The organism is Nonomuraea sp. PA05, assembly GCF_008086045.1.
GTDB classification, from domain to species: domain Bacteria; phylum Actinomycetota; class Actinomycetes; order Streptosporangiales; family Streptosporangiaceae; genus Nonomuraea; species Nonomuraea monospora.
Genome location: NZ_VSEY01000068.1, coordinates 1 through 50781, shown reverse-complemented (window position 1 = coordinate 50781; position 50781 = coordinate 1). Strand labels below are relative to the sequence as shown.

The window sequence follows — 50781 nt, the reverse complement described above, 5'->3', positions numbered from 1 at the left end:
TAGAGGAGACGCCGCAAGGTCATCGACTGGAACCGGCCGTCCCCGTCCCCCACAGCGTGAAAGTTCACGATGTCGAAACACTCGCGCGCGAACTCCTGAAGCCGGTCGTCGTCGCGGAAGGAGAAGAACCGGGGCGGCTGATGATTGTCGCCCTCGAACAGGCCCTCCCCCACGATGCTGCCTCCGCCGTACACACCGACGAAGAACAGACCGCCGGGCCGCACCACCGCCCGGATCGCCGCCAGCACCGCGGGAAGGTCGCCATCAGGTACGTGCAGGAGGCAATTGAACGCGTACACCGCGTCGAAAGAACCGGGCTCGAAATCAAGGCTGAGAAAGTCCATGACATGGGCTTCGAGGCCCTTGTCCCGGCAACGGTCCACCATGGCAGGCGACAGATCGACGGCCACGACGTTCAGGCCGTTCTCCTGGAAGTAGACGCTGTCCTGGCCGGTGCCGGCGCCGACCTCCAGCAACCGCTCGCACCCGTGCTCCCGTAGCTTGCCCAGGAACGCCTCCCGCTCCGCCAGCTTCCACGGAGCCTTGCCGTGGCTGTCGCGCAACTCCGCACCGTCGTCGTACGCCGCTCTGAGCGGACCGATCACATCGTCGTAGCGCAGGTTCATCGCGCCATGATGCCCCATCCCGATCGCACATCGGCGATGCTGTGACCCGTGCAGTACGTGTCCAGAGCGCCGCGACCACCCCTGGCCGCGTTGATCGACGACCTCTGCTACCTGGCGGGCACCCCCCGTACCCCCGCCTGACGTTGCCGCCCATGCCCTCGGCCCTGCTCGTCCTCAACCTCGGGCCCCTATTCCGCATCCGCCCCGGACCCGACCGCCTTACCCCGACGGCTGCGTGATCACCACCCCCACCCGCGTCATCGAATTCGACTCTCCCCTGGCAACCCGCTCGATGGGCGTCCACTTCAAGCCGTGGGACCGGGCACCGTTCCTACAGATGCCGAACTACGCGACCACCCAGCGACGGTGGAGCAGCTCAGAGACACGCCACCCGATGCCCGAGGGCTGGAACCGCGACGCACCCTTCCACTTCGCTGACAACATCGAGGCCGCCATGTCCCGGGCACGGGAGCTCGCGGGCAACCGCACGGTCGAGGTCGCCAGAGGCGACGTCAGGTGCTGACCGGTGGAGCTTGTAAACGGGGTGGCCATGGATGTGGTGCCTAGCGCTACTTCGGGGCCGTCGACGCGCAGCCCCTGCCGGAGGACGCGGACGTTGTGATCCGAGGTGATCGGGTGCTTGCTCTGCGCCATCGGGTGCGCCGCTGCCCTCTCCTGTTTGATCATTCGGGGATATCTTCTTCACAATGAGTGTCCAGTACCCATGGTCTGAACGTTTCCCCGCTAGGACAGATCACCGTGCGGTCAGTCCCCTTGGCGATCTGCATCCCCCGGCCACCGAAGCACAGGTCCGCGAGCTTGAAATACGGCTCAGCATCGAGCTGCCACTGAGTTACCGGCAGTTTCTCCTGTCCGCCGACGGATGGGGCAATGACGATGACTGCCGCCTGCTGCGGATCGAAGAAGTCGGCTTGTTCCGTGATGTCGATCCCTCGTTCGCCGAGAGCTGGTCCGACCCCAAGCCGGAAAACTCGTGGAGCGTGCCCGACGAGCTCTACTTCGTCTACGGACCGGAACAGGACTCCATCCATTACAGAGGGGAATATGTGCCCCGACACCCTTCTCATCGGATGCTGGGATGACGGAGTGGCTCTCCTGAATCCCCACATCAGGACCGCTGGAGGTGAGTGGGAGGCTTGGTATCTCGCGCCATGGCTGCCCGGCGCCAAGCGTTACAGGTCCTTCTGGGACCTTGCGATGAACGAGCTGCGCCTGCGATACGCGGGTTGACGTTTCCCCTGCTGGTCATGCACTGCCGCCGTACGCTGACGCGAAAGGCCCTCCCGGACGAACCTGGAGGGCCTTTGAACTGGGAGCCGCCTTGGGGATTCGAACCCCAGACCCCTTCATTACGAGGCAACGGGAACCTGCCTGGTACTACGGGCAAGGCCGCCGATGACCTGCATCAGAACTCCATCAACGTACGTGTGCATCCGTGATCGTCCACGACGATTGTCACTCAGACTGTCACTCGTCCCAACGACGCGACGGCTCGTGAGAGCGCCGATGCTCGCACTTGACGCTAGGCCAAGGCTGTTACGTCATGCCTGTATGGAGTTCGAATACGCTCATGCCTACGTCGGTACCGATCGCGATAAAGGCACCACTCGAGAACCACTCTAGAAGCCGAGGAGAACCCGCGATCCTCGCACTGCTCCGAGTCGATGATCGAATAATGTCCCAGACACCGATGACGCCATCCAGATCGATCACTGCAAGCTTCGTACCGTCAGGCGATGCCGCTACTGCGCGTACTTCCGTGGGCAATGCAAAGCGAGGACTACCGTCCGAGTTCCACACCTTTACCTTGGAAGCACTCATCCCGCGACGCGTCTTCGTGGACTGGGTAGCAAGCCAGGAACCGTCAAAGGCCAAGATCAAAGAATCTGACGCACCTGTTGATTCATGAACAATCCCTAGGAGATCCCCAGTAGGGCTATAAAGCTCCACCGTATCCTTTCGCGTAATGATCGCGATAAGGCTTCCATTGCCCGATACGTGCACAGACTCAGGCGGGCCGGAAGTCGGGGATATCGTCACTTTATGCTCGCTATCGGAGCTGTACAGTTCTACCGCTCCTCCTCTAGTGACTGCAAACCAGCGACCGTCGGGCGCGATACATACAGGATTCACCCCCACAGACCGAAGAGGAGCGCCACGCACCTTTCCCTGAGCGTCATACAGTTGGACGATACCATTCGAGAACGTCGTCGCAAACCAGGTGCTACAGGGCGACACCACCAGGCTATGAGGCTTCCCTATATCCACCTTGAAAGTCGCCCGTTGCGTACCGTCGGGATTCCACACGTAAATGGCGCTATCTTTTGCGTCGGAACCGCCCTTGGCCGCTTGTTCACGGCTGCCATAAGTCTCGGCAGCCACGGCAGCGGCCACCCATGTACTATCGGGCGCGATACCTACGATAGCTGACGTTACATCTGGAGTCACGAGCAACGATTTCGGGGAGCCGTCAGTGTTCCAGACAGCGATTTTAACTTTTGGACTGACTGCTAATCTACGGCCACTGGGCGTCGCCTTTTGTAGGGCATCTTTGGAGACAGTAACAAACCAAGCACTGCTTGAAGCTGGCATGACATGTTCAGCCCTCTCTGGCAACGTTGCTCGCTCATTACCTCCGGCATCCCAAAGGCGTACAGTGCCATCATCAGAGACACCTGCAATCCAAGTCCCGTCAGGAGCAATGGCGGCGCTCTCGACGCCGGTAAGTCGCATCTCCTCATCGTTTGGCTCCGAGCTCCATAGACGCACCGTACTGTCCTTTGAGCCACTGGCGAGCCACGCATCGTCATGAGACACAGCAACGGCAGTGACCCTGTCAACATGGCCACGCAAGACGGCACGGCGATCGCCGTTCATATCCCAGGTACGGACTAGATTGTCGCCGGAAAGCGTAACTAGAAGACTACCGCCCGGAGACACTACTAACGTGTCCACCTTATTGGTGCGAAGCATCTGCCGCATGGTTCCGTCGCTATTCCAGAGCACTACCGAATGATCTTCACTGGAGAGTGCAGCCAACCATGTTCCATCCGGCGCCACTACCGTTGACTTAATTCTCCGGCCTCGAATCGGCGAGCCATCTCTTTCGGCCCCATCGCGTGTCCATATCCGAATCGTGCCATCGTACGATGTACTTACCATGGAAGAACTGTCAGCAGTGATGGAAATCGCCTTTACTCCATCGGCGTGACCTTGAATGAGATGCAACAGCCTTCCACGCGGCTCCCAGCACCGAACTGTTCCATCGTACGAGGCAGTGGCGATCCATGCACCGTCCGGCGCAATGGCCACATGTTTGATGCCGCCGGTATGTCCTATGAGACTACTTATAGGGTTGCCGCTTAGATCCCATAACCGGACGATGTCGTCCTCAGGTGTACTTGTGGCAAACCAGGTACCGTCAGGAGCGATGGCAACTGCTTTTACTCCTGTAGAGCTGTCGACACGCGAGAGCAGAGTTCCATCGGCATTCCAAACCCAAACAGTTCCATCAGATAGTGACGCGGCCAACCACGTGCCACGCGGAGCAAGAGCGATGGACTCGGCTGCGTCATGCTGCACAGTGATTGTGGCCTGCTGGGAGCCGTCCCTACCCCACACTCGGATCGTTCCATCTCTTGATGACGACGCCAGCCACTCACCATCCACAGAGATTGCGACGGAACTTATGGCTTTTGTATGCCCATGCAGTGTGCGAAGCAGTTCGACCGAACTATCTTCCAACATTGGCCACATCGGCTGCATAAAGGAAATTTCCATCGCCTTGCAGGCAATGGCCGGCGGGGGGCTCATGCCGGGTACCGCGTATAAGTGTGTGAGAAGATGAGATTTTGTGTCACTCTCTACACCCATTGCGTGCAGGAGATGCGCATTTCTTGCCATGTAACGGCCGATTCGGCGGGACAGTGGAGATATCGATACATTTAAATCCGCTTCAGCCGCTACAAGACCATAGCGACATACACGCTCGATGAGCCACCGGGCATCTCCCACCAACGCGTCGGTTTCAGCCTCCATATTCGCGGCATGCATATGGAAGACAAGGTGATTCCATAGATAGCCTGCATCACTAGGAAGTTGCCACCATGCTTGGCTATTTTCATCGCCACCTAAGAGCTTTCGTGCGCCTTCCACCAACGCCCGGTGAGCGGCTGCCGCATTGTCGACACCGAGGCCATTGCCGGAAAGAGTGTAGGCCCGAATAACGTCATGTAGGACGACTGCTGGCGTGGAAGCCTCCAGCCAATGCTTGCTGACGAGAGAAAGCCCTTCAAGTTCGTCACATAGTGCCAGCGTTTGCTCGGCTGACAGCTCTCCAGTGATCTGCCATAGGACTTCGATAACTGATACCGGAATCTCAATGTCTTCCGGAAAAATGCCTAGCTCCAAGAACCGGCTCCGCTCGCCGGATCCAAGAGCGCTTAGACTGTACTCTACGGTAGCGGCCACCGCCGTTTCGCGTTGCTCCGTCTCTGTAACGTCTAACGCAGCGGGCCCTGCAACGAGTAATCGTTTTGACGCATAGGCACCGGCTGCGCTCAGGTCCGCGCCCTGTTTAACGTCACTTACCAAGCGTGCGTTGACCAACGACAGAAGTAGAGGCCATCGCCCCGTCAATCGAAGGAGCGTTCCCGCGAGCTCCTCATCCATGTCCTCCAGGTTTCTGGTAAGGAGTTGTACGGCCGCCTCGTGAGTCATTTCATCGACAAGTACGTTTGCGCTCCCCTCCGGAAGAGTCCTGGGTCTACGAGTTGTCACCAGGAGACGCGACTGCTCGGTGACTGGCAGGAAAGGGCGTAGTTGCCGAGTTGACCAGACATCATCTACGACTAGTAGAACTCGGCCTCGCTCGGCAAGACTTGTGGCTAGCTTCCGCCCAGCCACCTCAGCGTCCACGGTGTCTGGTCGTGAGCCGTCAAGCTCGCCTACGAGATCGTTTATAAGTGCCGTCAGATCGCCCCCAGATCTCTCCTGTCCAATTGTCACCCATACGATGCCGCCTTTGAAATGTCGCCGCACTCGATCATCGCGACAACCCGCGATCGCGAGTGACGTTTTGCCGAATCCCCCCGCGCCCACCAAGGCGGTCGTGACCCCTACGGCCCCGGTGTCGCGTCCAAGCAGCGTATTTATGAGCTGCTCGTGTTCAGCACGATTAACCCATCCCTCCTCAAGCGGCGGGACGTGGAACAGTCGCGCACGGCCACGACGCTTCTCGATGATCGACGTGAGTCCCGTTAACGTGATCATCAGGCACCCAGTACCGATGAGGCCACTCACCCACCACTCACGCTGCTCAGTTACAACCGGTGGGAAGTATGCGCTAACGACGTTCGTGGCCAGACCGCAGATGATTCCCAGCAGGACGAGCAGCGACGCGGTCACGTGCGTTAGAAGGGTTCCTTTGCGAGCCATCGACACCTCGATCGTTGCTCCGCCTGCCGTCATCCAGGAGCAAGGAGTCAATAGTAAGGCCATTTGCGAAGGTTGTTCGACATATCCGGAGTCGACCCAACTTGGCCTCCTCCCTCCATCAGCAAGGGCGGCTAGCGTAATTAGTGACAAACGGTCCATACGGGCGAATATGGAACATAATGACGCCACCTATATGCAGACCGCCCCGGGAGTCCCGGGTGCAGCTGCGTCCCTAGAGAGGTTGGCTCGTGTGCAGCATCCCTTAGCGCCATCCGGACCGTTTAGGGCGATGCAGGGCTGCTGAAACACCCGGGGGCACGTGATCAGTGTTTCAGCAGTACGCAGGGACAGCACGGTCGTTGCTGTCTGGAGCCTGTCCCAGCTGGTTTTCGTGAATATCCGCACTTCGAGAGGGGACGAGGGACGACTGGGACAGCAGGGACATTGACTACGGCCTCGAACCTACCAGGGACTCTTTGATTACCTCAGAGCCGGGAGCGCCGACGGAGGCTAGATCGTGGGCGGTGCGTTGGAGTTCAGTCACGGCGTAGGCGTTGAGCGCTGTAGCGTCCGGGGCGACGTCCAGTGCTGTGGCGACTGCGGCTTCGGCGTCGCCTTTGATGGCTTGGGCGCGGGCGAGGCAAGCGCCGTACCAGGCTCTGTCGCGGCGATAGTGCTCGGGCAGGGTGGAAAGGCCGCGTTCGAGGTAGTCGGTGGCCCGGCGTCCGTCGCCGAGTTGAAGCTCGGCCATGCCGCGTTGCATGAGGAACCAGCCTTCGTCGTAGAAGTACATCCAGGGTGGCTCGTCCTCGGGACGCTGGGCGGCGGTTCGGATGAGGTCTTCGGCTTCGGCGAGGCAGGTGCGGGCGGCGTTGGCTTCGCCGAGTTGGGCGTGCCCTCGGCCGGCCATTTGGGCGGCCATGCCTTGGACACCGTAAGTGGTGCGGCCGTCGTGCCAGCGGGAGGCTTCGGCCAGGCGGACGCAGCGGGGCGCGTCGCCGAGACTCCAGGCTTGGTGGGCACGCATGTTAAGGGTGGTGGAGGCGAGACATGCGTCGCCGGCTTCGAGGGCCCAGGCGTGGGAGCGGTCGTACCAGGCCAGGGCGGCGGCGTGCTGGTGGGAGTCCTGGCACATCCAGGCGATGAACTGAGCGTACTGGGCCAGCACGGCAACGGCCCGGTCGGCGAGCGGGCCTCGGGCGCCTCGGGCGAGGTCGGCCACGGTGGACAGCTGGGCGTGGATCAGCGGGAGAAGCGGACGGCTGCCGATGGTGTCCTCGACGCGGCGGTGTTCGGCCAGGCAGTGTTCCAGCCATTGCACGGTCGCCAGATCGACGCGGGACGGGTGCTCAATGGCGCGGGTGATGCGCTCGTACAGGTCGGCGTCGGGGGCCAAGGCAGGGAGTGCGAGGGTGGGGACCGGCTTGGTGACGGTGCCGAACAGCTGGTCTTCGGTCAGGCCGAACGCCTTGCAGTAGAGCCGGGTGTAGAAGGCGTCCGGGTGGTGCTCGCCGGTCTCGTGGCCTCGGATGCGGCGGATGAGGTTCGGCACCTCGGTCAGCGGCTCGTCCGAGACTCTGATCAGTTCGCGGGCCAGATCGCGCTGGGACCAGTCGCGGGCGGTGCGCGCGGCGAGCAGGCGGGTGGCCCAGACGGGAACCTCTGGGATGTCGGTCATCCTGTGCACCTCCGGGGACGGGCGGACACGGGGGCGGACATCAGGGGTCGCCTCTCAGTGTCCTCTACAGGCGTGGTACCGCACATGTCTCTGATGTAGTCGTGCACTTCGACACCGAGGGTTTCTACTCGTGGACGGCTTCTGACGACGACGGCCGGGGCTCGTGCGGCATCACCGGCGAGCTGGAGCGGGCCTCTGCGCGCCTGCGGCAGGCGCTGGAGTCGTTAGCGCCCGGCGCCTCGGGCGCGGTGCAGTTCGTGCGTCTGGACCGCTACGCATCGGACCCCTCCTACATCTACGGCGTGACCCTGCTGAGCCTGCGCAAGGAGAAGACCACCGCCGCCGCCGAGTGAGGCCGGCGGATTCGTATGTCAGATCAGTCATCGGTTGCGCGGCGCTCGCATGCGCCGCCCCTGTTGTGTGGACCGGAAGCCAGTCGCCATGTACGTATGGGAACCGCACGTCCCAACCAGCGCCCGTCGCGTTCGCGTGATGGAGACCTCGTGCTGTGGTGAGTACGAATGGTGCTGCGAGGCCGGGAAGTTCTTCGTCCTGCGCCACATCGAGGGCGTCGGCTACGAGGAGACCGCCCGAGGCCGCTACCCCCACGCTCGCCAGGTATGGATCGCCCTGGTGACTGCTCACCACCACTAGAAACGAGCGTCATGAAGTCGGTCCCTTCACCTCACAGGGCATCGCGAACGCCCTCGTCCACGATGTGCGGCACGGAGACGGGCGTGGCTCGCCGTTGGAAGCAGGCTCCCGAGTCGCGCCCGTCCACCACGACCGTGCGCACGTGCTCGAACCCGTGCTCCAGGTAGTAGCGCTGAAGCCCCTGATTGGTGCGCCACACATCCAGACGTAGCCACGGGAACCCCTGCCGGGCCGCCTGATCCACTGACCAGTCCACGATGTCACCGCCCAACCCCCGGCCCGCCCGGTCCCGCGCGACCAGCAGCTTGTACAGGTACAGAGCAGGCCCGTCAGTGTCCGGGTCCCAGAAGTCCAGATCCGGCCGGGTGTTGAGCGTCACTGTGGCGACCACCTCGCCGCCGACCTCGAACACCCACGTCTCGCGGTTGGCGATGTTGCGGCGGATCTTCTCCCGGCCGATCTCGTCCCACTTCGCCGTCCACTGCTGGATGCCACGCTCGGCCAACCAGCGTTCGGACTCGGCACGCAGCTCAACGACGCGCTCGGTATCGCTCTCGACGGCGAGACGGGCCGCCAGGACGGGACGGTCAGTCATCTCTGCACTCCACCTGGTAGATGTACTTCGACCCGTTGCCCGGCCTGATCTGGTGAAGCACCAGCACGGGCTTGCCTGAGGTGGTCAGCGTCGTACGGACAACTTCGAGCACCGCCATGACACCCGCCAGTTGCAGCCGGTCCGTCTCCTGGCGGGAGGCGATCCGCGGGGTCAGCTCGTCGATGTGGTCGCGCATCGGACACCCGAGTTCGGCCAGGACCTGAGCCGTGTTGACGCTGTCCGGCTCCATGATCCCGGTGTCCTTGACGAGGTTGTACGCGTAGTAGGAGTCCGCCAGCGACTCCGGCTCGTTGGCCGGCTGATCCGGCCCCGGCCCGATGTAGCGGACGCGGCTACGCACCACGACACGCTCGTTCTCCGGGATGCCCAGCCGCTCCGCGATCGGTGTTCCAGCCACCAGGTGGCTGCCGGGCAGGATGCTGACGCTGATGGTCTGCCTGTGGGAGAAGCCAGCCGCCTCGACATCCGCCGTCCAGCCGTCGGTCTTGACGTTCTCCAGGCGCTTCGGGTCCTGCCATTTCGTCATGTGCCAGGTCATACGCAGCGACTCGCGGACGTAGAAGCCCTTCTTCGGCACGGCCACGACCAGGCCCTCACCGATCAGCGCCTGGTAGGCGTGTCGCACGCTCAGCGACGACACCTGCTCCTGCTCCATGAGTTCCGACGTGCTGGGAAGCCGGTCCCCCTCGGCGTACTCGCCGCTCAGGATGGCCTGTCGTAGGTCCTCGGCGATCCGTGCCGACACGTCCCCGCGGAGCGTGTCCCGCCGCCTCTGGCTGGGCATGTTGAGCCCCTCTCATTCGCCTTGTTCAAACAAGTATGCCAGCAGTCGTTGACGGCGCTTGTTCGCCTTGTTTAAATAAGACACACCAGGGCATGATCAGCCCAGCTGACCAGGCCAAACAACGAAGAAGCCGGGATGCGGTCCCTAGTCGCCAAACCAGTCCCGCACCCCGGCGCCCCTTCAAGAGAGGTGTACTCATCATGACCTACGGGTCCAAGACCATGCGGATCGTCCCTGACGATCTCGCCGAGCCCGTCCAGTGGTTCTGTCTCATGTGCGACGGCGTGGAGGAGTCCGCGCCGGACGTGGAGCCGCCGTCGCCGCCGATCTGCCCCACCTGCATCCGCCTCGCTCTCGTCCAGGCCCTCCGCGCGCTGGGGGTGGACCTGTGAACAACGAGTACGAGAACGACGAGGTCTCCGATCTCCTGGACGACCTCATCAACGCCGAACCGGCATGCGACTCCACCATGGCCGTCCTCTTCACCGGCCCCGACATCGAGACCGACGAAGAGCGCTGGGCGCGGGAGGCGACGGCCAAGGCCATCTGCCAGACGCGCTGCACGGCCCGTGCCGCCTGCCTGTCCTACGCCATGGCGCTCGACCCGGAAGAGGGCGTCTGGGCGGGCTACACCGCAGAAGAACTGCGAGACGTACGCCCGCTCCTCACCTTCCTTCCCGACCGCCGCGCGAACGAGGTGGCGTAGATGGCCGCCCGCTTCCAGTGCTGCGAGTGCGGCAAGCGGACCCGCAGCCCGTTCGGCTGCCGCTGCGGCGGTGGCCGTCCGGCCCAGCGCTGCGTCATCCACGGCGCTCGCTGCCAGCCCGGCTGCCGCGTCTGCCGCATGCTCGTCCGCTCCGGCCACTGAACGGAGATCAGCACATGTCTCACGACCAGCCTCCGCACACCATCACCGACCAGCAGTGGGCGCGGCTCCAGGAGAACGCCCGCAAGGCCATCCCGCACTTCGACCGCTTCCGCGACCCGGAGGCGATCAAGCGTCGCAAGCAGTCCGCCCAGCAGTTCAAGAACCGCAAGTGGAGCTAGTCATGATCACAGTCCTCTCCTACATCCTCGCTTTCCTCGTCGGCGGCCTCTGCATCGAGCTGGTGCGCATGGGCCAGGAGCGTTACCGGCTCTGGCAGGTTTCCCGCGCCACCGTCCGCCAGGGCGGCTCTCTCGAAGTCGTCGCCCGAGGATGGGCCGCCTCTCCTCGGAACTGGTGCAGCAAGCCCGGCTGCCCGCGGTGCTGGGGACGGCGGTGGGGCCGATGAACAGTCCCGCCACTTCACCGAACGGAGCCAGCACCATGAACGACCAGTCCGGCCCGCGCCCGCTGTCGGAAGGAGAGCAGACCCTGATCTCGGTCACCGCCGCCGCTGTCGGCGTGCTGGGGCTGATCGGGTTCGTCATCTCCTTCGCCACCGTCATGGACGCGGCCAAGCCCACCTTCGGACCGCTCGCCTTCCTGCTGCCTCTCGGGGTGGACCTCGGCATCGGCGTGTTCTCCGCGCTGGACATCGTCCTGGCCCGGCTGGACATGCGGGTGCGCTGGCTGCGGTTCATCCCGTGGACGCTCACGGCCGTCACGGTCTACCTGAACGTCGCCGCCTACGCCACCGGGCCTGGCGGGCCGAACTGGTTCGCCGTCGTCGCCCACGCGATCCTGCCCGGCCTGTGGGTGGTGGCCGTCGAGATCGGCACGCACGCGGTCCGCAAGCGCGCCAACCTGGCCAACCCGTCCCACCGCCTGGACAGCATCCGCGTCTCGCGCTGGCTGCTGTCTCCGGTGCCGACGTTCGCCCTGTGGCGGCGGATGGTGCTCTGGGAGGTGCGCTCGTACCCCGAGGCCCTGAACCGCGAGCGTGAGCGGATCCTGGCCAAGACCGACCTTCAGGACCGGTACGGCCGCCTGTGGCAGTTCAAGGCCAGCCGACGCGAGCGCGCCCTGTACAAGCTCGGCGAACTCGCCCCGGCCGGCGCGCCGGTCCAGGCCGAAGCGGTACGGCTCACGCCGCCCGTCCCGCCCTCGACGCCCAAGCGTCCGGCACTGACCGCCGCGCCCGCCCGCAAGTCGTCATCCCGTAAGCCGCGCAAGACCACCCGTCCGGCCATCGCCCCCTCCGAGGTGGACGACCTCATGCCGCTGGGCTGGCAGGTCGCCGCCGACCACGACGCCCGAGGCGTCACGCTGACGCGGGACCGGCTCCGCGACGCCGTCCGCCAGACCGGCCGGTCCATCTCCACCGACCGCGCGGGTGCGCTGCTCGCCCGCCTGCGGACCGAGGCCGGTCCGGCCGCCGAGAACGCGGAGCAGGAGGCGGCTTGATGGCTCTCACCTTCGCCCGCCCTTCGACCGGCGATCCACCACCGGTCGGACCGCAAGGACCGACCGCCGACATCACCACAACCGCCCGTACGGACGAGACGCGGTCCGACCGCACACCGTCCCTGAACAAGCCAGTACGGGACGCGGCCTCATCCGCCAAGACTCCGGCCGCGCCCCGCAACCCCGCTCGCAGTTACGCACACGAGGTGCACACATCATGACGCATCACCCGCACGACCACGAAGACCACTCCGACGAGGACGGTCCGACCGCACCCGAGACCGGTGGCGAGGTAGTCCCGCTGGACGCGGCCCGCCGCCGTGCCCGCCGCGCGGACGACCGCGACGAGGACGAGTTCTTCGACCGCGAGACCATCGCGATCGAGGGCACGGTCCTCGGGCCGCCGGTCGACCCACCGGACGACGACGTGCCCTACCGCTCCAGCATTGACCGGCGCCGCGCTCCGATCGTCCCCGCGACCTTGAAGTCTTGGAACGCTACACGCTCCATGCTGATCTGGGCCGCCAAGGACGCCGGGTATGTCGTCGGCTACCACGCGGTCCGCTCGCCCAAGTACGCCGCCAAGGCCACCCTCTACGCCCCGGTCGGGTTCTTCCGCGCCACGGCCAAGCTCCTGCACTGGGCGACGGCGGAGGAGGGCAACTGGGCACTGCGCCAGTACGCCGCCGACCGCAACGACCCGGAGACCTGGCTCAAGCTGGACAAGCAGCGCCAGCGCCAGTCCCGCTGGCGCTGGTCGGTCCTGGCCGCCCTCGCGGTGACGGCCCTGATCGCCGTGCTGGTCTTCCTGCTCGCCGACATCCCGACGTGGGGCCGCCTGCTGGCCATCGCCGTGGTGGTGCCGCTGCTGGCCCGCGCCGGTAGGCCCACGGACAAGCCCATCACCGACCGCGTCTCGGAAGGACCGCGCTACCGCAAGCTCACCGCCGAGCTGGTCCGTCGCGCGCTGCTGTCCTGCGGCATCTCCGGCATCAACCAGGCCGTCAGTAAGGACCAGCACGCCATCAGCTTCCCTCAGGACATCCACCGCGACGGCCCCGGCCACCTGGCCATCATCGACCTGCCCTTCGGCGTGGAGGCCGCCGACGTGGTCGCCCGCCGTGGCCGGCTGGCCTCCGGCATGCGCCTGCCGCTCGACCAGGTATGGCCGGAGCCTGGTGACGGCCACCCGGGACGGCTCGCCCTGTGGGTCGGCTACGAGCCTGCCTCCCAGATGAAGCAACCGGCCTGGCCCCTGCTCAAGGACGGCAAGGTGGACGTCTTCAAGCCCTTCCCGTTCGCCACCACCCCGCGCATGGACACCGTCAACGCCGCCCTGATGTTCCGCAACTGGCTGGTCGGTGGCCAGCCCGGCTCCGGCAAGACCTTCGCTCTACGCCTGACCGTCCTCGCCGCGAGCCTGGACCCGCGCGCCGAACTGCGCATCTACGAACTCAAGGGCGTCGGGGACTTCAAGGTCCTGGAGCCGGTCTGCACCGAGTACGGCAACGGCTTCGACGACGAGACCATCGCCCGCTGCGCCGGGATGATCCGCTGGCTGTACAAGGAGTGCGAGCGCCGCTCCAAGCGCATCGCCCACTTCGCCCAGCTCGGCAAGGCCCCGGAGAACAAGGTCACCCCGGAACTCGCCTCGCTCAAGGACTCCGGCCTGCATCCGCTGATCGTCGCCATCGACGAGATCCAGGAGCTGTTCCTGCACGGCAAGTTCGGCAAGGAAGCCGGAGAGATCCTGGAGAAGGTCATCAAGCTGGGCCGCGCCCTGGGCGTGATCCTGCTGATCGGCACCCAGATCCCCGACAAGGACAGCCTGCCGACCGGCATCACCCGCAACGTCAACACCCGCTACTGCATGAGCGTCGCCGACCAGGTCGCCAACGACATGATCCTCGGCACCTCGATGTACAAGAACGGCTACCGCGCCACCATCTTCGAGCCGGTCAAGGAGGCCGGTTGGGGCATCCTGTCCGGCCTCGGCAAGCCCGCCGCCCGCCGCTCCTTCATGGTGGACACCGACGCCGCCAAGCACGTGGTGGCCCGCGCCATGCAGCTACGCGGCCTGGCCGGCACCCTGCCCGAGGAAGGCACCCAGACCCGCACCGACGCGCCCACCTTCGACCTGCTCACCGACCTCGCCCAGATCTGGCCCGCAGGCGAGACAGCCGCCTGGAACGAAACCCTGTGCACCCGCCTGGCCGAACTCCGCCCCGACTTCTACACCGGCTGGGCCTCTGAACAGCTCACCACCGCACTCAAGCCGCACGCCGTACCCGTCCAGAGCATCGGCCGCCGCATCGACGGCAAGGCCGTGACCAGGCGCGGCATCCGCCTGGACGACCTCACCGACGCCATAGCGGACCGTAACCGCCGAACCGGCACCGAGTGACCCCGCCGGAGGGTGCTAGCGCTAGCGGCTGACCCTGCTATCGCTAGCACCCCCGCTAGCACCAGAAATAAGCCCTGGCCAGGGCGTTAGCACGCTAGCGCCCTCCCTTGACGACACCCAAAAACGGCCCAGGAGGCCACCCATGGACCCTGCCCTGTTCATCGCTAGCGCAGTGATCGTCACCGCCTTGTTCATCACCGTCCGTTACGCCGCCGAGTGCTACATCCGGCCCTTCCGCCGCTGCCGCTCCTGCCACGGCAAGGGCCGCAAGCCCAACCGGATCGGACGCGGCACCCACGACTGCCGCCGCTGCCGCGCCACCGGCCTCCGCCTGCGGATCGGCCGCCACATCTGGAACCACTTCCGCGCCCTGCACCGCGACGCCACCCGCTGACTGGAGCACCCATGCCGATCACGAACCTGACCCGCTACGCCCTCGCAGCCGCCGCCCGAGGCTGGCACGTCTTCCCACTCGCCCCGAACGGCAAGACCCCGCCCCGCGGCTTCACCAACTGGCAACACCGCACCACCACCGACCCGGCCACCATCCGCCGCATCTGGCAGCGCCCGTACAACCTCGGCATCGCCACCGGCCCGTCCAACCTCGTCGTCATCGACCTCGACCAGCCCAAGCCCGACGAGCAACCACCACCGCACTGGAACCGCCCCGGCATCCGAGACGGCGCAGACGTCCTCGCCGCCCTCTGTGACCAGGCCGGACAACTACTCCCGCTGGAGACCTTCCAGGTCCGCACCCGACGCGGCGGCCTGCACCTGTACTTCACCGCACCCAATGGAGTCACCCTGACGAACACCCAAGGCGGCAACGGCGGCCTCGGCTGGCTGATCGACACCCGCGCCCACGGCGGCTACGTCGTCGGTCCCGGCAGCCACGTCACCGACGAGCACGGCAGCGGCACCTACGAGGTCCTTCACCCGATCCCACCGGCACCGCTCCCGGCCTGGCTAGTGGAGCGACTACGCCCGGCCCCACTGCCACCACAGAAGCCCATCACCGTGCCCCTCGCATCCGACCGCCACGGCGCGTACATCCGCGCTGCTGTCCTCGGTGAGCTGCAACGGGTGGCCAGCTCACCACCCCACGGCCACAACAACGCGCTCTACCTCGCGTCCGTCGCGCTCGGCCAGCTCGTCGCCGGAGGCGAGCTGCACGCCGCCGCCGTCACTACGTGGCTCACGGAGGCAGCCATGCAGATCGGCCAGCCTTACCGCGAGGCGCAGCGCACCATCGCCTCCGGCCTGCGCGCCGGAGCCCGCCGGCCCCGAACGGTGGCCGCATGACCAACGACCGCAGCACCCACCTTCGCCTGGTCAACGGTGATGCCGTCCAAGCACCAGGCCAGCCCGTGCCGTTCCGCACCTCCTGGACCGCCGACGAACTGATGGCCATGACCTTCCCGGAGCCCCGCTGGGCCGTCCCCGGCATCATCGCCGAAGGACTCAGCCTCCTGGCAGGCCCACCCAAGGTCGGCAAGTCCTGGCTCAGCCTCGGCCTCGGCATCGCTGTGGCCAGCGGCGCCAAGGCCCTGGAAGCCATCGAACTGGAGCCCGGTCCCGTCCTCTACCTCGCCCTGGAAGACACCGCCCGCCGCCTGCAGAACCGCATGGGCAAGATCCTCGGCGGCCAGCCCGCGCCCAAGGACCTGACCCTGGCCACCACCTGCCCGACCCTGCCCGCAGGCGGTGAAGAGGCCATCGCCCGCTGGCTCGACCGCAACACCAACGCCCGCCTCGTCGTCATCGACGTCTTCGCCAAGATCCGAGGCACCACACCACCCGGCCTGTCCGCCTACGACGCCGACTACGCCGCCATGAGCCGCGCCAAGCGCCTGGCCGACACCTACGGCGTCGCCGTCGTCCTGATCCACCACGTACGCAAGATGGCCTCAGAAGATTTCCTCAGCGAAGTCTCCGGCACCAACGGCCTGGCCGGAGCCGCAGACGCCACCCTCGTCCTCAAACGCGCCAGAGGCACCGCTGACGGCGTCCTGCACGTCACCGGCCGCGACGTCGAAGAGGCCGAGTACGCCATGGCCTTCCAACCCGCCGCCGGCCTCTGGCACCTCCTGGACGGCCCACCCGAAGACCACGCCCTCTCCGACACCCGTGCCGCCATCGCCCGCCACGTCCGCGCCAACCCGAACAGCACACCCAAGGCCATCGCCGACGCCACCGGCCTGTCCCACGAGAACGTCCGCAAGACCTGCCAGCGCATGAACGCCGACGGCCAGCTCTGCGTCAACGCCACCGGCCACTACCGCCTCCCCGGGACAGAGTCCCCAGGAGCAGTCCCCGGCGTCCCTACTGTCCCTGACCACGCCACGAGCAGCACCAACGCCCACCACCACGAGGGACAACCGGCCCTGCTGCCTGTCCCCGCTGTCCCCGCCGATGAGGAGACCCACCAGTGACCACCTCAGCGCCGGACAGCGTCCGGCTCGCCGACACCCAGCTCTACCGCGTCACCGACGCCATGCGCCTGCTGCGCATGAGCCGCACTGTCATCTACGACCAGATCCGCACCGGCCGACTGCGCTCCGTCAAGCAAGGCCGCGCCCGCCTCATCACCCCAAGCGCCATCCGCGCCTACATCGCCCTCCTGGAGAAGGAAGCAGAGGAAGCAGCCTGATGACCAAGCGACGCAGCCGAGGAGACGGCGGCCTCCACTGGGACGACAAACGCCAACGCTGGATCGCCACTGCCAGCCTCGGCTTCGACCCCAGCGGCAAGCGCATCGTGAAACGGGGCAGCGGCAAGACCAAGACCGAAGCCAAGAACAAGCTCAAGGAAGTCCTACGCGACTACGAAGATGGCCTAACCATCGCGAAAGGAGACGCCACGGTCGAGCAGGCGGTTAATGATTGGCTCACGTACGAGCTGAGCCGTCGGGACAAGGCCACCTTTGAGGCCGGACAGATCCTATGCCGTATCCACGTCATCCCGGCCCTGGGCAAGCGGAAGCTTCGGGACCTCAGTGCACAGGATGTGGACAAGTGGCTGGCCAAGAAGGCCGAGACGCTCAGCACGAGCACCCTCCGGTTGATCAGGTCGTATCTGAACCGATCGATCAAGCGTGCAATGGCCCGTGACCTCGTCAAACGCAACGTGGTGGATCTGTGCGCCGTCCCACGCGGCAAGACTGGCCGCCCCTCCAAGGCCCTCACACTGCTACAGGCCGAAGCCGTGCTGAAAGCTGCCGAGGGCTCTCGGGTGCACGGCTATATCGTGCTCGCTCTGCTGACTGGAGCACGCACGGAAGAACTCAGGGCACTGACCTGGGACCACGTAGATCTGGAGGGGCAGCCGGATGCCAGCCCTCCTGTGCCTCCGCACATGGCGGTCTGGCGCTCGGTGCGTGCGGGAGGAGATACCAAGACCAGGAAGTCTCGCCGTACACTCGCGCTTCCTCAACGCTGTGTGGAAGCGCTCCGTGCGCAAAAGGCACAGCAAGAGGATGACAGGAACATCGCGGGAGAGCGTTGGAAGGAGCACGGCCTCGTGTTCGCTTCAACCGTGGGCACTCCACTCGACGCCCACAACGTCCGTCGCGCCTTCCGCAGTGCGATCGCTAGGACTGACCTCGACCCAAGCAAGTGGACACCCCGTGAACTCCGCCACAGCTTCGTGTCTCTGCTGTCCGACCAAGGCATCCCGCTCGAAGAGATCTCACGCTTGGTCGGCCACAGGAGCACAGCAGTGACCGAGCTGGTCTATCGCAAGCAAATCCGTCCTGTACTACAAAAGGGTGCCGTAGCAATGGACCGCATCTTCAATTCCTGACGCCGGGCATACGACAGCCGCCGCTGAGACATAGTCGTAGATCTCAGCGGCGGCTTTCACGGGAAGTTGTCAAGAACTGCGGATGGCATGGCGATGTTCGGGTCCTCCTGGCGTAGTGAGGGATGAGTCGCCCGCGCCGGGCCAAGCTGGACAGGTCCAGGTACGCCCGTCCCATTCGACGAGGAAGGGATGTGCATGTGGCAGCGGTGTCCCCCAGACTTGGTTGCCGAGGGTACACAGCTGCCCAAGGGTGACGGTGAGGCTGGCGACGTGGCCGACGACCGCGACGCTCTCACCTGAATGAGTCATGGCAATCTGCCGGAGGGCCGCCGTCATACGGGCGACAACCTGGTGGCCTGACTCGCCGTCTGCGACCCGTCGTTCCAGGTTCTGATCGATGATCCAGGATCGGAGCACCTCGGCGGTGTGTGCGCGGATCGACGGGTCGCTTGTCCCCTCGTGCTGGCCGATGCCCACTTCGACCAGCTCCGACATCCTTGCGACATCGACGGTCAGTGCAGAAGCAAGAATGTCGGCGGTTTGGCGTGCCCGGAGCGCCGTACTGGCGTAGACCCTGGTGAGGGGTTCACCGGCGAGTTTTTGGGCGGCGGACATGGCCTGCTGGCGGCCGTTAGTCGTCAGCGGTGCCGTCGGAACGGCTCCCGCGATTCCGGCAGTGACGTTCGTCGACTCGCCGTGGCGCAAGCACCACAGGCGCATCCGGCCGCTCATCTGGCCTGGTCTTTGTGCTCAACCAGATGGCTACGTTCAGAACGTACTCCGCCGAGGATGAGCGCGACCAGGTACGGCGCGTTCACCGCCCACCAGCGGGATTTAGCAGATCCGATCAACTTGTACCGCCTTCCAGCCGACGTTGACGCGTCGGCCTATCTCGAACCATCCAGCGATGATCCGGAAAGTACACCACCATCCGATGATCGACAGGTTTCGATCATTCCTTCCGTAGACATTTGTTGGCCATGTAAATCTTCTATCCGTCAGTAGATCGCTCCATGCTGGCGTATTTCCGCTGCGCGGCTTGTGCACTGACTCCCAATGCTTCACCGATCTCCTTCCAGGTATGCGGACGGCTAGGAAGCTGCCCGTTGATGGCTTCATGCAGGAGAATCTCAACTCGACGTGCATTGCCATGGAGTATCAAGAGTCGAAGCTGCTCCTCGAGTTGACGAATCAGAACCTTGGTCATCCTGATCTGCTCTAGGACATCAGCTTCGCTCCCCTCGATGGCTAAGAGCCTGATCACGAGCTTCTCGGTGACTCGTGAGAGGAACGCATCAAAGCTTTCGGTGATCTCCGCCATCAACACATGTTGATACAGCAAATGCACCATGTCCCGCTTTCGGACATATTCGCAGGTCACCGCGTTCCGCTCCGCGACAACACGAGGACGGCATGCCGATAAGTTCTTACACGTAGTCGGCTCAGGGTCGTCACAACCATCAGACGGCCCCCCGGTGGTGCGGAGGGCCGTCTACACCGTCCAACTCCCACTGGATAGAGAGAAGGGTGCGGTGATGACACTGCCACGGAAACGGCGACCCCGGCTAGTCGGGGCGATCTTAGGGGTGATAGCTCTACTAGTAGCCGCTTCTCTATGGCCCGCGATGGCGCAAGCTGCCGGTGCCGTCGCTGCTGTCCTAGCTGTGGCCATGGCATGGCGCGATCGTGCCTCACGACGAGCACCCAGGCCTGATACGAGCCCTCGGAATGCCTCTGAGGCATCAAGCAGAACGCCCTCAGCCCCGAACTGCCACGGCCAAGGCTAAAGCGTAGTCACGCAGTTAGACACGCAGAGGCCCTCCGCGATCTTGCGGAGGGCCTCTGACCTGGAGCCGCCTTGGGGATTCGAACCCCAGACCCCTTCATTACGAGTGAAGTGCTCTGGCCGACTGAGCTAAGGCGGCGTGCGCTGTGCAGCTTGAAAGAGTCTACAGGAGCCCGAGGGGTTCTCGCTCCCTCCGATCACCCGATGCCCGGACACACCACCCCATCCCCCGGCACCACCCCCGCCACCAGGTACTCCTCCACCACCGCGTCCACACACCCCGACCCGCCGGCGTACCCGGTGTGCCCATCGCCCTCGTACGTCACCAGCACCCCCGGCTCCAGCTCCCGGGCCATCCTCCGAGCCCACGCGTAGGGCGTGACCGGATCCCGTTCGGTGCCGATGACCAGGATCGGCGGGGCGCCCTCCGCACGCGGGAGGCGGTCAAAGGACGAAGGGTGCGGCCAGTAGGCGCACGGCAAGGACGCCCACACCAAGTGCGCCCCGAACCGCGGCGCCCGCCGCCCCGCGAACCGCCCGTACCTCGAAGGATCCGTCGGATGGTCCGCGCAGGTGACGGCCATGTTGGCCGCCATCTCCCCGGAGTAGCCCCCGTCATCGCGACGGCCGACGAACTGGTCGGCGTTACGCAGCAACCACGCGCCATCGCCCGTGAACGCCCGCCGCAACGTCTCGCTCAACTCCGGCCACAGGACCGGGTCGTGAAGCGGACCGAGCAGCCCGAGAACGGCCACCGCCTGCGTCACCCGACGCCGCCCGTCGCCGCGCAGCGGCCGCTCGTCCGTACGCCGGAGCAGCTCGCTCACCTCCGCCAACGCCCCGCCCACGGTGCGGCTCCTGAACGGGCAGCCCGCCGCCGCGACGCAGTCCTCGACGTACGAGCGCAGCGCCCGCTCGAACCCCGCCGCCTGTTCCGCGGCGAGCCGCAACGGCGACGCGCTCGGGTCGAGCGCCCCGTCCAGCACCATGGCCCGCACCCGGCCGGGAAAGAGCTCCGCGTACACCGCGCCCAGCAACGTCCCGTACGACTTGCCCAGGTAGGTGAGCTTCCGCTCCCCCAGCGCCTGCCGCAGCAGGTCCAGGTCGCGGGCCACGTCCACGGTCCCGACGTGCGGCAGCAGCCCGCCCGAGCGGCGGCGGCACGCCTGCGCGAATCGCCTCGCCCCTTCCTCAAGCGCCGCGCGTTCGGCGGCCGAGTCGGGGGTGCCGTCGAGGGCGACGAACGCGTCCAGCTCAGGGTCGGTCAGGCAGCGGACGGGTGCCGAGCTGCCCACTCCTCTCGGGTCGAAGCCCACGATGTCGAAGCGCTCGCGTACCTTCTCCCCCAGCACGACCCGAGCCGCCCTCACATACTCCACCCCGGAGAGCCCGGGCCCGCCCGGGTTGACCACCAACGATCCGATTCGTTCGCCACTGGCCGGCAAGCGGATCACCGCCAGGTCCACCTGCTCACCGGATCCGGGGCGACGGTGGTTCAGCGGCACCCGCAAGGTGGCGCACGAGAATCCGCCGCCGCACTCCGTCCAGACCGACCGTGCCCAGCCCTGTCGCCGGTCGGAGGCGCCTGCCAGGCAGGTCACGGCCATGGCCAGCGCCCCGACGACGGCAACCGTTCGACGCCACCGCCCTTTCACGAGGGGATCAGTCGAAGAGCGCCCCGAGGAGCGCGCCCTGCCCGGACTGCAGGACGTGAGCGTTCTCCAGGGGTATCCAGAAGCACTCGAAGTCGGTCGGCTCCTGTTCGCCGTCGTGCAGTTCCTGGCTGGCCCATCGCTCCGGGGTGGGCTCGTCGAGCTCCAGCTGGAAGACGTGGCGGCGTTGGATCTCGAAGCGGTAGGGGCTGATGTCGTAGGTGACCTCGCCCAGCTTCCTGACGATCCTGTACTGGCTGAAACCGGTCTCCTCCCGTACCTCGCGCAGGGCGGCCTCCTCCGGCGTCTCCTCGGGCCGGATGCTGCCCGCGGGGACCTGGATGCCGACCTCCTCGTAGCTGTAACCGGTGTGCCGGAACACCAGCAGCCGGCCGTCACGGACGACGTAGCACAACACCTTGTCCTTGACGAGCCTGTCCGTCACGGTCGGGCGAGCTCCGCGGTCAGTCGCTCCAAGCCGCCCCTGATGAGCCGCCCGTAGTCGTCGTCGCCCAGCGCGCCGATCGTGTCCTGCGCCTGCCGGAGGTGCTCGCGGGCGCTGTCGAGGTCGTCCAGCTTGCGGTAGCACTCGGCGAGGTTGAGGTGCAGCGACGGGTACAGGCCGGCCACCGAGAGCGGCACGCCCGCTCCCGCCACCCGCTCGTCGGTGAGCGAGTCGGCGGCGGCGATCGCGCGCAGATCCCACATCAGCTCCTGCCGCACGTCGTCCTGGACGTCCGCCATCGAGTGGGCGAGCACGCACACGTGCAGCGGGTCGCCTCGCTCGCCGCCGATCTCGTCCCAGATCTTCGCGAACAGGTCGCGAGCGGCGTCACGCTGACCGTGCTGGTGGTGTAACTCCACCGCCTGGCCGATCTGCGTGAGGATGGGGTCGTTGTTCATCGGCTGCTCCCTTGGCCACATCGAGTCACCCTCACAACAATGCCAGGCGGGACCGACGATCAAACCGAAACGAACGCAGCGGCACGCGAGAAGAAGACCGTGCGGCAGGGCGCCAGCACCGCCGTGCCCGCCGCGACCAGCGCGGAGGACATCCCCTCCGACGTCGTGCCGCACGCCATCGACCCGGTGTCGGCGCGGCGCCTCCGGGAGCTGAGCGAGGCGCTGCTCAAGGCATGAGCTACCCCACCTCCCCACCCGACTCCTCGCCATAAGCCGAGTCGTAAGCCTTCCGCGGCCCGCACACGCTGGCCTTGGAGCACGAGCACCGCCGCCCTCCGTCATTCAGCCGCACCACCACGGAGTCGGACGGCACGTTGTGCCCCACCACCGTCCCGGCCCCCTGCGGTGTCTCCACGCTCGCCCCCACGCGCGGAGCCGAGGCGCGAAACTCCTGGTAGAGCGGGTGCTCATATTTCAGGCAGCACATCAGCCGCCCGCACGCCCCCGCGATCCGCAACGGATTGACCGGCAGGTCCTGGTCCTTGGCCATCCGCACGGACACCGGCTCGAAGTCCTTCAAGAACGTGGCACAACACAGGTCACGCCCGCACGGGCCGATGCCGCCCTGCAGCCGCGCCTCGTCCCTGGGCCCGATCTGCCGCAGCTCGACCCTGGCCCGCAGGTTGCGGGCCAGGTCGCGCACCAGGGCGCGGAAGTCGACGCGGTGCGGCGCCGAGAAGTAGACGGTGTAGACGTTGTCCTGGTCGAGGTAGTCGATGCCGACGACCTTCATCGGCAGCGTGTGCCGCTTGATCAGCCGCTTCGACACGCTGCGCGCCTCGGCCCTGCGGCGTTTGTTCAACTCGTCCCGGGCGAGGTGCTCCTCGCCCGCCATCCCCGCGCACACCGGCAATCCGTCGATGTCCTCGCTCGTGTACTGCGGCGCCCACACGCACTCCGCCACCTCGGCACCCGAGTCCGTCGGGACGAGCACCTTGTCGCCCACTTTCGGGCTGTGCTCGCCGGGGTCGAGGTAGTAGAGCCTCCCGTAGCGGGTGAAGCTCACGGCCATGATCATTCCCATGGGCTCGAGCTCGCCTCCTGACGGCCTAGGGGGTACGTACGGCCTTCCTTGCCAGATTACGTGTGTCCGAACGCGGGAAGTCAGGGGGCAGGAGTGTGGACGTCACCCGGCCCCCTGCCTCAGGCACATATTTTCCTTTCCTGGAGCCGCAACCCGAAATCGTAATAAACGGCCGCCACCTCGGCCGCGCACCGGTTGTCGGCGACCTGGGCCACGCCTGGCTGCTTCCTGAGCCGGTCGATCAACGGCCCCGCCGCGGCACCGTCCTTCAGTTTGATCCGGAAGGATCGCGGCATGTCCTCCACCCGGGTCGCCTCCACGAGCGACTTGTTGTCCTTGAACGCCGCCTTGAAGTTCTCGTACGCGGCCGTTCCGGATCACGGCCTCGATCGCCTTCAGCGTGGGCCGCCCTTCCTTGGCCTGCTCCGAGTCGCCCTCCGGCCGCGGGGCCCTGCCGTCACACGTGGGCAAGATCGTTCCCTCCTTGCACAGGAAGGCGCTGACATCCCACTTCTGGTCCGCCGCCTGGCGGTAGGGAACCGCAGCGTGAAGTTCGACTTCCACGTCCTGCCCAAGCCTTCGTCCACAGCCTGTGGACGAAGGCCGCACACGTCCGGGAGCACGCCCGGAACCGCCCACATCCGCGAGCGCCCGCGGAACCGTCCTCGTCGCCGAACGCGCCCCGAGAACCACCCGCGTCCACGAGCGTCATCAAGACCGCCCGTCTACGGGCGCAGCGCCAGCATCATCGCCTCGACCGCCATCTGCGGATTCACGTTCGCCGCCAGCCGCTCCCTGCACCGCATGATCGCGTCGATCCGCCGCAGCGTCTCCTCGGGCGTGGACGACTTGGCGAGCTGATCCAGATCGAAGCGCAGGTCGTCGTTGGCCAGCTCCACCCCGGCCGCCCCGAACTGCATGGCCAGCACGTCCCGGTAGAACGACACCAGCTCCAGCAGCGCCGCGTCCAGCGAGTCGCGCTTGATCCGGGTGGCCCGCGACTTCTGCCGGTCCTCCAGCTCCTTCAGCGCTCCGGCCCCGCCACGCACCAGCCCGCGGTTGAGCCCCTTCCCGCTGGACCCCTCCCCGTACAGCTTGCGCAGCTCCGAGGTCTCGCTCTCGTTGAGCGCGGTCGTGGCGGCGGCGGCCTCCTCCTCGGCCGTCTTCACCAGCCGCTCGGCGGCGGACACGCACTCGCCGACGCCGGTCAGCGAGCGGGGGATGCTCAGCACGGCCTCCCGCCGCGCCCTGACGCCCTCGTCCAGCGCCAGCGCCCGCGCCCGGCTGATGTGCCCCTGCGCGGCCCGTGCCGCGAACCTGGCGGTCTCCCACGGCACGCTGTCGCGGGTGGCCAGCACGTGGGCGACGGCCTCGGTGGCGGGGGTGGTGAGGGTGACCAGGCGGCAGCGCGACCTGATGGTGATCATCAGGTCGTCGGGCGCGGGGGCGCAGAGCAGCCACACCGTGCGCGGCGGCGGCTCCTCGATGGCCTTGAGCAGGGCGTTGGCGGCGGATTCCGTGGCCCGGTCGGCGTCCTCGAACAGGATGACCCGCCACCGCCCCTGCGTCGGCGCGCCGGCCGCCCGCAGGATCAGCTCGCGGGTCTGCTTGACGCTGTAGGACAGGCCCTCGGGACGTACGGACTCCAGGTCGGGATGCGAGCCGATGAGCACCTGGTGGCACTGGTCGCAGTGGCCGCAGCCGCCGTCGGGGCACAGCAGCGCGGCGGCGAAGGCGCGGGCGGCGTGCTCCCTGCCCGAGCCTGGCGGGCCGGTGAACAGCCAGGCGTGCGTCATGCCCGCGCCGCGCCCGCCCGCGACGACCTCGCCGGCCGCCGCCGCGGCCCGCGACAGCACGGCTGTCGCCTGGTCCTGCCCCACGAGGTCATCGAAAACCGTCACGCCGTAAGGCTAGTCGCGCTTCACCCTGCGAGGGACGCCAAAGCCGGGATCACCGGAGGCTAGTCGCGGATGGCGGGCATCGTGCCCGTGATGTCCTCCGACTCCCTGGGCACCGGGTCGGGCAGGATCTCCCTGATCCGGTCCTGGATCTGCCGGGTGATCACCTCTTGCGGCAGCGTGCCGTCCACCACGAGGTACCGCTCGGGCGTGGCCGCCGCCAGCGCCCTGAACTCCTTGCGCACCCGCTCGTGGAAGTCGAGCGGCTCGGACTCGATCCGGTCGGCCGCGCCGCCCAGCCGGGTCAGCCCCACCTCGGGCGGCGTGTCGATGAGCACGGTCAGGTGCGGGACGAGCCCGCCCGTCGCCCAAGCGTTGATCTTGGACACGTCCTTGGGATCGAGGGCCCGCCCCGCGCCCTGGTAGGCCAGCGACGAGTCGACGTAACGGTCGGTGATCACCAGCGAGCCCCGGTAGAGCGCCGGCCTGATCACCTTCTCCACGTGCTCGGCCCGGTCGGCGGCGTACAGCAGCGCCTCGGAACGCGCCGACAGCCCGCGCTCGGCCGCGTCGAGCAGGATCGCGCGCAACCGCATGCCGATCTTGGTGGAGCCCGGCTCACGGGTCTGCACCACGTCGTAGCCCTGGTCGCGCATCCAGATGGCGATCAGCCGCGACTGGGTGGTCTTGCCCGACCCCTCGCCGCCCTCGAACGCCACGAACAGCCCGGGCACGTGCTCGGCCGTCTCGGCGGGGAAGCGCTCACCGCGCACCGCCGCGATCAGATCGGCCGCCAACGAGATGCCCTTCCTGTCGTCCATGTGCCGCAGTGCCAGCACGCCGACGCCCACCGCGAGCGCCCCGCCGATCACCAGCACCAGGTTGGTGCCGTCGAAACGGTAGCTGAACTCGCCCAGCCCCAGCACGTGCACCCCGAAGATGGCGGCCAGCGGGTTGGCCAGGGAGACCACGAGCAGCAGCGTCACCCGCGCGGTCGACTGCAGGAAGGAGAACGTGCGGCCGCGCAGCGCGTCCTCGACCTCCAGGCCGATCAGCGTGTAGCCGATGATCCAGGCGATGCCCGCGCACGCGCCGAGCACCACGGTCAGCATGACCACGATCACCAGGTTGTGCACCAGCGCGATCGCGATCAGCACCAGCCCCGCCACGGTGATGGCCAGCCCGAACAGCCGCCGCCGCGACAGCTCGCGCAGCAGTCTGAGCCCGAAGAACATGCCCAGCGCCATGCCGACGAAGACGGCGCCGAACACCACGCCGTAGGCCGCGTCGCCGCCGCCGAGCGCCTCGACGTAGATCCTGGCCACGCCCACCACGGCGCCGCCCGCGGCGAACGCGCCGAGCATGCCGATGATCAGGCCGCGCACCATGCGGTTGCGGCCCACGAACCGCCAGCCCTCAACGATCTGCTTGAGCACGGAGGGCGTGGAGATGGCGCCGTCGCGCTTGGGGATGTCGCGCAGGGTGAAGATGAGGAAGGCCGACACGAGGTACGCGCAGGCGTTGACGATCAGGGCCAGCCCCGTCGCGTCCTGGCCGAGCGGGAACGGTATGACGCCGGCGATCAGGTCGCCCGCCACCGACAGCGCGGCGAAGAGCATGGCCGCGATGGGCGCGGTGCCGTACGTGACCAGCAGGTTGAGCTGGTTGGCCGACTCGAGCTGCGCCTTGGGCACCAGGTTGGGGACCGTGGCCTCCTTGGCCGGGACCCAGAACAGGTTCACGCACTCGACCAGGACGGTCGCGATGATGACCCACTGGTAGCTGCCCACGAACGGGATCGACAGCACCACGGCGAACCTGGCCAGGTCGGCGCTGAACATCGTCAGCCGCCGGTCGAACCGGTCGGCGAACACCCCCGCCAGCGGCCCCAGCAGCACGGCGGGCAGCATCTTGGCGAGGAAGACACCGCCGACGGCCAGCGACTGCACACGGTAGTCGCCCTGCGTGAGGTTGCCCGCGAGGGCGGTCAGCGCCAGCAGGTTGAGCCAGTCGCCCAGGCTGCACACCGACATGGCCGTCCACAACCGGCGGAAGGGCGCATTGGCCAGCACGTGAGTCGGGCGGCTTCGGCCAAGGGCAGTCATGATTTCAGCGTATCCAGGTGTTGACCGGAAGGGGGCGGACAAGAGACGAGCCGGATATTCCCGGCTGCTCGTGGCCGAGGGTATTACGGGAACGACCCCGAGCGCAGGTTACACACCTCGAATAGGCCCCCAAAAACATCATCAATTCATAACTCCGGACTCTTGCCGCGCCTCTTCCACCAATGGTTGCCACGCGCCCCTGATCTCGTCGGGAAGCACCAGCTCGTCCCACAGATCGATCAGCAGCACGCCGTCGACGTGACCGAGCACCTCCGCGGGCCCGCCCCCGCACAACAACGCCGTGTAGGCCGCCCGCCGCTCGTCACGGTCGGACAGGTCGTAGTCGCGCTCGCCGAGCCGTACGACGCCCAGCGCCGCCGCGACCGGCAGCCGCCGCAACCGGCTGGGCACGTGGAACGCCCGCCCGTCGGCGCCCTCGCAGGCCGCGCACTCGACCTTGGCCTCCAGCACCAGCCGGAACCCGGCCGCGTCGAGGATGCGCCCCGCCGTCTCCAGGGTCGGCGACTTCCTGCCGTGCTCGTAGGCCGACAACGTCGTGCGCGACGTGCCGCTCACGCTGGCCAGCGCCTTCTGGTTGAGGCTCGCGGCATGCCTGGCCTGCCTGAACAGCAGCCCGCCACGCCTGGCCCAGAGGGCTATCTCCTGGCCGAGCATCCGCTCCACAGGCGACGCGACCACGTACCACCTCCGCAAAGTATCCGGGCGGATACTCTACGCCATCATGGCATGGCGTGACCACTGGATTACCCGAAGTCAGGCGTGCACTTCCAGCATGGTGATCTCGGGCGGCGCCCCGACGCGCACCGGAGGGCCCCAGAAGCCCGCGCCCCTGGTCACGTACACGAGCGTGCCACCCACCGAGGCCAGCCCCGACACGACGGGCTGCTGCAGCCCCACCACCAGGTTGAACGGCGCGATCTGCCCGCCGTGCGTGTGCCCGGACAACTGCAGGTCCACGCCGTGCTCGGCCGCCTGGTCCACCTGGATCGGCTGGTGCGCGAGCAGCACCGTGGAGCGGCTGCGGTCGCGCCCGCCGAGCGCCTTGCCGAAGTCGGGCCCGTCGCCGCTCGCCGCGCCGCCGACGTCGTTCACGCCCGCCAGGTCGAGCACGGCGCCCCGATGGCTGATCTCCACCCGCTCGTTGCGCAGTGAGCGAACACCCAGCTCCTTGAGCTCCTCGATCCACTCGCCCGGGCCCTCGGGGGTGAAGTACTCGTGGTTGCCTGTCACGAAATAGGCCCCGTAGCGGGACTCCAGGCTGCGCAACGGCCGTGCCAGCGCCCCGAGCTGGGCCACCGTGCCGTCCACGAGGTCGCCCACGATCGCCACCACGTCGGCTTCCAGCCCGTTGATCATCCGGACGATCCGCTCGGTGTGCGCGACGCCCGTGAGCGGGCCCAGGTGGATGTCGCTCACCACGGCGAACCGCAGGCCGCTCAGCCGCGGGTCCAGCTTCGGCAGCGTGACCCTGACCCGCTCGATCACGGGGTCGCCGAGCGCGCTCGACATGCCGTACCCGACCGTGCTCAGCGCGCCGACGCCGGCGATGGCGGCGGTCGTCCGCCCGAGGAAGAGCCGCCTGCTCAGCGACGCGGCGCCGGGCGCAGGCGCCACCGCGACCGCCTCGGCCACCGGCGCCGCCGCGACCGTCTCGCCGGTCTCAGCCACCGGCGCCGCTGTGCCGGCCAGCACCGGGACCGGCTCAGGCTCCGGCTCGGGTTCAGGCTCGGGTTCAAGCTCCGGCGCCGGTTCCCGCCGCTCTGCCCTGCGCAGGACCGCCGCCACCGCCGCCCGCGGCACCTCCAGCACGACCAAGAGGATGACCAGGTAGAACATGACGGCCAGCCAGATGTACCCCGGCCAGGCCACCCAGCTCTCCAGCCCCATCCGCGTGCCTGCGAACGTCGCCACGAGCACCACGAACAGCGCGGCCAGCCCCAGGGTCAGCACCTTGCGCGACCGCCCAGGACGGGTCGTCCGGCGCACCAGCCGATGCCACAGGTACCAGTGCGCCAGCAACACCAGGGCCACGAAGATCAGGACGATCACACCATTGATGCTACTTCCGGCAATTACGACTTGGTCGCGGGCTTCTTCGCCGGAGCCTTCTTGGCAGGCGCCTTCCTCGTGGTGCCGCTCTTCGTCGTGCTGCTCTTGGCGGTCGTCTTCTTGGGCGCGGGCGCCCGCTCACGCCGCTCGGCCAGCAGCTCCGCCGCCCGCTCGATCGTGATGTCCTCGACCGTGTCGCCCTTGCGCAGCGACGCGTTCGTCTCGCCGTCGGTCACGTACGGCCCGAAACGCCCCTCCTTGACCACGACCGGCTTCTTGGAGTTGGGGTCGTCGCCCAGCTCGCGCAGCGGCGCGGCAGCCGCCGCCCGGCCCCGCCCGCGCTGCTTGGGCTGCGCGAACAGCTCCTTGGCCTGCTCGATCGTGACCGTCAGCAGGGCCTCCTCGGAGGTCAGCGACCGGGAGTCGGTGCCCTTCTTCAGGTACGGGCCGAACTTCCCGTTGTGCGCGACGACCTCCTCGCCCTCCAGCTCGCCCACCACCCGCGGGATCGACAGCAGCTTGAGCGCGTCGTCCAGCGTGATCGTGTCCAGCGACATGGTCTTGAACAGCGAGCTCGTCCGCGGCTTGGGCGCGTCGGCCTTCTTCGTCCGCCGCTTCGGAGCCTCCTCCTCAGCGGCCGGCTCGGGCAGGACCTCCGTGACGTACGGCCCGTACCGACCGTCCTTGGCCACGATCATGTGCCCGGTCGCCGGGTCGTTGCCGAGCTGCCGGTCGCCGGTCGGCCGCGAGAACAGCTCCTCGGCCTTCTCCGCCGTCAGCTCGTCGGGCGTCATGTCCTCGGGCACGTTCACCCGCGCGCCGTCCCTGTCGAGGTACGGCCCGTACCGCCCGACCCGCAGCACGATGTCGGTGCCCTTGACCGGGAACGAGCTGATCTCCTTGGCGTCGATCTCGCCGAGGTCGGTGACCATCTCCTTCAGGCCCTCGTCGCCGTCGGCGCCGTAGTAGAAGCGCTGCAGCTCCGGCACCCGCTCCGCCCGGTCGTTGGCGATGTCGTCGAGCACCTTCTCCATCTCGGCCGTGAAGTCGTAGTCGACCAGGTTCCCGAAATGCTGCTCCAGCAGGTTCACCACGGCGAACGCGAGGAACGACGGCACCAGCGCCGTGCCCTTCTTGAACACGTACCCGCGGTCGAGGATGGTGCCGATGATCGAGGCGTACGTCGAAGGCCGCCCGATCTCGCGGTCCTCCAGCTCCTTGACCAGCGACGCCTCGGTGTAGCGCGCCGGCGGCTTGGTCGAGTGCCCGGCCACGTCGAGCCGCGTCAGGCCGAGCGCGTCGCCCTCCGCCAGGTTCGGCAGCCGCTTCTCGGAGTCGTCCCGGTCGGTGGAGGGATCGTCGGCCCCCTCCACGTACGCCTTCAGGAACCCGTAGAACGTGATCGTCCGCCCGGACGCGCTGAACTCGACGTCCTCGCCGCCCGACGACCTGCCGCCCACCTTCACCGTGACCGACTCGCCGACCGCGTCCTTCATCTGCGAGGACACGGTGCGCTGCCAGATCAGCTCGTACAGCCGGAACATGTCGCCCGACAGCCCGGTCTCGCCCGGCGTGCGGAACTCCTCGCCCGACGGCCTGATCGCCTCGTGCGCCTCCTGCGCGCTCTTCACCTTGCTGGCGTAGACGCGGGGCTTGTCCGGCACGTACGAGGCGCCGTACAGCTTGATCGCCTGCGACCGCGCGGCCGCCACCGCCGTCTCCGACAGCGTGATGCTGTCGGTACGCATGTAGGTGATGAACCCGTTCTCGTAGAGCCGCTGCGCGACCTGCATCGTGTACTTGGCGGAGAAGCCCAGCTTCCGGCTGGCCTCCTGCTGCAATGTGGTCGTCCGGAACGGCGCGTACGGCTTACGCGTGTACGGCTTGCGCTCCACGGACTTGACCGCGAACGAGACCCCCCGCAGCCTTCCGGCCAGCTCACCGGCGGCGGCCTCCGACAGGTGCAGCACGTCGGCGCCGCTCTTGAGCTGCCCCGTGCTGGCGAAGTCGCGCCCCTGCGCAACCCGCTTGCCGTCGACCCCGGTCAGCGTGGCCGTGAAGTCGCGCGGACGCTCCTCGGGCTTGTTCGTGTCGAACAGCGCCTGAAGGTCCCAGTAGTGGGCGGGCGTGAACGCGATGCGCTCCCGCTCGCGCTCCACCACCAGCCGCGTCGCCACCGACTGCACCCGCCCGGCCGACAGCCTCGGCTTGACCTTCTTCCACAGGACGGGGCTGACCTCGTAGCCGTAGAGCCGGTCGAGGATGCGCCGCGTCTCCTGCGCGTCCACCAGCCGCAGGTTGAGGTCGCGCGGGTTGGCCACGGCGTCGCGGATCGCCTGCGGGGTGATCTCGTGGAACACCATCCGGTGCACGGGCACCTTCGGCTTGAGCACCTCGCGCAGGTGCCAGGCGATGGCCTCGCCCTCGCGGTCCTCGTCAGTGGCCAGGTAGAGCTCGTCGGCGTCCTTGAGCAACTGCCGCAGCTTGGCGACCTGCGTGCGTTTGTCGTGGTTGACGACATACAGCGGCTCGAAGCCGTGCTCGACGTTCACCCCGAGGCGGGCCCACGGGGCTCCCTTGAACTTCTCGGGAATGTCGTCGGCCCTCTCCGGCAGGTCGCGGATGTGACCGATGCTCGATTCGACGATGTAGCCGCGCCCGAGGTACCCGGCGATGGTCTTCGCCTTGGCCGGCGACTCGACGATCACCAGGCGTGTTCCGCCGGCGCTGCCGTTCTTGGCTGGCACGCTGCTTCCTACCTCGCTGTTCGCTAGCAAATCCCCCTGCCGGGAGTCGGCACAGACTGAAAGGTAACCCGACTCGCGGAAATTTCCTTCCCCCGGGCTACCCACTCGCTTCCGGGTCCACCCACAAGCACGCAGAATAAGGCCCATCGAGCGGCATGGCGCCCTGACTCACCCTGGAGACTAATCGTTGTGCTCGACTACTCCTACATGGATATCTTCATTCCACGCGATCTCACTCGCGAAGCAGCACGTCAACTGCTCACCGAACACGCAGAGTACGGGCAGTGGGAGCTCGCGCGCGTCCGCGTGCACCCCGACGGCAGCCGCCACGTGCGGCTGCGCCGTAAGATCATGCGGGTACGACGCACGCTCTGAACCCCGGACATGGCTTCGCCCGCCCCGGGCCGCGCCCCCGGAACGGGCAAAGCGTCTATGGCGGACTACTCACAGGCTGTGAGCAGGAGCCGTACCGTGTTACGTAGTAGCTGTATCCCTTACTTACGGCCGAGCCGGAACCGGTGAGCGGTCGCGAGCATCGTCACTTACGGCCGAGCCGGAACCCGTGAGCGGTCGCGAGCGTGGTCACTTACGGCCGAGGCGGAACCGGCGAGCCGTCGCGAACATCGTCGCCGAGGCGGCCAGCAGCGAGCCGAGCAGAAGCGCGAGCACCGAGCCCGAGTTCATGCCGGTCACGCCGGCGGGCTGCTCGGCGCTCATCAGGCCGACGGGCGGGACGGGCAGGCTGCGGGCGGCGGAGTTCACCGCGCCGCCGGCCGGGGTGGAGGCGACCAGGTCGGTGGCCGGGTTGAGCGCGGAGACCGGGCCCGAGGAGGCGGCGCGGCCCTTGCCGTCGACCGGGGCGGACACCGCGGTCCGCTTCGGCTTCTCGGGGCTCACGGGCAGGCCGGGCAGCTCGGGGAGCTGCGGGAGGCCGAGCGTCTTGGAGGCGTCCTCGACCGCCGGGAGCTGGCCGGTGACGTTCCCCACACCCTCGATCTGCTTGGTGACCTCGGCGACGTTGCCGTAGCCCTCCACCTGCTTGGTGACGGTGGGCACGCCCGGCACCCGCTTGGCCAGCTCGGTCGCGTTGCCGAGCCCCTGCACCTGCTGGGTGACCTCGCCGACCTTGCCGCCGACCTCCTGGGCGCCGCCCAGCACCGGCAGGGAGGGCGTGATGGGCAGCATGCCGCCCTTGGCCGCCGCGACCTTGCTGTTGGCGCGGGCGAAGCGCTCGAACCCGTCGGGACGCTCGGCCCCCGGCCGGCCGACGTGCGCGCCGCCGAGGCATCCGGCGGCGGCGTCACCCAGGACGGCCGCCGCATTGCCGCAGACGTTGATCGGGGCCGCGATCGGCGCGACCGCCTGGTTGCCGCTCAGCACGCCACCGGCGCCCGAGGTGCGGTTGCCGCCCCCGCCGATGCCGTCCTGCGCCCAGACGCCCGCCCCGCCCCTGCAGCGGGCCTCGGACAGGCCGAGCACCGCCGCCGCGTTGCCGCAGACGTTGATCGGCGCCGCGATCGGCGCGACCGCCTGGTTGCCGCTCAGCACGCCACCGGCGCCCGAGGTGCGGTTGCCGCCCGCGTGCCTGCCGGACTTGTGGACGGTCGCGCCGCCCTTGCACCCGGCGAACGCGTGGCCGAGCACGGCCGCGGCGTTGCCGCACACGTCGATCGGAGCGCTGACAGGGGCGACCGCCTGGTTGCCGCTCAGCACGCCACCCGTGCCCGAGGTGCGGTTGCCGCCCGAGCCCGCGTGCTCGACCTTCGAGCCGCCCTTGCACCCGGCGGACGCGTTGCCCACGGCGTTGCCGCAGACGTCCACGGGCAGGCTGATCGGAGCGACCACCTGGTTGCCGCTGCCGGCCCCGAAGCGCCCGTCGGTGTCGTTGCCCGTCGAGCCCGCGGCCATGTGGCGGGTCTGGTAGCGCTGGCCGGGGCCGCCGTTGTTGTTGACGGTCGAGCCGCCGCGGCAGCCGGAGAAGGCGTGCCCGATCACGGCGACCGAGTTGCCGCAGATGTTGATCGGCGCGGAGATGGGCGCCACGATCTGGTTCCCGCCTAGCACGCTGCCGTTGCCGGACGTACGGTTGCCGCCCACGCCGCGCCCGGTGTTGTTGACGACGGCGCCGCCGGTGCAGCCGGCCGTCGCGTCACCGAAGATCGCCAGCGCGTTGCCGCAGGCGTTGATCGGCGCGGAGATGGGGGCCGAGATCTGGTTGCCGCCGAGCACGCTGCCGTTGCCCGAGGTCCGGTTGCCGCCGGCGCCGCCCCTGCCCTGGGTGCGGACGGTCGCCCCGCCCTTGCAGCCCGCGTCCGACTTGCCGACCAGCGAGACGGCGTTGCCACAGGCGTTGACGGGAACGCTGATCGGCGCGTTCACCTGGTTGCCGCCGCCGACGGAGCCGTTGCCCGACGTCTCGTTGGGGATGCCGGGACGGTTCTGGTTGATGACCTGCGCGCCGCCCTGGGAGGTGGCCTCCGACTTGCCGATGGCCGCGGCGGAGTTGCCGCTGATGTCGATCGGCACGGAGATCGGCAGGTCGACCTGGTTGCCGCCCGCGACGGACCCGTTGCCGGAGGTGTCGGCCAGCGCGGTACCGCCGGCGCCGAACGACATGACTGCCACGGCCAGCAGGGCCGCGGGGCTCGATGCCTTCGCCCACGTACGCATGATGAATGCTCCTAGTGGTTCTTGGGGGGATTACCTGAACGAGTTCGCGGGCAGCCGGGAAGCACGCGTCGAGCACGTGCACAGCGGGTCCCGGATACGCGAACCGGTGGAACTTGAACTGACGTGTTTCACCCGCGGGCGGAGGGATTCATGCCACACTCCGCCGCTTACCTTGCGGATTCGGACCACCGGGACCAGGGCCGACTCAGCTTTTCGTGTCGGCTGACTCTGGGCCCTCTGAGACGTCGCGCTTCATCGCGCGCTGCGAACCGTCGTCGCCCGTCGTCCCGGGCCGGCTCGCTCGCTCATCTCGCTCGTCGAGCCGACGTCCTGGGTGCGGGGATCAGTCAGGTGAGAAGGAAGGGTCGTCCGCCGCTGTGCGGACGACGGGGGGAAGCAGGCGCGCCACGAGGGCGCGCCCGGCCTGGAGCCGCGGGTCGAAAGCAGACCTCACGGCATCCCCTGTCGCAGGCGCCACGGGACCGTTGCCGCCGCCGTTGGGCACCAGACCATCGGTGTCCAAGATCTTCCCGGCGGAGGAAGGTGCGGGCAGGCCAGGGTCCCGCTGGCTGTTGAGACCGTCGACCGTACGACCGGCCATGGCCTCGGCGTTGTCCGACGCCGAGACGCGGACGGGGGCGGTGAGCCCGTGTGGCGCGTCCTCGGACGCTCCTGTCACGGCGGCTTCCGTTACGGCGGTTCCCGTCTCGGCGGCTTCTGTCACAGCGGTTTGCGTCACGGCGGTGGCTTCCGCCGGGCCGGTGCCCGCGCTCTCTGCCGCACCTGTCGCCGCGGTGGCGTCCGCGGCCGCCGGAGCGGCGGTGAGCATGCCGAACACGAGAACAAGCAGCCACCCGGCGGCCACCAGGGCGCCAATCGCGACTGCCCGCACGACGACCCGCCGGGCACCGGCCGCGAACCGCGCCATCCGGTCACCCAGCTCGGTGGTCGGGCCCTGAGCCGGGACAGCCTGGACAGTCACGCGCGGGCGGCGCGCAGCACGGGCCTTCGCCCTCAGCTGCCGCAACACCGCCACGCGCGTCACATGCCCTCCCGAGCTCCAGAACCGGCCTCACGTCGTGAGGCCGGTCCGTGGACTCACCCCTCAACGATCCGTAACCGTAGCAGCACCCAAAGTTGTCGCAAGGCCTTTTCAGCCGAGGACCAGAAATTGGCCAACCGGCGCGGGGGCGAACCCTCCCCAACCCCGACATCCTGCTGTAGCGGCCCCCACGAGAAGCCCATCCGGGGCCCCAGGCCGGGTATTCCAGGGGGTTGCCGGGCCTGTCTGGCGTCTCTTCGGCGGGGTACGGATTCTTGGTATGACGCACCCCGCAGAGTTTGCTAACCTTACTGAGCCGACGCGGGATGACGGTCTCACGTGCAGGCACCAAGTCCGGGTGGCGGAATAGGCAGACGCGCTAGCTTGAGGTGCTAGTGCCCAGTGATGGGCATGGGGGTTCAAGTCCCCCCTCGGACACCATGAAGGCCCTGAGAATGTGCAAGACACAGGCTCAGGGCTTTTTCATTTGTGCCGCCGGAACGAGCCGGGGCCGGCGTGGCCGCAGCGAATCACCGCAAGCACGGCCGGCCCAGGTGTCGTAGGACTCGTGCAGCGAGATCAATCGGTCAACGAACTCGGCTCGGCCCTGCGCTGTGGTGCGAGCCGGTGATGTGCACCCCCGGCCCGTCCGGGACGGGAGACGACCTCTTCTACACGCGACCCGAGGTAGATGTAGCAGCCGGACTGGTCGCCGCTCTGACGGCTACGTCGACGCGTTGGACGTGCCAGTCGTCGGCGTCTTTCGCTTCGGTGAGCCACGCGTAGGCGTAGCGGATGTAGACGGGTCAGTTGTTCAGGTCGTCCGGGGTGCGTTGAGGGCTACGGGGGTCGTTCCACTTGGGTCGCTCGACGTTGGCGCCTTGCCCGAGGATGTATTTGGCGCTGGTGTTCTGCTGGAAGTCCTCGATGTCGGACTGGGCCAGGCCGAACTCTCGGGGCTGGTTGGTCGGTCTCAGGTCCGACGTGTCGTCCTGACTCGGAGCGACGCACGCGCGAGCCGGGCGCCACGTCACATGACGCCCGGCTCGTCTCCACGCGGGTGCTCAGCGTTGGTCGCGTACGTGCGACGCCTGCTCCTGCGCCTGCTGCTTGGTGGCCTGTGCCGCGTCGGCGGCCGACTCCTTGACCTGCTGGGCCGCCTCCCGCGCGGTCGACTTGGCCTCCTGGCCCAGCGACTGCGCCGACTCCTTGAGTGACTCGACGACGGGTTCGGCGTAGGCGCCCGCCTGCTCCTTGGCCTGGAGGGCGGCGCGCCGTTCGGCTCGGGTCTCGGGGATCAGCGCGGCGGCCAGGGCGCCGAGGCCGAACGCGATCAGACCGGCGGCCAGGGGGTTGCCCTGGGTGGTGCGCATGGCCTGCTGGGGTGCGGCCCTGACGGCGCCGGCGGCCTGGGTGGCGTTGTCCTTCACGACGCCCGCGGTGTGGGCGACGTTGTCACGCACGGTGGCGCCGCTTTCGGACAGGGCGCTCTTCACGTTGCCCGCGGTGTCCTGCATGCGTTCGCCGGCGTGTCCGGTAGTGCCCATGACGCGCTCCTTGAAGTTACGGGCCTTGGTTCGGATACCCGCGGTCCTGCGGCGGATGATCTGGCTCGGGCTGGTCTTCTCGGCCAGCCGGTCGACGTCGCGGCTGATCTCGCCGCGGGTCTGCTCGATCTGCTGTTTCAGTTCTTCAGATCGCGTGCCCACTGCGCGTCCTCCTTCAGTGTCTTCACGGTCTCCTCCGGCACCGGCGACACGGTCTGGAGTGTTCTGCGGCCCATGACGAACATCACCGTCGCGGCGATGCCCCACAGCAGGGCCACGATGAGGGCGGCCCATCCGGCGTCGATGGCGGCGTCCAGTGCCCAGATCAGGGCCAGGCTCAGGAACAGCGCGGTCATCCAGCCGGCGAAGCCGGCGCCGCCGAACATGCCGGCGGCCTTGCCGGCCTTGGTCGCCTCTTCGCGGATCTCGGTCTTGGCGAGCTCGACCTCCTGGCGGAACAACTTCGACAGGTCGCTGCCGAGGTCGCCGACCAGGTCGCCGAGCGAGGGCTTGGGGTCCGGGGCGGGCGTGCTCATCGATGTTCACCCTCCGGGTAGCGAGGTGTGCCCGGGGGCTGGACGGGCGGCGCCACCGGGGTGACCGGCTCGGTCGGCGCCGTCGCGTAGGTCGAGGGCGGCTCGGTCGGCGCCGTCGCGTAGGTCGAGGGCGGGTCGGCCACGGGGCCGACCGGCTCGTAGTTCTGCGTGCTTCGCGGTGCGGGGGTGGCCTCGCGTGCGATGTCCTGACGCTGCCAGTCGTCCTGGCGCTGCCGGTCGTCGCCCTGGCGCTGCCAGTCGTCCTGACGCGGCCGGTCGTCGTCCTGGGCGGCTGCCGCGCTCGCCTTGACCAGGCGTCCGAAGAGGAACCCGGCCGCGAGCGCGCCCGCCAGGAACACCCCGGGACGGCGGCGCGCGAAGTCCTGCAGCTCACCGACGGCGCCGCCCAGGCCCTGGTCCTCCAGGTAGTCCGCGGCCTTGTGCCCGGTGCCGGCGACCCGCTGGAGCACCCCCTGCACAGGGCTGTCGGGCTTGCCGCTCTCGGTCATCTCCCGCAGTTCGTCGGCCCAGTGGCGGAGGTTCTGCGCGGCGCGACGGCTCTGGGAGTCGACCTCGTCGCGCACCCGTCCGCGTAGGTGGGTGACGGCCTGGCCGGTCTGCTGCCTGATCTCGCCGCCGACCTGGCGAGCCTGCTGGGTGGCGGTGTGCGCGGTGTGGGCCGCGGCGTCCCCGGCACGGCTCACCGTGCCGTGCTCGGAGCGGGGCTCCGGGTGTCCGCTGCGGCCGGATGTCGGGAATTCACTCATCGGTGGCTCCTCTGCCATCGCGGTAGGACCCACCCTGACTGCCCTGCATATTTCGGTAAAACTCATTTGTATGGCGCGGATAAACGCAAGAAGATTTTCTTCCGCATATAGGCGATCAATACAGGGGCTGCGACGTGGGTTGATGAAGTGTTCGCGAGAACGGTGAGATCGCCGCAGAAAATTCGCGTCGTTTCGACGGGTCAAGCGGGGGCAGGAAGCGCGTTCACCAGCGCAGGGTCGATGACGGCGCTCCGCCTCACCGACCGGAAAGCGGCATGGCCCGATGCCGTTCTTTTTCGCCAGTAGATTGGATTTCGAGGGTTCCCGTCCGTCAGAGCGCGCTGCCCCCAGCCGGTGCGAGCCGCAGGGCGAGCAGCGCTATGTCGTCGGTGAAGTGCTCGCCCCGGTACGCCAAAAGCCGGTCGCACATCTCCTCCAACGGCAGCCCCCGCAACTCGGCGGCCAGCCGAGCGAGGCCGCCCATCCCCTCGTCCAGGCTGTGCGCGGGATCCTCGACAAGCCCGTCGGTGTACAGGATCAGGGTCGATCCGGCGGGAATGATCTGAGCGTGATCAGGGCGGGGCAGGTCGGGGGCGACGCCGAGGGGGTGGCCGCTGTCGGCGCGCAGGTAGCGGGCCGGGCCGGAGGAGGGGACCAGGAGCGGAGGCGGATGGCCGGCGCTGCTCCAGCACAGCCGCCACCCGGCACTGGCGTGCGACTCCAGACGGGCCAGGAGGACGGTGGCCATCGGGCCGCCGTGCAGGCCGTGCAGCACCTCGTCCAGGCGGCGCAGGATGAGGGACGGCGGCTCGCACTGCTCGTAGGCGATCACCCGCAGCATGTTGCTGATCTGGCTCATGACGGTGGCCGACCGCAGGTCGTGGCCCATCACGTCACCGACCATGAGGCAGGGGACGCCGTCAGGAAGGACGATCGCGTCGTACCAGTCGCCGCCGATCTTGGGCAGTGAGCTGGAGGGTCGGTAGCGGGCGCAGGCGCGCAGGCCGGCCACGTCGGGCAGCTCCGGGAGGTCGGGGAGGAGGCTGCGCTGGAAGTCCTCGGTGCTGCGGCGCAGGCGGTCGTAGAGGCGGGCGTTCTCGATGGCGACGCTGGCCGCGCTGGCCAGGGCCGCGATGATGCGCTCGTCGTCGCCGGTGAACGGGCCGCCCGAGCGTTTGTCCGCGAAGTACATGTTGCCGTAGACGGTGCCGCGCACCAGGAGTGGCGTGCCCAGCAGGCTGTGCATCACGGGGTGGCCGGCCGGGTACTCGCGGAAGTGCGGGTGCGACTGGACGTCGTTCACGCGCATCGGTTCGGGGTGGGCCACCAGCTCGCCCAGGAGGCCGTGGGTGGTGGGCATGCGGCCGATGGCCTCGTACACCTCCTCGGAGACCCCGCAGGTGAACAGGTCGGCGAACTGGCCCTCCTCGTTCAGCACGCCGAGAGCGCCGTAACGGGCGTCCACCAGGTCGGCGGAGACCTCCACGATGGTGCGCAGCGCCGCGTTCAGCTCCAGCTCGGAGCTGATCGCCAGCACCGCTTCCAGCAGGCGTTTCATCCGGTCGTGCAGGTCGTGGAGCTGGGCGAGGCTCTCCTGCAGCCGCTGCAGGTCCTCGGCGCCCAGCCGTCCGAGGAACCCGTCGAAAGCGTCGCCTCCCACCTGACCCCCCGAGGTGTTCTCGCCTGCCTCATGCCCCCTGGCCATTCGCATGACACCTGGTCAGAGGGCAGGCTCTGGACAAGGGGGCGATGTCGTGATCTGACGGAGGTAGAGCGCCGACGATCACGAACAGGAGCACCTGGGACATGAGCGACACGCCGCGACTGCACAGAGCCGGCACGACCCTGCTGCACAGGGCCCGCGACCTGCGCCCGCTGATCGAGAGCGAGGCGGGCCGGGCCGAGGCGGAGGGGAGGCTGACCGCACCCGTCGTGGACGCCCTGCACGAGGCGGGCGTCTTCGGCCTCTGGGTGCCGGCGCCGCTCGGGGGCGCCGAGCTGTCCCCCCGCGAGCTGCTCGACGTCTTCGAGGAGCTGACGTACGCCGACCCCTCGACGGGCTGGGTCGTCATGGCCACCACCCTGGAGAACGGCACGGCCGGCGCCTATCTCGGCGACGACGCCGTGGAGCTGCTCTTCAAGGGCCCCCGCATGCCGCTGATCGCCGGCCAGGGCACCCGGCCCGGCGTCGCCGTGCCGGACGGCGGCGGGTTCCGTCTCACCGGGCAGTGGAGCTTCGCGTCGGGGATGCTGCACGCGCAGTACGCCCACAGCGCCGCCGCCGTCGAGGGCACCCACGAGGTGCGCATCTTCATCACCCCGATCGAGGACGTCACCATGCTCGGCAACTGGGACGTCCTCGGCCTGCGCGCCACGGGCAGCGTCGACTACACCATCGACGGGGCGTTCGTGCCGGAGTCGCACTCGCACGACTTCCTCACGACCGAGCCGCTGCGCGGCGGCGCGATCTTCCGGCTCGGCCTGCTCGACCAGGCGCTGATCTGCCACTCCGGCTGGGCGCTCGGCATCGGGCGGCGGCTGCTGGACGAGCTGGCCCGGTACGCGGGCGCCCGGACCGGCCGGCCCGGTCAGCTCGCCGACAGCGACGCCTTCCACACCGACTTCGCCCGCGCCGAGGCGGGCTTCCGCGCCGCCTCGGCGCTGATCCGCGAGACCTGGGACGACGTGGAGCGCACGCTGGACGGCGGCGGGCGGCTCGGCACCCGCCAGGAGACGATGGTGCGGCTCGCCCTGAACCACATCACGGCGACGATCGGCGAGGTGGCCGGGTTCGTCTACCGGTCGGGCGGCACCACGGCGCTGCGCGACGGGCTGATCCAGCGCCTGTTCAGGGACGCTCAGGCGGGCACCGCGCACATCCTGTCAGGGCCGCAGGCGCTGCGGGAGTGCGGGCGGGAGCTGGCGGGGCTGGCCGAGGGGCAGTCGTGGGCGGTGCTTACGCTGGAGGGTGAAACCTGAGCAGGAGAGTGAGGACTCATGAGGCAACCCCGCCTGTCCAGTGTCGTCGAGCGCCGCCTGCTGGTGAACTACCGGGTGGACGCGGAGGCGGCGGCGCGGCTGCTGCCCGCGCCGCTACGGCCTCAGCTCGTCAACGGTCACGCGGTGGCCGGCATCTGCCTGCTGCGCCTGGGCGGCGTACGGCCCGCCTGGGCGCCGCGCGGGGTGGGGCTGCGCAGCGAGAACGCGGCGCACAGGTTCGCCGTCGAGTGGGACGGGCCCGGCGGGGTGGAGACCGGCGTCTACATCCCGCGCCGCGACACCGCCTCCCTGGTCAACGCCTGGGCCGGCGGGCGGGTGTTCCCCGGCGAGCACGGGCGGGCCGACTTCTCGGTACGCGAGACGCCGCGCGAGCTGCACGTCGCCTACGCCACCCGCGATGGCGGCACGCGGGTGAGCGTCGAGGTGGAGGTGACGCCGGAGCTGCGCGGCAGCGAGCTCTTCGAGGACCTGGAGGGGGCTTCGGCGTTCTTCCGCGCGGGCGCCAAGGGGTTCTCGGCGACCGCGTCGGGGCCGCGACTCGACGGCATGGAGCTGCGTACCGAGCACTGGGCCGTGGACGCCTGCCGGATCCGCTCGGCGAGCTCCTCGTTCTTCGAGGACCCGAGCCGATTCCCCGGCGGGAGCGCGGTGCTGGACTGCGCGCTGGTGATGCGCGAGGTCCCGGCGGTGTGGCAGCCGCTGCCCGCGATGGCGGTCTCCTGAGCGATGAGTTCCGTTGGCAGCCGGGGTCTGACCTTCGACAGCTTTGAACGAAGGAAGGAAGGTCTCGCCATGACCGCCATTCACACCCTGCGCCGCCCGGACGTGCGGCTGCGTTACGAGGTACGCGGCTCGGGGCCGCTACTGGTGGTGACCGGCGCGCCGATGGCGGCGGCGGACTTCGCGCCGCTGGCCGAGGCGCTGGCCTCCGATCACACGGTCGTCACGCACGACCCGCGCGGCATGTCGGGCAGCGTGCTGGACGACCCGACGCAGGACTCCACGCCCGAGCTTCGGGCCGACGACCTGGCGGCCATCATCGAGGCCCTGGGGGCCGAGTCGGCCGACGTGTTCGGCAGCAGCGGCGGCGCGGTGACCGGGCTGGCGCTGGTGGCGCGGCATCCCGGGCGGGTGCGGACGCTGGTGGCGCACGAGCCGCCGTGCGTGGAGCTGCTGCCGGACGCCGGCGAGCAGCGCGCCGCGGTGGACGACATGATCGAGACCTTCCACCGCGACGGGCTGTGGGCGGCCTTCGCGAAGTTCATGGGGAACGCGGGGTTCGAGGAGGGCGAGGATTCCGGGCCGCCTCCGTCGGAGCAGATGGTGGCCGACAGCTCGCGGTTCTTCGCGCACGAGCTGCGCGGCACCACCCGCTACGTGCCGGACGTGGCCGCCTTGCGGGCCGGGAGGGTCGTGGTGGGGGTGGGGGCCGAGTCGGGGCAGCTCGTGACGTACCGAACGTCGGTGGAGCTGGCCGGGCGGATCGGGACGACGCCGGTGGAGTTTCCGGGGGATCACGGGGGGTTCATGGCGCACCCGGAGGAGTTCGCGCAGGTGCTGCGCAAGGTGTTGTAGGGGTCGCCGCCGCATCCGGGCGCGAGGTCCGGTGGACGTCACCGCCGCATCCGGGCGCGAGGTCCGGTGGACGTCACCGCCACATCGCGCCCACCCTGGCCGCCAACCCCCGGCCCTGGGTGTAGCCGGCTTCGGCGCTGGGCGTGCGCACCTCGGGCGACAGCAGGTCGGCGCCGAACGCGGCCAGCGCGGCCTCGTCCGGCTCGATCACCTCGACCGTCCCCTCCAGCCGCCCCCATGACGGCTCGCCCAGGTCGGCCATGGGGGCGAGCACCAGCACCCGATCGAACCCGGCCGCCAGGTCGGCGTTGGTGCTCGTCCGCACGCCGCCGTCCATGTACCGCGCCCCGCCGATGCTGACGCACGGCCACACCCCGGGCACGGCGCAGCTCGCCGCCACGGCGTCCACCAGGCTCACGCCGGAGCCCGGCCCGAACAGGCGCTCCTCCCCCGTGTGCGCGTCCACCGCCACGATCACCAGGTCGCGTTCGGGCCACGAGTGCACGGGCAGCCGGGCCTCGATGACGGCCCGCCGCTCGGCCTCGCCGACCGTGTCGGCGGCCAGGGCGAGCGCGCCGATCTCGCGCCGCTGCCCTGCCGGGTCGAGCGGGCCCTGGGCGATGAGCTGCAGCGCGATCCACAGCTCTTCCAGCGACACCCCGCTCGCCAGCTCGGGCGTCTGCAGCGCCGGATCGGTCTGGCGGGCGAGCAGGTCCTTCAGCGGTAGCCCGCTGGTGACCTGGGCGGCCACGGTGGAGCCCGCCGACGTGCCGACGATCCGGTCGGCGGTGGTGACGTCCACCCCTTCGCCCGCGAGCGCGGCCAGCACGCCCGTCTCCCACGCGATCCCGGCGACGCCTCCGCCGCCCAGCACCAAGGCTCGTCTCATGGCGCCCACGGTAGCCGGGCGGTCATTCGAAGCGCACGGCGTCGTATCTCGTCGTGACGTTCAGCAGCGGAAGCGCCGCCATCGTGATGGCCATCGCCGCCAGCGCGCTCCCAGCCAGCCCGGTGGCGAGGGCGAGGCCGGGCGGCGTCCACGGGTCCCCGGCCGCCGCGGTGACGGCGTACGAGGCCGTCGAGCCCAGCGCGGCACCCATCAGGATGCTGAGCACCAGCGGAACGGCCGTCTCGACCAGCACGATCCGGCGCAGCTCCGCGAGCCGCGCGCCCGCCGCCCGCAGCAGCGCGAACGACCGGCGCCGCTCGATCAGCCCCGCCACGGCGCCGACCGTCAGGCTGCAGCCCGCTACCAGGATGACGAACCAGGTCACCAGCCGGGCGTACGTGGTCAGCTCGTCCTGCAGCCTGGTCTCCTGCAGCACGGTGTCGCGCCGGCTGTTGACGATCGCACGCGGCAGCACGATCGCCGCCCTGGTGCGGACACGTTCCTCGGCGGCGAGGCTGCCGTCGGTCCTGACGTACAGTGCCCGCACGGGCAAGCTCCCATGCCCCGGGGCCGGCTCCCTGAGCTCCCCGCTCATGACGCCGATCGTGGCGTACCGGCCGAGGCCGCGCGCCCGCGCGGTGGCGGGCAGCGGGCAGGAGGCGTTGACCACCAGCTCCAGGTCGGCGCAGGACACCGCGGAGCCTCCCCCACTGACCCTGACGACCACTGTGCCCGGGCCCATCAGGGGTGCGAGGCGGCCGGCGGGCTGTTCACCGACGTAGACCTCGATCACGCCGGGACGCAGCTCGCCATGGAAGTTCCCGCCGGGCTCCTCGCTCGCCAGCCCGGCCGCGAACGTCGCCGCGGACACGGTGAGCACCACCCCGCTGACCGCGCGGAAGGCGGCACGAGGATCGCCGGCCACGCGCCGCGCGGCCATCAGCGTGGCGAAGCGGCGGCCGAGCCGGCCCAGGACGCGGGCCGCCGCCAGGCAGAGCCAGGGCCCGGCGACCACCGTGCCCACCATGGCGGGCAGCAGGAACCAGAGGTACAGCCCCTCGTCCGCCAGCGGCGGCACGGACGGGGCGAGGCACAGCCCGAGAACGCCGGCCGCCGGCGGCAGCACCCGCCACGCCCGGGGCGGCCTCCTGCGGACGGTCTCCGGCCCGATGCCGAGCGGCGTCACCCGGAGCCCGCGCAGCGAGACGGCCGTGGTCGCCACGGCCAGCAGCGGCACCCCGGCCAGCACCGCGGCCATGGCACCGGCCGGCACGGAGACGTCGGAGCCGAGGAAGCGCACCCCGCCGTGGGTCAGGTGCGCGGCCACGAGCGGACGGACAGCGAGGTAGCCGAGCAGGCCGAGCAGCGCCCCCGCGGCGGCGGCGAGCCCCGTCTCCGCCGCCGCCATGACCGCGGTCTGCGCGCGGGTGGCGCCTGCCAGCCGCATGGCGGCGAAGCGCTGCTCGCGGCGGACGGCGGCGATCCTCGTGACCATGACGATGAACACGACGACGGGCACGAGCAGCAGCAGCGCCCCCACGCCGAGCAGCAGCCTGGCCGCGACGGTGTAGGAGTGGTCGCCGGGCGGGCCCGTCTGGATGCCTCGCACCTCCTGTGCCCCCGTGTGCGCCCGCAACTCCCGCACGCTGTGCCCGACGACGGCCACCAACTGGTCGGGATGGGTCAGCGCCGCGGGGCCGACCGTCGCGGCGATCCGGCCGGGGAAGCGGTCCCCGAGCTGGTCCGCCGGAATGGCCTCGATCAGCCGCCGCAGCGCCGGGGAGACGGCCACCTCGCCGTCGGACGGGAGCCGGTCGAGCCCTGGCGGCACCGGCGGGCGCGGGCCGAGCGCGGCCACGTGCAGCCTGAACAGCGGCTCGCCCGCGTAGTGGTCGCTGACCCCGAGCCACAGCGCCGCGTCCTGGGCGGTCGGCGGGGTCTCGGACGTCGAGTCGCGCCACGTCGCGCGGTCCGCCCGCCCCTGCAGCGCGGACTGCCCGGTGAGGCAGAGCAGCAGCAGGACGACTCCGACGCCGACCCCGAACGCGGTCAGCCCCAGCCGTGCCAGGCTCTCCCGCCCACCGGCCAGCGCCAGCCGCAGGCCCAGCCGTACGGCGCTCACCCCGCACCCGCCAGCCGACCTGACGGCCTTCATCGCGCGCCCACCGGCTGGACGACGCGGCCGTCCCTGACGGTCACGGTGCGGTCGGCGAAGGCCGCCACCCTCGGCTCGTGTGTCACGAGCACCATGCAGGCGCCCTGCGCGCGTACGGTGTCCACGAGCAGCTCCATCACCTCGTCGGCGGCCACGGAGTCGAGCGAGCCTGCCGGCTCGTCGGCGAAGACCACGCGCGGGGCGGCGATGAGGGCGCGGGCCACGGCGGCGAGCTGCGCCTGGCCGCCCGACAGCTCGCCGGGCAGCCGGTCCCACAGGCCGTCCAGGCCCAGCCTGGCCACCCAGTCGGCCGCCTCGGCCAGCGCGGGCCTGCGTGAGCGGCCCGCGAGCAGCAGCGGCAGCGCGATGTTCTCGATCAGCGGCAGTTCGGGCACGAGCTGGCCGAACTGGAAGACGAACCCGAACGTGCCGCGCCGCAGCCGGCTGAGCTCGCGATCGCTGAGCCGGTCGAGCCGCACCTCACCGACAGACGCCTCACCTGCGCCGGGCCGCACCTCACCGAAGCGCACCTCGCCCGCGTCGGGCCGCAGCACGCCGCCCAGGCAGTGCAGCAATGTGGACTTACCTGAGCCGCTCGGCCCCATGACGGCCAGGATCTCGCCGTCCGCGACACGGACGTCCGCGCCCCGCAGCGCCCGCGTACGGCCGAAGCTCTTGCTCAGCTCACGACCCTCCAGCATCACCGACCTCCTCGGCCAGGGCGGGCAGCCGGCCCGCCGCGTGTTCGATCCAGCGCAGATCCGCCTCGACGTGGAAGAGCTGATAGTCGGCGAGCAGGGCGTCCTGCGCCGAGACCGCCTCGCGGCGCATCGCGGTCAGCGCGCGCATCGCGGCCAGGTGCCGTGCCCGCTGGGCGTCGAGGAACTCTGCGGCGGGCCTGCCGGACATCAGCGCCAGCGTCACCTTGGTGAACAGCACCGCCTGGAGCTGGGGTTGCGGGTCCTCGGGTTCGGCCAGCCAGCGGTCCAAGTCGGTCACTCCCTCCGGGGTGATGGCGTAGCGCTTGCGGTCGGGGCCCGCCCCCGGCTCCACGCCGGCGACCTCCACCCGGCCGTCGCGGACGAGCTGGGCCAGCGTCCGGTAGACCTGCCCGAACCTGATCGGCTTGGCCGCGCCGAAGTGGCGGTCGTAGGCCTGCTTCAGGTCGTAGCCGTGACGGTCGCCCTCTTCCAGGAGCCCCAGCAGCGTGTAGGAGACGGTCATGTCGCTGACTATACACATCGGGTATACCCGTCGGGTATATCTGTTCCGGTGACTCCCAAGTGACTTCCAAGCCCCCACTCCTAGGTTGGCGGCCATGAGGCTCATCTACCGCGAGGAGGCCCTGCGCGAGCGGGCGCGGGGCCGCGCCCCCGCACGGATGCCGCTGGTGATCAGCGGGCCGTCCTTCCTCGTCCTGTGGATCGCGGTGGCGATCGTCGTGACGGCCGGGATCGGCGTGACCGTGCTGGCGCTCGGGCTGGTGCGCTGATGCGGCGCGTCCCCGTCGTGCTGCAGAACACCGACACCGAGTGCGGCGCGGCCTGCCTGACGATGGTGCTGGCCCACCACGGTCACCGCACCACGCTGCACCAGGTCGCCGGCCGGCTGGGGATCGGCAGGGACGGGCTGAGCGCCAGGGCGATCGTGGACGGCGCGCGCGAGCACGGGCTGCGGGCGCGGGCCTTCTCGCTGGCGCCGGAGGACCTGGCGCGGGTGCCGCTGCCGGCCGTGGCGCACTGGGAGTTCAGGCACTTCGTGGTGGTGGAGCGTTGGTCGCCGGACCGGGTGGACCTGGTGGATCCCGGGCACGGGCGGCGGCGGCTGACGCCGGAGGAGTTCGGGGCGGGGTTCACCGGCGTGCTGCTGGTGTTCGAGCCGGGTGAGGGGTTCCGGCGGGGGTCATCGTCGATGGCCGGGGCGTGGCGGCGGGAGTTCGCGCGCACGCTGCTGCGGCGGCGCAGGGGGCTGCTGGCGCAGATCGTGGCCGCCTCGTTGCTGCTGCAACTGCTCGGGCTGGCGCTGCCGCTCTTCTCCGGGCTGCTGGTCGACACGATCGTCCCGGCGCGGGCGGCGGAGGTGCTGCCGCTGCTCGGGCTGGCGATCGGGCTGGCGGGGGCGGCGCAGTTCGTGATCGGGTACCTGCGGGCGGCGCTGCTGGTGGCGGTGCGGGCCAGGGCCGACCAGGAGCTGACGGAGAGCGTGGTGGGGCGGCTGGTGGCGCTGCCGTACCGGTACTTCACCCAGCGGGCCAAGGGCGACCTGGTGACGCGGGCGGCGGGCGTGTCCACGCTGGGCGACATCCTGACCGGTCAGGTCGTCGCCGCGCTGCTGGACGGGCCGCTGGCCCTGGGCTACCTGGTGCTGGTCTACCTCTGGGACCCGGTCTTCGGGCTGGCGCTGACCGGCGTGGCCGTCCTTCAGACGGCGCTGCTGCTGTCCACGACGCGCAGGATCGCCACGCTCACCCACCAGGAGCTGGCCGCGCTGTCGGCGTCGCAGAACAGCCTGATCCAGACGATCACCGGGATCGAGACGCTGAAGGCGTCGGGGGCCGAGCGGCGGGCCGTGGACCAGTGGTCCGCGCACTTCGCCAGGCAGCTCGACGCCGACGTGCGGGCCGGGCTGACCAGGGGGCTGCTGGAGGCGGCGCTGTCGGCGATCAGGGTGACGGCGCCGCTCGCCCTGCTGTGGCTGGGCGCCTGGCGGGTGCTGGACGGGCAGCTCACGCTCGGCACGCTGATCGCGCTGAACGCGGTCGCGCTCGGCGCGCTGACCCCGCTGGGCTCGCTGATGACCGGGTTGCAGAGCCTCCAGCAGGCCGGAGCGCACTTCGACCGGCTGTCGGACATCCTCGCCGCCGAGCCCGAGCCGAGCGACGGCATCGAGGTGCTGCGGCTGCGCGGCGCGGTCGAGCTGCGCGGGGTGGGCTTCCGCCACGACCCGCGCGGCCCGTGGACGGTCCGGGACGTCTCCGTCGCCGTCCGTCCCGGCCAGAAGGTCGCGCTGGTGGGCGCGTCAGGCTCGGGCAAGAGCACCCTCGCCAGGCTGCTGCTCGCGCTGCACGACCCGGTCGAGGGCGAGATCAGGTACGACGGCGTCCCCGCCGCCGAGCTGAACCTGCGCACGCTGCGCCGCCAGTTCGGCGTGGTCACCCAGGACCCGTCGCTGTTCAACGGCTCGATCAGGGAGAACATCGCGCTGAACGACCCGGGCGCCCCGATGGAGCGGGTGGTCGCGGCGGCCCGCCTCGCGGCGCTGCACGACGAGATCGCGGCCATGCCCATGGGGTACGAGACGATCCTGACGGACGGCGGCGGCCTGTCGGGCGGCCAGCGGCAGCGGCTGGCCCTGGCCCGCGCCGTGCTGCCGCGCCCGAAGATCCTTCTGCTCGACGAGGCCACCAGCAACCTGGACAGCGCCACCGAGGCCGTCATCGAGGCGGGTCTCGGCACGCTCGCGCAGACCAGGATCGTGATCGCGCACCGGCTGAGCACGGTCAGGGACGCCGACCTGATCCTGGTGATCGACGACGGCCGGGTGGTGCAGCGCGGCACCCACGACGAGCTGATGGCGGCGGGCGGCCGGTACGCCGGGCTCGTGGCCGCGCAGGCGGTGCTGACTTGACCTTCGTCTAGGGGAACACTGGCGGCAAAGGCTCTCGGGGGATCCATTCCGTCAGGGACACACGATGAACAACATGCACCCCAAGGTCGAAGAGGCGCTGGACACCCTCCGCCTCACCCCCCTCGCCAGACGGCGGCTGCTCACCGGAGCGGGGCTGGCCAGCGCCTCGGCGGCGGCGAGCGCGCTGCTGGGCGCGTGCTCGTCCGGGCAGCCGCAGCCGGCGGCCACCGGCGGGGGGGGGCCCCCCGGGGGCCTCCCCCCCCCGCCCGAGAGGGAAGTTGTGGTGGGCTGCCCTGTCACGACGAAAACGTTCTTTACCCCCACCCCGGAAGGCGCGGAGGGAGCCCGCGCGCCGGCCGGCACCAGAACGGGAGAGGAC

The 50781-nt window shown here is 69.0% G+C and carries 49 protein-coding genes, 2 tRNA genes and 3 pseudogenes; 25 read left to right on the top strand and 29 right to left on the bottom strand.

Annotated elements, in window-relative coordinates:
* Positions 1 to 626 (bottom strand): class I SAM-dependent methyltransferase (locus FXF51_RS56215; RefSeq protein WP_148443090.1); only part of this gene is annotated, 626 nt, incomplete at its 3' end.
* Between the two features lie 337 nt (positions 627 to 963).
* On the opposite strand from FXF51_RS56215, the gene FXF51_RS61575 reads away from it, so the two are divergent.
* Both FXF51_RS61575 and FXF51_RS56205 read left to right on the top strand, forming a co-directional pair.
* On the top strand, positions 964 to 1149 hold the full coding sequence (locus FXF51_RS61575) for a hypothetical protein (protein WP_187415126.1): 186 nt from the start codon (positions 964 to 966) through the stop codon (positions 1147 to 1149).
* A gap of 184 nt (positions 1150 to 1333) precedes the next feature.
* Positions 1334 to 1729 carry an SMI1/KNR4 family protein gene (locus FXF51_RS56205; RefSeq protein ID WP_148443089.1) on the top strand — a complete coding sequence of 132 codons (396 nt, stop codon included), beginning with the start codon at positions 1334 to 1336 and terminating at the stop codon, positions 1727 to 1729.
* A 454-nt stretch (positions 1730 to 2183) separates the two neighbouring features.
* Here the strand turns inward: FXF51_RS56205 and FXF51_RS56200 are convergent, their stop codons facing one another.
* From FXF51_RS56200 to FXF51_RS56195, 3 genes and pseudogenes are all read right to left on the bottom strand, one after another.
* Positions 2184 to 5057, bottom strand: coding sequence for a WD40 repeat domain-containing protein (locus tag FXF51_RS56200; RefSeq protein ID WP_262380549.1), 2874 nt, complete (start codon positions 5055 to 5057; stop codon positions 2184 to 2186).
* Between the two features lie 366 nt (positions 5058 to 5423).
* Positions 5424 to 5918: pseudogene (locus FXF51_RS64005) on the bottom strand (NB-ARC domain-containing protein); the annotation flags it as partial.
* Positions 5919 to 6531: 613 nt separating this feature from the next.
* Positions 6532 to 7761 (bottom strand): helix-turn-helix domain-containing protein, encoded by a 1230-nt coding sequence (locus FXF51_RS56195; protein WP_148443087.1) that lies wholly within the window; start codon positions 7759 to 7761, stop codon positions 6532 to 6534.
* A 101-nt stretch (positions 7762 to 7862) separates the two neighbouring features.
* Between FXF51_RS56195 and FXF51_RS56190 the strand changes: the two genes are divergently transcribed.
* Together FXF51_RS56190 and FXF51_RS61570 are read left to right on the top strand one after the other, a co-directional pair.
* Complete coding sequence (locus FXF51_RS56190) at positions 7863 to 8114, top strand: hypothetical protein (protein ID WP_148443086.1); 252 nt, start codon at positions 7863 to 7865, stop codon at positions 8112 to 8114.
* A 139-nt stretch (positions 8115 to 8253) separates the two neighbouring features.
* Complete coding sequence (locus FXF51_RS61570) at positions 8254 to 8415, top strand: hypothetical protein (protein ID WP_187415124.1); 162 nt, start codon at positions 8254 to 8256, stop codon at positions 8413 to 8415.
* Positions 8416 to 8446: 31 nt separating this feature from the next.
* Here the strand turns inward: FXF51_RS61570 and FXF51_RS56185 are convergent, their stop codons facing one another.
* Both FXF51_RS56185 and FXF51_RS56180 read right to left on the bottom strand, forming a co-directional pair.
* Positions 8447 to 9010, bottom strand: coding sequence for a GNAT family N-acetyltransferase (locus FXF51_RS56185; protein ID WP_148443085.1), 564 nt, complete (start codon positions 9008 to 9010; stop codon positions 8447 to 8449).
* Complete coding sequence (locus FXF51_RS56180) at positions 9003 to 9815, bottom strand: GntR family transcriptional regulator (protein WP_148443084.1); 813 nt, start codon at positions 9813 to 9815, stop codon at positions 9003 to 9005. The genes FXF51_RS56185 and FXF51_RS56180 overlap by 8 nt, the downstream gene beginning before the upstream one ends.
* A gap of 200 nt (positions 9816 to 10015) precedes the next feature.
* Here FXF51_RS56180 and FXF51_RS56175 point away from each other — a divergent pair, with 200 nt between their 5' ends.
* The 12 genes from FXF51_RS56175 to xerC all read left to right on the top strand — a co-directional run bounded on the left by FXF51_RS56175 (position 10016) and on the right by xerC (position 18349).
* Entirely contained in the window at positions 10016 to 10207 is a 192-nt protein-coding gene (locus FXF51_RS56175) for a hypothetical protein (protein ID WP_148443083.1), read from the top strand.
* Positions 10204 to 10521 (top strand): WhiB family transcriptional regulator, encoded by a 318-nt coding sequence (locus tag FXF51_RS56170; protein ID WP_148443082.1) that lies wholly within the window; start codon positions 10204 to 10206, stop codon positions 10519 to 10521. The genes FXF51_RS56175 and FXF51_RS56170 overlap by 4 nt, the downstream gene beginning before the upstream one ends.
* The gene (locus FXF51_RS61565; RefSeq protein WP_187415123.1) at positions 10522 to 10683 is read left to right on the top strand and encodes a hypothetical protein; all 162 of its coding nucleotides are present in this window, start codon (positions 10522 to 10524) and stop codon (positions 10681 to 10683) included. It begins immediately after the preceding gene.
* Between the two features lie 14 nt (positions 10684 to 10697).
* Entirely contained in the window at positions 10698 to 10862 is a 165-nt protein-coding gene (locus FXF51_RS61560; protein ID WP_187415122.1) for a hypothetical protein, read from the top strand.
* Positions 10863 to 10864: 2 nt separating this feature from the next.
* Positions 10865 to 11089: a hypothetical protein gene (locus FXF51_RS61555; protein ID WP_187415121.1), complete on the top strand. Its 225-nt coding sequence runs from the start codon at positions 10865 to 10867 to the stop codon at positions 11087 to 11089.
* Between the two features lie 35 nt (positions 11090 to 11124).
* On the top strand, positions 11125 to 12144 hold the full coding sequence (locus FXF51_RS56165; RefSeq protein WP_187415120.1) for a DUF2637 domain-containing protein: 1020 nt from the start codon (positions 11125 to 11127) through the stop codon (positions 12142 to 12144).
* 217 nt (positions 12145 to 12361) lie between these two features.
* Positions 12362 to 14548 carry a cell division protein FtsK gene (locus tag FXF51_RS56160; RefSeq protein ID WP_148443080.1) on the top strand — a complete coding sequence of 729 codons (2187 nt, stop codon included), beginning with the start codon at positions 12362 to 12364 and terminating at the stop codon, positions 14546 to 14548.
* Between the two features lie 142 nt (positions 14549 to 14690).
* Entirely contained in the window at positions 14691 to 14942 is a 252-nt protein-coding gene (locus FXF51_RS56155; protein ID WP_148443079.1) for a hypothetical protein, read from the top strand.
* A gap of 11 nt (positions 14943 to 14953) precedes the next feature.
* Complete coding sequence (locus tag FXF51_RS56150) at positions 14954 to 15850, top strand: bifunctional DNA primase/polymerase (RefSeq protein ID WP_148443078.1); 897 nt, start codon at positions 14954 to 14956, stop codon at positions 15848 to 15850.
* Positions 15847 to 16980: an AAA family ATPase gene (locus FXF51_RS56145; protein ID WP_148443077.1), complete on the top strand. Its 1134-nt coding sequence runs from the start codon at positions 15847 to 15849 to the stop codon at positions 16978 to 16980. Before FXF51_RS56150 ends, FXF51_RS56145 begins: the two co-directional genes overlap by 4 nt.
* On the top strand, positions 16977 to 17198 hold the full coding sequence (locus FXF51_RS56140) for a helix-turn-helix domain-containing protein (RefSeq protein WP_262380548.1): 222 nt from the start codon (positions 16977 to 16979) through the stop codon (positions 17196 to 17198). The genes FXF51_RS56145 and FXF51_RS56140 overlap by 4 nt, the downstream gene beginning before the upstream one ends.
* Positions 17198 to 18349 (top strand): tyrosine recombinase XerC, encoded by a 1152-nt coding sequence (gene xerC / locus FXF51_RS63345; protein WP_148443076.1) that lies wholly within the window; start codon positions 17198 to 17200, stop codon positions 18347 to 18349. Before FXF51_RS56140 ends, xerC begins: the two co-directional genes overlap by 1 nt.
* Positions 18350 to 18418: 69 nt before the next feature.
* Here the strand turns inward: xerC and FXF51_RS56130 are convergent, their stop codons facing one another.
* The 6 genes from FXF51_RS56130 to FXF51_RS56105 all read right to left on the bottom strand — a co-directional run bounded on the left by FXF51_RS56130 (position 18419) and on the right by FXF51_RS56105 (position 22690).
* The gene (locus FXF51_RS56130) at positions 18419 to 19081 is read right to left on the bottom strand and encodes a histidine phosphatase family protein (RefSeq protein ID WP_222871931.1); all 663 of its coding nucleotides are present in this window, start codon (positions 19079 to 19081) and stop codon (positions 18419 to 18421) included.
* Between the two features lie 259 nt (positions 19082 to 19340).
* A complete protein-coding gene (locus FXF51_RS56125; RefSeq protein ID WP_148443075.1) occupies positions 19341 to 19670 on the bottom strand; it encodes a hypothetical protein in 330 nt (109 codons plus the stop codon).
* Positions 19671 to 20197: 527 nt separating this feature from the next.
* Positions 20198 to 20274: transfer RNA gene (locus tag FXF51_RS56120), tRNA-Thr, on the bottom strand.
* A gap of 58 nt (positions 20275 to 20332) precedes the next feature.
* A complete protein-coding gene (locus FXF51_RS56115) occupies positions 20333 to 21742 on the bottom strand; it encodes an alpha/beta hydrolase (RefSeq protein WP_148443074.1) in 1410 nt (469 codons plus the stop codon).
* 55 nt (positions 21743 to 21797) lie between these two features.
* Positions 21798 to 22232 (bottom strand): NUDIX hydrolase, encoded by a 435-nt coding sequence (locus FXF51_RS56110; RefSeq protein ID WP_148443073.1) that lies wholly within the window; start codon positions 22230 to 22232, stop codon positions 21798 to 21800.
* On the bottom strand, positions 22229 to 22690 hold the full coding sequence (locus FXF51_RS56105) for a tetratricopeptide repeat protein (protein ID WP_148443072.1): 462 nt from the start codon (positions 22688 to 22690) through the stop codon (positions 22229 to 22231). Before FXF51_RS56105 ends, FXF51_RS56110 begins: the two co-directional genes overlap by 4 nt.
* 99 nt (positions 22691 to 22789) lie before the next feature.
* Between FXF51_RS56105 and FXF51_RS61550 the strand changes: the two genes are divergently transcribed.
* Complete coding sequence (locus FXF51_RS61550) at positions 22790 to 22927, top strand: hypothetical protein (RefSeq protein ID WP_187415119.1); 138 nt, start codon at positions 22790 to 22792, stop codon at positions 22925 to 22927.
* Position 22928: 1 nt separating this feature from the next.
* On the opposite strand, the gene FXF51_RS56100 is transcribed toward FXF51_RS61550, so the two are convergent.
* The 7 genes and pseudogenes from FXF51_RS56100 to topA form a co-directional block, all read right to left on the bottom strand.
* Positions 22929 to 23768 carry a stage 0 sporulation family protein gene (locus FXF51_RS56100; protein ID WP_148443094.1) on the bottom strand — a complete coding sequence of 280 codons (840 nt, stop codon included), beginning with the start codon at positions 23766 to 23768 and terminating at the stop codon, positions 22929 to 22931.
* 125 nt (positions 23769 to 23893) lie between these two features.
* Positions 23894 to 24130, bottom strand: a pseudogene (locus tag FXF51_RS56095) (permease-like cell division protein FtsX); the annotation flags it as partial.
* A 369-nt stretch (positions 24131 to 24499) separates the two neighbouring features.
* Entirely contained in the window at positions 24500 to 25675 is a 1176-nt protein-coding gene (locus tag FXF51_RS56090; protein ID WP_148443070.1) for a DNA polymerase III subunit delta', read from the bottom strand.
* A gap of 59 nt (positions 25676 to 25734) precedes the next feature.
* Positions 25735 to 27777 carry a dTMP kinase gene (tmk, locus tag FXF51_RS56085; protein ID WP_148443069.1) on the bottom strand — a complete coding sequence of 681 codons (2043 nt, stop codon included), beginning with the start codon at positions 27775 to 27777 and terminating at the stop codon, positions 25735 to 25737.
* 141 nt (positions 27778 to 27918) lie between these two features.
* Positions 27919 to 28476: a helix-turn-helix transcriptional regulator gene (locus FXF51_RS56080; protein ID WP_222871930.1), complete on the bottom strand. Its 558-nt coding sequence runs from the start codon at positions 28474 to 28476 to the stop codon at positions 27919 to 27921.
* Positions 28477 to 28551: 75 nt separating this feature from the next.
* Positions 28552 to 29847, bottom strand: a complete 1296-nt coding sequence (locus tag FXF51_RS56075; protein WP_148443068.1) for a metallophosphoesterase — start codon at positions 29845 to 29847, stop codon at positions 28552 to 28554.
* A gap of 23 nt (positions 29848 to 29870) precedes the next feature.
* A complete protein-coding gene (gene topA, locus FXF51_RS56070) occupies positions 29871 to 32594 on the bottom strand; it encodes a type I DNA topoisomerase (RefSeq protein ID WP_148443067.1) in 2724 nt (907 codons plus the stop codon).
* A 207-nt stretch (positions 32595 to 32801) separates the two neighbouring features.
* Between topA and FXF51_RS56065 the strand changes: the two genes are divergently transcribed.
* Positions 32802 to 32969 carry a DUF5703 family protein gene (locus FXF51_RS56065; RefSeq protein WP_236667176.1) on the top strand — a complete coding sequence of 56 codons (168 nt, stop codon included), beginning with the start codon at positions 32802 to 32804 and terminating at the stop codon, positions 32967 to 32969.
* A 207-nt stretch (positions 32970 to 33176) separates the two neighbouring features.
* On the opposite strand, the gene FXF51_RS56060 is transcribed toward FXF51_RS56065, so the two are convergent.
* Together FXF51_RS56060 and FXF51_RS56055 are read right to left on the bottom strand one after the other, a co-directional pair.
* The gene (locus tag FXF51_RS56060; RefSeq protein WP_148443066.1) at positions 33177 to 35264 is read right to left on the bottom strand and encodes a chaplin family protein; all 2088 of its coding nucleotides are present in this window, start codon (positions 35262 to 35264) and stop codon (positions 33177 to 33179) included.
* 343 nt (positions 35265 to 35607) lie between these two features.
* Complete coding sequence (locus FXF51_RS56055; protein ID WP_262380546.1) at positions 35608 to 36309, bottom strand: hypothetical protein; 702 nt, start codon at positions 36307 to 36309, stop codon at positions 35608 to 35610.
* Positions 36310 to 36658: 349 nt separating this feature from the next.
* Here FXF51_RS56055 and FXF51_RS56050 point away from each other — a divergent pair.
* Positions 36659 to 36747, top strand: a tRNA-Leu gene (locus tag FXF51_RS56050).
* Positions 36748 to 37370: 623 nt separating this feature from the next.
* Here FXF51_RS56050 and FXF51_RS56045 read toward each other — a convergent pair.
* The 4 genes from FXF51_RS56045 to FXF51_RS56030 form a co-directional block, all read right to left on the bottom strand.
* Positions 37371 to 38015: a DUF3618 domain-containing protein gene (locus FXF51_RS56045; protein WP_148443065.1), complete on the bottom strand. Its 645-nt coding sequence runs from the start codon at positions 38013 to 38015 to the stop codon at positions 37371 to 37373.
* Positions 37991 to 38389 (bottom strand): phage holin family protein, encoded by a 399-nt coding sequence (locus FXF51_RS56040; protein WP_148443064.1) that lies wholly within the window; start codon positions 38387 to 38389, stop codon positions 37991 to 37993. Before FXF51_RS56040 ends, FXF51_RS56045 begins: the two co-directional genes overlap by 25 nt.
* On the bottom strand, positions 38386 to 39156 hold the full coding sequence (locus FXF51_RS56035; protein WP_148443063.1) for a hypothetical protein: 771 nt from the start codon (positions 39154 to 39156) through the stop codon (positions 38386 to 38388). The genes FXF51_RS56040 and FXF51_RS56035 overlap by 4 nt, the downstream gene beginning before the upstream one ends.
* Before the next feature lie 331 nt (positions 39157 to 39487).
* Positions 39488 to 40816: a PP2C family protein-serine/threonine phosphatase gene (locus tag FXF51_RS56030; protein WP_222871929.1), complete on the bottom strand. Its 1329-nt coding sequence runs from the start codon at positions 40814 to 40816 to the stop codon at positions 39488 to 39490.
* 146 nt (positions 40817 to 40962) lie between these two features.
* On the opposite strand from FXF51_RS56030, the gene FXF51_RS56025 reads away from it, so the two are divergent.
* The 3 genes from FXF51_RS56025 (at position 40963) to FXF51_RS56015 (ending at position 43731) form a co-directional block, all read left to right on the top strand.
* Positions 40963 to 42135 (top strand): acyl-CoA dehydrogenase family protein, encoded by a 1173-nt coding sequence (locus FXF51_RS56025; RefSeq protein ID WP_148443061.1) that lies wholly within the window; start codon positions 40963 to 40965, stop codon positions 42133 to 42135.
* Positions 42136 to 42153: 18 nt separating this feature from the next.
* Positions 42154 to 42879: a DUF2071 domain-containing protein gene (locus tag FXF51_RS56020; protein ID WP_148443060.1), complete on the top strand. Its 726-nt coding sequence runs from the start codon at positions 42154 to 42156 to the stop codon at positions 42877 to 42879.
* A 69-nt stretch (positions 42880 to 42948) separates the two neighbouring features.
* The gene (locus FXF51_RS56015) at positions 42949 to 43731 is read left to right on the top strand and encodes an alpha/beta fold hydrolase (protein WP_148443059.1); all 783 of its coding nucleotides are present in this window, start codon (positions 42949 to 42951) and stop codon (positions 43729 to 43731) included.
* A gap of 73 nt (positions 43732 to 43804) precedes the next feature.
* On the opposite strand, the gene FXF51_RS56010 is transcribed toward FXF51_RS56015, so the two are convergent.
* Genes FXF51_RS56010 through FXF51_RS55995 form a run of 4 tightly spaced genes read right to left on the bottom strand, consistent with a single transcriptional unit; the run spans position 43805 to position 47999 of the window.
* On the bottom strand, positions 43805 to 44620 hold the full coding sequence (locus tag FXF51_RS56010) for a patatin-like phospholipase family protein (RefSeq protein WP_148443058.1): 816 nt from the start codon (positions 44618 to 44620) through the stop codon (positions 43805 to 43807).
* A 22-nt stretch (positions 44621 to 44642) separates the two neighbouring features.
* Positions 44643 to 46775, bottom strand: coding sequence for an FtsX-like permease family protein (locus tag FXF51_RS56005; protein ID WP_148443057.1), 2133 nt, complete (start codon positions 46773 to 46775; stop codon positions 44643 to 44645).
* Positions 46772 to 47476, bottom strand: coding sequence for an ABC transporter ATP-binding protein (locus FXF51_RS56000; protein ID WP_148443056.1), 705 nt, complete (start codon positions 47474 to 47476; stop codon positions 46772 to 46774). Before FXF51_RS56000 ends, FXF51_RS56005 begins: the two co-directional genes overlap by 4 nt.
* On the bottom strand, positions 47460 to 47999 hold the full coding sequence (locus tag FXF51_RS55995) for a PadR family transcriptional regulator (protein ID WP_148443055.1): 540 nt from the start codon (positions 47997 to 47999) through the stop codon (positions 47460 to 47462). Before FXF51_RS55995 ends, FXF51_RS56000 begins: the two co-directional genes overlap by 17 nt.
* Before the next feature lie 94 nt (positions 48000 to 48093).
* On the opposite strand from FXF51_RS55995, the gene FXF51_RS61545 reads away from it, so the two are divergent.
* From FXF51_RS61545 to FXF51_RS62290, 3 genes and pseudogenes are all read left to right on the top strand, one after another.
* Positions 48094 to 48267, top strand: coding sequence for a hypothetical protein (locus FXF51_RS61545; RefSeq protein ID WP_187415118.1), 174 nt, complete (start codon positions 48094 to 48096; stop codon positions 48265 to 48267).
* Positions 48267 to 50402, top strand: a complete 2136-nt coding sequence (locus FXF51_RS55990) for a peptidase domain-containing ABC transporter (protein ID WP_262380545.1) — start codon at positions 48267 to 48269, stop codon at positions 50400 to 50402. Before FXF51_RS61545 ends, FXF51_RS55990 begins: the two co-directional genes overlap by 1 nt.
* Before the next feature lie 64 nt (positions 50403 to 50466).
* Positions 50467 to 50781, top strand: a pseudogene (locus FXF51_RS62290) (hypothetical protein); the annotation flags it as partial.

What these genes read in the sequence shown, in the direction of transcription:
- FXF51_RS56145 (WP_148443077.1), top strand. Translation starts at nt 15,847, where the DNA reads ATGACCAACGACCGCAGCACCCACCTTCGCCTGGTCAACGGTGATGCC.
- FXF51_RS56105 (WP_148443072.1), bottom strand. Translation starts at nt 22,690, where the DNA reads ATGAACAACGACCCCATCCTCACGCAGATCGGCCAGGCGGTGGAGTTA.
- xerC (WP_148443076.1), top strand. Translation starts at nt 17,198, where the DNA reads ATGACCAAGCGACGCAGCCGAGGAGACGGCGGCCTCCACTGGGACGAC.
- FXF51_RS56010 (WP_148443058.1), bottom strand. Translation starts at nt 44,620, where the DNA reads ATGAGACGAGCCTTGGTGCTGGGCGGCGGAGGCGTCGCCGGGATCGCG.
- FXF51_RS56000 (WP_148443056.1), bottom strand. Translation starts at nt 47,476, where the DNA reads ATGCTGGAGGGTCGTGAGCTGAGCAAGAGCTTCGGCCGTACGCGGGCG.
- FXF51_RS56065 (WP_236667176.1), top strand. Translation starts at nt 32,802, where the DNA reads ATGGATATCTTCATTCCACGCGATCTCACTCGCGAAGCAGCACGTCAA.
- FXF51_RS56150 (WP_148443078.1), top strand. Translation starts at nt 14,954, where the DNA reads ATGCCGATCACGAACCTGACCCGCTACGCCCTCGCAGCCGCCGCCCGA.
- FXF51_RS56100 (WP_148443094.1), bottom strand. Translation starts at nt 23,768, where the DNA reads ATGATCATGGCCGTGAGCTTCACCCGCTACGGGAGGCTCTACTACCTC.
- FXF51_RS61570 (WP_187415124.1), top strand. Translation starts at nt 8,254, where the DNA reads ATGGAGACCTCGTGCTGTGGTGAGTACGAATGGTGCTGCGAGGCCGGG.
- FXF51_RS56125 (WP_148443075.1), bottom strand. Translation starts at nt 19,670, where the DNA reads ATGGCGGAGATCACCGAAAGCTTTGATGCGTTCCTCTCACGAGTCACC.
- FXF51_RS56035 (WP_148443063.1), bottom strand. Translation starts at nt 39,156, where the DNA reads ATGAGTGAATTCCCGACATCCGGCCGCAGCGGACACCCGGAGCCCCGC.
- tmk (WP_148443069.1), bottom strand. Translation starts at nt 27,777, where the DNA reads ATGACTGCCCTTGGCCGAAGCCGCCCGACTCACGTGCTGGCCAATGCG.
- FXF51_RS56060 (WP_148443066.1), bottom strand. Translation starts at nt 35,264, where the DNA reads ATGCGTACGTGGGCGAAGGCATCGAGCCCCGCGGCCCTGCTGGCCGTG.
- FXF51_RS61560 (WP_187415122.1), top strand. Translation starts at nt 10,698, where the DNA reads ATGTCTCACGACCAGCCTCCGCACACCATCACCGACCAGCAGTGGGCG.
- FXF51_RS56185 (WP_148443085.1), bottom strand. Translation starts at nt 9,010, where the DNA reads ATGACTGACCGTCCCGTCCTGGCGGCCCGTCTCGCCGTCGAGAGCGAT.
- FXF51_RS56205 (WP_148443089.1), top strand. Translation starts at nt 1,334, where the DNA reads ATGAGTGTCCAGTACCCATGGTCTGAACGTTTCCCCGCTAGGACAGAT.
- FXF51_RS56015 (WP_148443059.1), top strand. Translation starts at nt 42,949, where the DNA reads ATGACCGCCATTCACACCCTGCGCCGCCCGGACGTGCGGCTGCGTTAC.
- FXF51_RS56195 (WP_148443087.1), bottom strand. Translation starts at nt 7,761, where the DNA reads ATGACCGACATCCCAGAGGTTCCCGTCTGGGCCACCCGCCTGCTCGCC.
- FXF51_RS55995 (WP_148443055.1), bottom strand. Translation starts at nt 47,999, where the DNA reads ATGACCGTCTCCTACACGCTGCTGGGGCTCCTGGAAGAGGGCGACCGT.
- FXF51_RS56005 (WP_148443057.1), bottom strand. Translation starts at nt 46,775, where the DNA reads ATGAAGGCCGTCAGGTCGGCTGGCGGGTGCGGGGTGAGCGCCGTACGG.
- FXF51_RS56155 (WP_148443079.1), top strand. Translation starts at nt 14,691, where the DNA reads ATGGACCCTGCCCTGTTCATCGCTAGCGCAGTGATCGTCACCGCCTTG.
- FXF51_RS56165 (WP_187415120.1), top strand. Translation starts at nt 11,125, where the DNA reads ATGAACGACCAGTCCGGCCCGCGCCCGCTGTCGGAAGGAGAGCAGACC.
- FXF51_RS61555 (WP_187415121.1), top strand. Translation starts at nt 10,865, where the DNA reads ATGATCACAGTCCTCTCCTACATCCTCGCTTTCCTCGTCGGCGGCCTC.
- FXF51_RS56175 (WP_148443083.1), top strand. Translation starts at nt 10,016, where the DNA reads ATGACCTACGGGTCCAAGACCATGCGGATCGTCCCTGACGATCTCGCC.
- FXF51_RS56020 (WP_148443060.1), top strand. Translation starts at nt 42,154, where the DNA reads ATGAGGCAACCCCGCCTGTCCAGTGTCGTCGAGCGCCGCCTGCTGGTG.
- FXF51_RS55990 (WP_262380545.1), top strand. Translation starts at nt 48,267, where the DNA reads ATGCGGCGCGTCCCCGTCGTGCTGCAGAACACCGACACCGAGTGCGGC.
- FXF51_RS56160 (WP_148443080.1), top strand. Translation starts at nt 12,362, where the DNA reads ATGACGCATCACCCGCACGACCACGAAGACCACTCCGACGAGGACGGT.
- FXF51_RS61575 (WP_187415126.1), top strand. Translation starts at nt 964, where the DNA reads ATGCCGAACTACGCGACCACCCAGCGACGGTGGAGCAGCTCAGAGACA.
- FXF51_RS56180 (WP_148443084.1), bottom strand. Translation starts at nt 9,815, where the DNA reads ATGCCCAGCCAGAGGCGGCGGGACACGCTCCGCGGGGACGTGTCGGCA.
- FXF51_RS56115 (WP_148443074.1), bottom strand. Translation starts at nt 21,742, where the DNA reads ATGGCCGTGACCTGCCTGGCAGGCGCCTCCGACCGGCGACAGGGCTGG.
- FXF51_RS61565 (WP_187415123.1), top strand. Translation starts at nt 10,522, where the DNA reads ATGGCCGCCCGCTTCCAGTGCTGCGAGTGCGGCAAGCGGACCCGCAGC.
- FXF51_RS61545 (WP_187415118.1), top strand. Translation starts at nt 48,094, where the DNA reads ATGAGGCTCATCTACCGCGAGGAGGCCCTGCGCGAGCGGGCGCGGGGC.
- FXF51_RS56040 (WP_148443064.1), bottom strand. Translation starts at nt 38,389, where the DNA reads ATGAGCACGCCCGCCCCGGACCCCAAGCCCTCGCTCGGCGACCTGGTC.
- FXF51_RS56130 (WP_222871931.1), bottom strand. Translation starts at nt 19,081, where the DNA reads ATGAGCGGCCGGATGCGCCTGTGGTGCTTGCGCCACGGCGAGTCGACG.
- FXF51_RS56025 (WP_148443061.1), top strand. Translation starts at nt 40,963, where the DNA reads ATGAGCGACACGCCGCGACTGCACAGAGCCGGCACGACCCTGCTGCAC.